Source organism: Pseudoxanthomonas sp. SL93 (assembly GCF_026625825.1).
Lineage (GTDB): Bacteria > Pseudomonadota > Gammaproteobacteria > Xanthomonadales > Xanthomonadaceae > Pseudoxanthomonas_A.
Window position 1 is genome coordinate 1,192,224 of record NZ_CP113065.1, and the last position, 54,799, is coordinate 1,247,022.

The window sequence follows — 54,799 nt, forward strand, 5'->3', positions numbered from 1 at the left end:
GACATGTTGTCGGTATTCATCACCCCGTGCACGAAGCCCACGCGCATCCAGTGCGCCACCATCACCGCCGTGCGTTCGCACACCTCGGCGAACCACGCGGCGTACAGCGCCTCGCCCTCCCCCGACAGGTGCGGGAAATCGCGCTGGATGGTGAAATCCACCAGCTGCCGAAGCAGGTCGATCTCGTCGCGTGACGCCGGCAGCTGGTAATTGCCGAAGCGCAGGAACGACGGTGCCACGCGACAGACGATGGCGCCGGGCTCGGGCTTCGGATGCCCGTCATAGAACATGTCCCGCACCACGTCCTCGCCGGTCGCGACCAGGCTGAGCGCCCGCGTCGTCGGCACGCCCAGGTGGTGCATGGCCTCGCTGCACAGGAATTCGCGGATCGAGGAACGCAGCACGGCGCGACCATCGGCGGTGCGCGAGTAAGGCGTGGGGCCCGCGCCCTTCAGCTGGATCTCCCAGCGCTCGCCCGCGGCGTTGATGGCCTCGCCCAGCGTGATCGCGCGCCCGTCGCCCAGCTGGCCGGCCCAGTTGCCGAACTGGTGGCCACCGTAGTTGGCCGCGTAGGGATGCATGCCGGGCAGCAGCGCGTTGCCTGCGAACACCTGCGCGAACGCCGGCGAGGCCAGGTCTTCCTCGGCAAGGCCAAGCAACGCCGCCACCTCCTGCGAATGCGCAAGCAGGGCGGGTGCGGCGACCGGCGTGGGCGTCACCGCCGACCACAGCGCGCCGCGCACCTCGCGCCGGCGCGGTCCCTGCTCCGGGTCGCCGGGCAGCTCGCGCACGAATGCGTTGTCGAAGCGAAGTGCCGGCAGGCGGTCGCTCACGCCGCCTGCACCTTGGCGTCCACCAGCGGCTGCAATGCCGGATCCAGCGCGACGCGTTCGTCGAACACGAAGCAGCGGCCTTCGTAACCCTGCCCGCCGACCTCCTCGAAGTAACCCAGGATGCCGCCGTCGAGTTGCAGCACGTTGTCCATGCCGTCGTCGCGCATCCACAGCGCGGCCTTTTCGCAGCGGATGCCGCCAGTGCAGAAGCTCACCACGGTGGCGTCCTTCAGCGCTTCGCGGTGGGGTTCCAGCGCCGCCGGCAGATCGGTGAACCTGGCGATCGGCAGGGTAAGCGCACCCGCGAACGTCCCGTAGGCCACCTCCTGGTCGTTGCGCGTGTCCAGCATCACCACGCGCCGGCCGTCGTCGTCATGCCCCTGCTGCAGCCACCGCGCGACCGTGGCAGGCTTCACGTCCGGGGCGCGCGCGTGCAGGGGCGTGGTGCCTTCCCGGCGGAAGCTGATGATCTCGCGCTTGAGCTTCACCTTCAGCCGTGCGAACGGTTGCGCGAGGCTTTCGCTGTACTTCACGCGCAGACCTTCGAAGCGTGCGTCTTCGCGCATGGGCGCCAGGAATGCCTCGATGGCATCGGCATCCCCGGCCAGGAACATGTTCACGCCTTCCGGCGCCACCAGCACGGTGCCGCGCAGCGCGAGCGATCCGGCGCGCTCGCGCAGGTCGGCGACCAGCGCTTCGGGTTGGTCGAGCGGGGTGAAGTGGTAGGCGGCGATGTTGGTGACCATGCGGCATTTTACCGTCCGTCGGCCGCCAGCCCCTTCATTCAACCATGTGGTTGACAATTCCGGGCACATGCGGAATGCTCAACCACATGGTTGAACATGATGCCTCCCAGCTTGATGCGGTCTTCCACGCCCTTGCCGACGGCACCCGCCGGCGCATGCTGCGCAGCCTGGGGGCCCGCCCATGCAGCGTCGGCGAGCTGGCCGCGCCGTTCCGGATTTCGCTGGCGGCGGCGTCCAAGCACATCAAGGTGCTGGAGCGCGCCGGGTTGGTGACGCGGCAGATCCAGGGTCGCACGCACCTCTGCCACCTGCGTGCGGAAGCACTGGCGGCGGGCCAGGAGTGGCTGCGCCACTACGAGCAGTTCTGGAACCAGCGCCTGGACGCCCTGGAGGCCGCGCTGGAAGCCGATGCCCCTCCCCCCACCCAACCTGCCCGCCGCAAGGGAAAAACGGCATGAGTACATCCTCGTCCCCGGATACCGTCGACGTCAGCGTCCGCCGCACATTCAACGCGCCGCCGGAACGCGTCTTCGATGCGTGGCTGACGCCGCGGTTGCTGGGCCAGTGGATGTTCGGGCCGCGGGTGCGCGACGAGAACGTCATCCGGCTTGATGTGGACCCGCGCGTCGGCGGGCGCTTCTCGATGCTCGTCGACCGCAACGGCCAGATGATCGATCACGTGGGCGAATACCTGGTGGTGGATCGTCCCCGCCACCTTGAATTCACCTGGGGCATCCGCGGCGAATCCGATGGCGACGACAGCCGCGTGATCCTGCGTTTCAGCGCCACGCCGTCCGGGTGCGAACTGCACCTGACCCACCGTCTGCCCCTGGTATGGGCCGACTACGCATCCCGTACCGAACAGGGCTGGCGCACCATGCTGGACGCGCTGCACGCCGTGTTCGACTGACCCAGGAGTCATCGCATGAACGACAGCCACGGCACCCTCATCGCACCGGATACGCTGCGCCTGCAGCGTTCGCTGCCGGGACCCATCGAACGGGTCTGGACCTACCTGACCGAATCGGAGGCACGCGGTCGCTGGCTGGCGCGCGGCGACATGGAACTCCACCCCGGCGGCAAGGTGCAGCTGACGTTCCAGCACGATCAGTTGTCGAAGGAGCACGCGCCCACGCCGGAGCGCTACCGCACCGACGACGGCTGCCACCACCAACACGGCCACGTCATCGCCTGCGAGGCCCCTCGCCTGCTCAGCTTCACCTGGCGCGAAGCCGATGGCGGCCACTCCGAAGTGCGCTTCGATCTGGCGCCCGAAGGCGAACGCGTGCTGCTGACCATCACCCACAGCCGCCTGCGCAGCCGCGACATGCTGCTCAGCGTATCGGCCGGATGGCATGCGCATGTCGGCATCCTGCTGGATCACCTGGAAGGACGCGAGCCGGCCAGCTTCTGGCCCGCGCATGAGCGCCTGCAGGCCGACTACGAACAGCGGCTGCCCCGCCACGCCGCCTGAGCGGAGAGGTCAGAGCAGCACGTAGGGCAGCGCCAGGGTCAGGCCCAGCACCAGCGCGATGGCGGCCAGCATGCCCAGCACGTACCACGGGCGCGCCCTGAACAGGCCCGCAAAGGTTTCGGCACGCCCTTCGCGCGCGGCGGCGGCGCGCTCCTCGAGGGCGCGCGCACGGCGCTGCTGCTGGTAGTCGGCCATCAGCGCCTTCGCACGCGGCAGTGCATCGGCATCGTTCAGCCAAATGCCACCAGCGGAAATACCCCACGTACTGGGCTGGGTTTCGTAGAAGTCGATCGCATGGCGCTTCAGCAATTCGCGCACATCATCGGCTTCGTCGTCCGGTACGTTGCGAAGATTGAGGAAGAGCTTGGCCATGCCGACAGTCTAACCGCTGCGGCCACACCCCATCCCAGGAGGCTCCATGCTGTTGCAGGACAAGATTGCCGTCATCCATGGTGGCGGCGGCGCCATCGGCGGCGCGGTGGCACGCACGTTCGCGGGCGAAGGCGCGCACGTCCATCTGGTCGGGCGCACCCGTGGACGGCTGCAGGCCGTGGCCGATGCGATCATCCACGCGGGCGGACGGGCCAGTCTCTGCGTGCTCGATGTCATGGATGCCGCCGCTGTCGACGCCGACCTGGCGGCCCTCGCCGAAAGCCAGGGGCGGATCGACATCGCGATGAATGCCATCGGCATCGCCCATGTGCAGGGCGTGCCGTTCACGGATCTGGCGCTTGATGATGCGATGCAGCCCGTGCAGGCCTACGTGGCGTGCAACTTCATCACCGCGCAGGCCGCTGCCCGGCACATGCGTCGCCAGGGCGGCGGCGTGCTGCTGACACTGTCCACGCCCGGCGCGCGGCTGACCGGCACCGGATTCCTCGGCAACGGCGTGGCCAGCGCGGCGGTGGAGGCATTCTCCCGTCTGCTCGCTGGCGAACTCGGCGGTGAAGGCATCCGGATGGTCTGCCTGCGCCCGGATGCGCTGCCCGACGCGGTGGCGCATTCGCATACGGGCGAGGTGTTCGGCGGCATCGCGCGCGGCATGGGCATCACCGTCGAAGCGATGCTGGCCGGGCGCGCGCAGGACGCCACCCTGCTGAAGCGCCTGCCCACGTTGCAGCAGGTCGCCGACTACGCCGCGTTCGCGGCCTCGGACCGCGCAGGGGCGATGACCGGCGTGATCGCCAACCTCAGCTGCGGCTCGCTGGTGGATTGACGCATCGCGCGCCACGCGGGGCGATGCGCTACCCTGCGCGCCCCGTATGAAGGAATTCCCGATGCGTTCGTTGATGCTCGCGCTGTCCGTCGCCCTCCTCGCCGCCTGCGCCCCTGCCGGCCCACCGCCGGGCGGCAGCGTCGCGGAGCTGCAGCGCATCGATCGCCAGGCCGGCACCGGCAACACCGCCACCGGTGGCAGCGACGTGACCGTGCACTACACGGGCTGGCTGTACGACGAGAATGCGCCGGAGAAGCGTGGCGCCAAGTTCGACAGCTCGGTGGATCGCGGCCAGCCGTTCACCTTCCTGCTGGGCGCCGGCCAGGTGATCCGCGGCTGGGATGACGGCGTGGCGGGCATGAAGGTAGGCGGCAAGCGCACGCTGCTGATCCCGTCCGAATACGGCTACGGCCGCAAGGGCGCCGGCGGCGTGATCCCGCCGAATGCGTCGCTGGTGTTCGACGTGGAGCTGCTGGACGTCAAGCCACACGAGTAAGTCGCCCTGACGCGGATGGCTGCCGCGACGGGGCCGCCATCCAGGGTGCGCCGCGGAAAGCAGCACGCGCGCGTCGCGATGGCGAACGCGCCGCGTTGCGTTCGCCCGGTCCACTGCGACCGCTACGGTTGTGGCGGCGGAACCGGCGCCAGCCGCAGGTCGTGGAAGTCGAAGCTGAAGTCGGTCAGCGGCGAGATGGCTTCCATCCTCGCCTCGCGGAGGCTGCCGTCCGGGTTCAGGGCATAGGTGATGAAGGCGTCGGCATTCAGCCAGCGCTCCCGCCAGCGCACCACGAACGTGTCGTGCTGCCACGGCTGCAGGTCGCCGACCAGTTCGGGCGTGCGACTGAAGCGCAACACCAGGCCGCCCTCCTCGTTCGTCACGCTGACGTCGCCATACCAGGGGTCGCGCAGCGTGCCTGCATATTTCTCCAGCGGCAGCGACGGGCGCGACGATGCATTCCGTGCCGCCTGCAGCTTGCGCCAGTGCGCGTCGGCGTTGTCCTTCGACAAGGCCACCTGCGCCGCATAGGCGGCCAGCCAGTCGGTCCCACTGTTCGCCAGGTAAGCGTCCAGCACTTTCAGCGTCACCGCATTGAACGCCGCGCCGACTTCCTGGTTGGTCAGCACCACGATGCCCAGCCGGTGCTCCGGCACCAGCGTGACGCGTGAGACCATGCCCGGCCATCCGCCCGTATGCCAGACCAGCTTCTCGCCCTGGAATTCGGACACCGTCCAGCCTTCGCCATAGCCGAGGAATGCCGGCTTGGCCGCTTTCAGTGCCTCGATCTTCGGTTCGGCGATGGGCATCGGCGTGACCAGCGACCACATGGCCTTCTGTCGTTCCGGCTCGAACAGACGATGCTCGTTGCCCTTCGCATCGCGATAGACGCCGCCGGCCAGCTGCGCATTCATCCAGCGCGCCATGTCGGACACGCTGGAGTAGAGCCCGCCGGCGCCTGCGACGTTCTTCCATGTCATCCGCGGTGCGGGCACGAGCGTGGTGAAGTCGGCCTTGGCGTGGCCGGTGGCGACGTTGTCGCGCGGCGTCAATGCATCGCTGTTGTAGCGGGTTTCGCGCATGCCCAGGGGCTGGAAGATGCGCGTGCGCAGGAACTCGTCGTAGCGCTGTCCACTGGCCTGTTCGATCACCAGCTGCGCCACGCCATAGAGGATGTTGTCGTAGGCGTAGCGTTCGCGGAAGCCGCCGCTCAACGGCACGTCGCGCAGGCGTTCGGCCACCTCCCGGTTGCTGTAGGTCGTGGTGGGCCAGAACAGCAGATCGCCCGCGCCCAGTCCCAGCCCGCTGCGATGGACCAGCAGGTCGCGTATCCGCATCTCGCGGGTGACATACGGGTCGCTCATGCGGAACCAGGGCAGGTGGTCGATCACCCGGTCCTCGAGCGTCAGCTTGCCTTCGTCGGCCAGCATCGACAGCGATGCGGACGTGAAGGCCTTGGTGTTCGACGCGATGGCGAACAGCGTGTGCTCATCCACGCGCGCGGGCTTGCCCCGTTCGCGCTCGCCGTATCCGCGCGCCAGCACCACTTCGCCGTCCTTCACCACCGCCACGGCAATGCCGGGCACATCGAACGACTCGCGCACCGACGCCACGTAGGCGTCCATGTCCTGCAGCGATGCAGGCAATGCGCCGGTCTGCGCCTGCGCGCCCGCACTCACCACCAGCAACCAGGCGAACCACGGCGATCGACGACGGCGCGTGGCCAGGGCAGTCAGCGTCATGCGTTTTCCATTGGCAAGGAACCAGCGCGCGACGATACCGCATGCCCTGCGCCCTGTCCGCGATGCCGGTGCGGCACGGCACACGCGGCATAATGGCCGGATGATCGACGCACCTGATTCCGCTCCCCCTGCCCGTTCACTGGCCATCATTGGCGGGGGGCCCGCCGGCCTGATGGCGGCCGAGGTCGCGCGTGCCGCCGGCGTCGAGGTGGACCTGTACGACGCCAAGGGATCGGTGGGCCGCAAGTTCCTGATCGCCGGCAAGGGGGGATTGAACCTGACCCATTCCGACCCGTTCGATGTGTTCGCCGGCCGCTATGGCGAACGCAGCCCCGAGATCGCCGGCTGGCTGCGCGACTTCGATGCCGACGCCCTTCGCGCCTGGGCCAAAGGCCTGGGCGTGGATACGTTCGTCGGCACCTCGGGCCGTGTGTTTCCCACCGACCTGAAAGCCGCACCGCTGCTGCGCGGCTGGGTGCGCCGCCTGCGCGAACAGGGCGTGCGGTTCCATGTGCAGCACCGCTGGCAAGGATGGGACGCCCACGGCGCGCTGCGCTTCGCCACGCCCGCGGGCGAGATGACGGTCAAGCACGACGCCGTTGTGCTCGCCATGGGGGGAGGCAGCTGGCCGGAACTCGGCTCGGACGGCGCCTGGGTCGCATCGCTCGAAGCGCAGGGCGTTCCGGTGGCTCCGCTGCAGCCCTCCAATTGCGGTTTCGACATCGACTGGAGCGAACACGTCGCCAACCGGTTTGCCGGCGCGCCCCTGAAGCCGGTCGTGGCGTACTGGCGTGATGCGCAGGGCCGGGAGCAGCATCGCCAGGGCGAATGCGTGGTCACCGCCACCGGTATCGAAGGCAGCCTGGTGTATGCGCTTTCCCCCGCGCTGCGCGACGCCATCACGCGTGACGGGCAAGCGACACTCCACCTGGACCTGGTGCCCGGGCGCGAGGCCGATGAGCTGCTGCGCGGCCTGCGCAAGCCGCGCGGTTCGCGCAGCCTGAGCGAGCACCTGCGTCGTGAAGCCGGATTGACGGGCGTGAAGGCCGCGCTGCTGTACGAGGTGCTGGACAAGGCCCAGCTGGCCGATGCCGAAATACTCGCACGCACCGCCAAGCGCCTGCCGCTGGTGCTGGTGCGTCCGCGACCGATGGCCGAGGCCATCAGCAGCGCCGGCGGTATCCGCCTGGAGGCGCTGGACGACACCCTGATGCTGCGCGGGATGCCGGGCGTATTCGCCGCGGGCGAAATGCTGGACTGGGAGGCCCCCACCGGCGGCTACCTGCTGACGGCCTGCTTTGCCAGTGGCCGGCGCGCGGGGTTGGGCGCGGTGGTCTGGCTCGCGGAGCATCCGGCGACACACCAGGCCTGAGGGTGGCTGGTCGCCCGCAGGGGCTGCGGCGCGCATCTCGGTAATGCGTGCCGCAGCGGCTGCGGAGCGTGCGCGCAAGATACAGATCGATGTGTTGAAGTCCGGTTAGCGTTTCGCGGCAATTTCATGACATGACCGCAACCTGCGAACGTGTACGCGACCGCATGCATGCCAGCAGGTCGCTGCCGGACTGTCGCAACGACACTTGTGCTGAATCAGGGTTCACTTCGCCGGCGGCTTGGCTTCGCGCCTGGCCTTTGCGGCCACCCACATGTTGTCGACCAGGTTGGGATACCGGCGTCCGGCGGCTTCGGCCCGCGCGCGGGCTTCCTCGATCTGCGCCGGGGTCAGCTTCAGCGGCGTGCCGCGCTTGGTCGGGTTGGCGCGCTGCCAGGGCGCGGGCTTGCGCGTGGCCATGTTCAGACGGCGGCGGTGACGACGATTTCCACCAGCCAGTGCGGATTGGCCAGGTGCGCCTGCACGGTGGCGCGCGGCGGCGCGTGGCCCTCCACCACCCACGCGTCCCACACGCGGTTCATCGCATCGAAATCGTGCAGGTCCTTCAGGAAGATCTCCGCACGCAGGATGCGGGTCTTGTCGGTGCCGGCGCGCGCCAGCAGTGCATCCACTTCGTCCAGCACCTGCTGTGTCTGCCCGCAGATGCTTTCGGCGGGATTGCCCGCCACCTGCCCGGCCAGGTAGACCACGCCGTTATGGACGGCCATCTCGGAAAGACGCTTGCCCACATCGAATCGCTGGATCATGGCACCCACCCCTTGGCCTGGAATCCGCCCAGCTTAGCGCCGTGCGTCATCCATCGCACGCGCGGGCGACGCCGCGCGCCAAAGCCAATGCCCGCCCAGCGCCATCGCGCCGACGATGGCGGCGATCAGCAGCTTCTGTACCCAGCCCTCGCCCGCTGGCGGCCAGAACGCGTGGATCCACAGCAGCGCATAGCAGGCCAGCGACCATCCCATCGCCAGCGGGAAATGACGCCGCCAGTGGGCATCGAAGCGGAAGCGCCACGCCTGCAGCACCATGCCCGTCGTCACCAGCAGGAACGCCGAAATCGCGCAGGCGTGGTGGAACCATTGATGGAAGTCCGGATCGATCGCCGGCAGCCACGAATCCCCGATGGCCACGCCGCTCAATGCCAGCGCGCCACCGCAGAGCAGCAGCGTTGGCGCCGCACTGCGCGCGCTCGCCTGCAGGCTGGCATACAGGCCGGCCGCCAGCAGCACGATGGCCCCGGCCAGCACGCAGTACAGCGTGCGCAGGCCCAGACCGTACGGCCCCAGCAGGTACTGGCTGAGCGTGGCGTCCTGCCAATCCAGGTCCCGCCGCAGGAACTGCAGGGCCAGCGCGGTGGCCAGGAACGCCATCGCGCCGGCCATCGCCAGGGCGCCGCCGGCGCGCTGCCACGGGATGGACGGGTCGGTGATGTCCGTCGCGCGGACCGGCAGGTCGCTGGATGTCATGCGGCGAAGGCCTCCTTGGGGGCTGCCGATTATCCCCGACCGACCCGGCGCCGGCCGTGTACCGGCTCAAGAAATGGCCCCGCCTGCCGATCCCGCCCACATAAATCCATTTACCTTAGTATGTCGGGACCCGGTAACAGCCGGGACCGGCCGCAACGAGTAGGGGACTCCTCGCGCCCATGCGTTCTCACGAAACCGCGTCCATCGCCGAGCGCACCCGGCACGCCCAGCGTTTGCCCAGGCGTATCCATCGCCTGCGCACGCTGGGCATGGGCCTGGCCGCGCTGCCGATCACGGTGGTGCTATGGGAGAACCAGGCGTCGCCGGCCAGTTGGGCATGGCTGGCGTTCACTGCGGTGCTGTGGCCCCAGCTCGCCTACTGGCTTGCGCTCAATCACCCGCAGCCCTACCGCGGCGAGATCCGCAACCTGCTGTTCGATTCGGTACTGGCCGGCATGTGCGTGCCGCTGATGGCCTTCAACCTGCTGCCCAGCGTGCTGCTGGTGACGCTCGCCACGGTGGACAAGATCAGCACGGGCATCGATCGCCTGTGGTACTGGTCGCTGCCGCTGATGCTGGCGGGTGCGGTGGTCGCCGGGATAGCCACGGGCTTCGAGCTGCAACCGGTCACCAGCATGCCGGTGATGCTGGCCTGCCTGCCGATGCTGATGATCCATTCCATCGCGGTCAGCCGGGCGAGTTACCACCTGGTGCGCAAGGTGAAACGGCAGAACCGCCAGTTGGACGAACTCAGCCGCCGCGACACGCTGACCGGGCTGGACTGCCGCCGCCACTGGCAGGAGCAGGCCAGCCAGATCCTGCAGCAATGCGCGCAAAGCGGCGAAGCCGCCACGCTGATGATGATCGACGTGGACCACTTCAAGACGATCAACGACCGCCACGGCCATGCCGGGGGCGACGACCTGTTGCGGGCCACGGCGCAGGTGATCCGCGACAGCATCCGCAGCATCGACTGTGCGGGCCGGCTGGGCGGCGACGAATTCGCGGTGTTGCTGCGTGGGACGGAGTTGGAATCGGCCGAGATCGTGGCCGGCCGCATCCTGCAGGGCGTGGAAGCCATTCGCGTGGACTGTGCCCCCACCCTGCGCTGCACGGTCAGCCTGGGGCTGGCCAGCGCGGATGATCCGTCGCTTGGCCTCAGGGCCTGCCTGGAAGCGGCGGACCGTGCGCTCTACCGGGCCAAGAGCGGCGGACGCAACCGGCTGGCGGTGCATGTCGCGGGGCAGCCGCTGCAGCCGATGACCAGTCCGGGTTGAGTGGACTTCCCGCGCGGGAAGACACAGGCGGGACGGATCAGGCGGTCGTGTGGTGCTCTACGCGCCCGTCACGGTGGGGCAGTTCAAGCACGTTGCTGCCCACATCGCGGGCGTTGTCCTGCGCGGGCTCGTGGATGCAGACGCGGTTGCGGCCCAAGTGCTTGGCGCGGTACAGCATGCGGTCGGCGTGCGAGAGCAGCTTGGCCAGGCTGTAGCCGGCCAGCGCGCTGGAGGTGACGCCGAAGCTGCCGGTGATGGCGAAGGTGTGGCCGGTGGACTTGGTGTCGATCTGGGCCAGGCGCACGCGGCAATCCTCGGCGACGCGGGCGGCGGCACGCAGGTCGCAGCCGTACATCAGGATGGCGAACTCTTCGCCGCCCAGGCGACCGAGCACGTCGATGCGACGGCAGAAGCCCTTGCAGGCTTCCGCGACTTCGGTGAGGGCCCAGTCGCCGGTCTCGTGGCCGAAGCGGTCGTTGATGTTCTTGAAGTGGTCCAGGTCGAACATGATCAGCGCGGCCTGCTCGCCGTTGCGGGCGCATTCGGCCAGCGCGCGCTCGGCACGCAGGGTGAAGTGATGGCGATTGCAGATGCCGGTCAGCGCATCGGTCTCGGCCATCTTCTTCAACGACAGCTGCACGCGCTTGATCTTGAACGCCCAGTAGCCGATGGACGCCACCAGCACGACCAGCAGGATGACAATCAGGCGGGTGTTCTGGGCCTGGAGCTGATCCACTTTGCGCTGCTGTTGGAGGACCTGATTCTGTTGATCCAGCAAGCTGATCTGCTGGTTCTTCTGCAGGATCTGCTGCCTCACCAATTGGTACGCCAGCTCGCGCGTCTTTACCTCGTTCAGGTATGCCTTGTCGGCTTCCGCGTACTTCCGATACTGGTTCAATGCTTTTGTCGGATCGCCGCGCAACAGGGCAATTTCGTACAGGACACGATGCGCCGCCACCAATGGTTGTGAATTGGCGATCGCGACAGTCTGGGCCACCGCCTTGACCGCATGCTGTTCTGCGGCCTCGACATTCCCCAGCTTCATCCGGTATTCGGCGAGCATCGAGTGATACTCGCCGATAAGGCGTGGGTATGCCGCCCGTTCCACATCAGGCAAATATCGTTCGAGCAGGTTGATCGCGTTGGTCACTTTTCCATCAGCGAACCACTTGCGAGCCAAGTAGCTGCGCGAGAAGCCGGCAAGCAGCGGCTCACCTTGGCTCGCACAGTCCTGGATGGCCGCGAAAATGGCTTCATCTTCCGGAAATGTCAGGAAACCGATCTGCGACTCGATGATCAGGTTTCCGGCAACGCACCGGCTTCTTCCCACAGGCTCGTCGTCCAACACTTGCTGCGCGTACTTCTGAGCGAGGCTGTACTCACCCACTTGGTTGTACAGCACGCCGGCAACCAACAAGCCACGATGCTTGACCTCGCGATCCTCGATGGACTGCGCGAGTGGAAGCATGACATTCAGCGCCTGGAGTCCCTGTTCGAACTGCCTGGTCATTGCATAGGTGTTCGCCAGTACGGCACCGGCTTGGAATTTCAGCTCTGCATCGGCCTTGCCAAGTTGAATTTCCTCCAACTGCTTGATGGCGGACTCGGCCTGTCCCTTGACGAGAAATCCATAAGCACGCAGCAGCTTGAGCCGAACCTGTTGTTCGGAGGTCGCTCTGTCTTCCTGACGTTCAAGCTTGGCTAAAAGACGATTGAAGCCGGCAGGATCGGAGGTGCGTATGTCGTCCGCCTGCTGAAGCAGGGAATCGAACGATTCCTGAGCGAAACTCAAGCCTGAAGCAGCGCAAAGGAGCATTGCCAGAAGGCCTTGTCGGACTCGCACATTCATCGTCAACTCCTGCTCAAAACTAATCCATTAGGGTGCCGACCGGCGAGCCTGAGAATTACTCCTTCTCAGGCTCCTTGTCGCCATCAAACTCGTCCTCATCCTGCAGCGGCGCGTCCTGTTGTTCTTCGCTGTCCGGAGCCACGACCATGCAGTGCATCCTGGCACGACCATCCAGCAAACCGTTCAATGCTTGGACATCGCGATCAAGCAATGCCTGCTGCTGCCGAGTGTCAATGCGCAGGGCTTCGACTGCCAAGTTATAGTCTGCTGCAAAGGCTTGCCCGACCAGCGCGGTGGCGCCCATTTGTTCCAGAAAGCGAATCGCGTTCGACACGTGAGTTTCCCCTAAACTTGTAGTGATGTGCTTAAAGCAGGGCGGTTCTTCCGATGGACGGTCCCCGTAAGGCACGGCTTGTTGGCAGGTCCCCAGTCACGGCTCTTGCGCCCGATCAGCGCAGGTGTCGCCGTGCCCCCAACGTGCCGACAATACCCGCTTTTTGCAGGCATCTCCACCCATCGCTCAAGGATCTGCGGGCAGACACCCTACGCACCCGCCCCGGTCAGGACAATGCGATGTCTTCATCCCGCAACTTGGCCAAGCGCTCAAGCACGGCATGGTTCCTTTGCAGGGCGCGTGCCGGCGGGACGACCAGCGTCGTTGCCAAGCGCAGCTCCGCCGAAAGTAAGGCAGAAAGGGGCATCCGATCCATTCGAGGCTCCGAAATGGGGAGGGTCGCCGCTTCGTAGACGATCACCTCATGGTCCAACGGATAGTCCGGGGCCAATAATTCAAGCAGGACCGCCCTGAATGCGGCTCCCGTGGAGAAGCGCGCCAACGTCCGATCGCCGGCCACCCCGATCTGCCAGAGGACAAGATAGGCGGAAGGATCTATGCGGCGCTGGTAGAACATGAACTGGCTGGCCTCGTAGTGCTGGCAGCCATAGGTCCCTGGGTCGATGCCCAGGTCGGCGTAAAGGCAGTCCTCTGCCGAGACCGCCGCCTCCATGATGGCGTCGTAGCCCTCCTTCCTGGCTTGGGCAACCGCGCGGTGCGGCACGAGGGCGAACACGCCCGGATGACCGTAGAAGGCACCGCAGACCCGGCGGCCTGCCCGGACCTCCGTCATCATGGCCTCGACCATCTCCCGATAGGTCTCGGTGCGGGGTTTGCCTTCGGCATAGAACGGCTGCAGGCTGCGCACATCCGCATTCATCTCCTGCACCCACAATTCCACCAGAGGATCGGACATCGCGGAGAACACCACATCCGCCTGCTCGATGTGGTTGCGCGCACGTGGCGCCAGATGCGCCCCAAGGGTCATGCCTACGCCCACGCACGCCAGACTGCCTTTCCCATTACGGCTACTGCTCACTGCATTCCCCCTAAGTACGGCGCTGGTCTAACTACAAACCGCCGGCGCCGGTTTCAAAAAACCACCTGCATACTCCACCCAGTCGTCTCGATCCATCCGCCAATGAATGCGGCCCGTAAGACCCGGGATCTGGCGGAACCCCAGCTTAGTCATCAGCCCGATGGAACGCTGGTTTTCCTGCTGCTGACGCCCGAACAGGGATACCAAACCAACGGTTTGGAACCCGTGGTCACGGACGGCAGACAAAGATTCGTAGGCGTAGCCCCTGCGATGCTGGGACGCCACGATCATCGAGCCAATCTCGGGCATGCCCTGGTGCATCACGATGCCGACGAGTCCGACGATATCGCACGAGCCACGTTCCTCAGCACGCCATAACCAGGCCCGCGGCGGCACACCCTGCATCATCTTCATGCTGGTCCGGAAAGCGGCGTCCGCGGCGTCGCGCGTCAAAGGAGCACCAATCTGCCGCATCAACTCCGCATCCGTGAACAAGTCTCTGTAGAAGGCGGCATCGCTTTGCTGCAACGGATGGAGATGCAGGCGCGAGGTTTCGATCACGCGCAACCGGTGCTCCCGAGTGCTGGCAGCGCTCACCTCGCCTCCACCACCGGCAGCTCCGGCGTCGTCCTGCGGATGATCTCCATCGATTCGGCGTTGCGGCGCTTCCATTCCTCGAGTTCGGCCTGGCTCCAGACGTTGGTCGGGGTCAGGTGGACGAGGTCGGCGGGATCCGGGTCCTGGGCGGCGCTCATGATGTACGGCTGAGCGCGGGCCATCCTCCTGCCCTCGGGCGACCGCACCATCACGGACCCCGTGCGCGGCCGGACGGCGGCGCGATCTTCGGCCTCGGGCGCCGTGACCACCCTGGACAAAGACCGGTGGGTCTGCCCCTCCCGCGCTAACCACTGGGTCAGCACCCAGCCCAGCACACCCACGACGAAGATCGCCGCGACCGCAGGCACCGGGCCGCGTCCCCGACGGGGATGCTGGCGCGCTCGCGCGGACGCGGGCCTGGCCCTCCGCCCCACACTGGCCGGCACGGGCGGAGGCCCGGCGATCGCGGGTCCACCCGGCGGCAACGGCGGTGGCCGGACGGACGCCGGCGCATCGGGATCGCGGGCCACCTCGGCCAGCAGCGCCGGCGGCAACGGCCCCAGCAACTGGCGGATCGTCTTGCCGTCGATCAACTGGATGGCGGGATTTTGCGCCGCGGAACGCAGCGCATGCGGCGTGAACTCCCCGCTGGTGATCAGGATGGCGCCGGTGGCGCCCCGCGTGGTGGTCAGCAGGCCCAGCAGCTGGTGCACCGGGTTGTGCGGCACCTGCTTTGCGTTCCAGTGCTTGCACTGCACGATGACCAACTCCGTGCCGCGCCGCAGCTTCAGGTCGATGCCGCCATCGAACCGACGACCGGTGCCGGCGGTGCCGACGTGCTGCACGTCATAGCCCTGGTGGCGGTAATGGTCGGCCACCAGCGTCTCGAATTGTTCCCAGCCCACCCGGCTCAGGGCATCCGTCTGGCGGTGCCTCACCTGCTTCAACATCTGCACGCATCCCCGTCGCGTGGTATCCCCATGGCGATGATCGCCGCCCGGCGGGCGTGGCGTCCAGCCCGCGTTCTCAGCGGCCCCGTGCCGCGGCCAGCTGCATCCTGGCCCACTGCACCACCTGCTCGCGGGTCATCGCGCCGGCCTGTCGCGCGACTTCGGCGCCATCGCGCAGCAGCACCAGCGTGGGAATGCTGCGGATGCCGAAGCGGTTGCCCAGCGCCGGCGACGCGTCCGTGTCCACCTTCGCCAACCGCAGCGCGGGTTCGAGCAGCGGCGCGGCCTGCTGGAAATGCGGCGCCATCTGCAGGCACGGCCCACACCACGGCGCCCAGAAATCCACCAGCAACGGCAGCGTGCTGCGCAGCGCATGACGGTCGAAGTCCGCTTCGCCCAGCGCCAGCGGCGTGCCCATGAACAAGGGGGCATGGCAGCGGCCGCACTTCGGTTGCTCGGCCAGACGCGCGACCGGAACACGGTTCATCGCCGCGCAGTGCGGGCAGGCCAGCAGATGGTCGGGAGCGTTCATGCGGGCATCGTAACGGCTGGAGCCATTGGCGCGTAAAAACCGCGGCCGCCGTGGGGCCATTCGCGCTCCGCGGGGCCTGCCGCAGTGCGATACGGGATTAGAATCGGAGCGTCGAGGTTGACGCCCGACGGGGCGTGGAGGTGCCGCGATGATCGCCTTCATGATGGCCGCCGCGCTGGCGCTGTCCGGCAACGGCGCCGCCCCCCTTCCGCCAGATCCAGCCACGGATGCGCCGCCCCGGCCCGAGCAGGTGATGGCGGTGCCCGAACCGCTGCGCCAGCAGTTGCGCGCGTACGTCGGCAACCCGCGTGCTTCGGCCAGCCTCCGCCTGGAACGGCTGGTGGATTTCATGTTCCAGCCCGATGGCCTGGGCATGACGTACCAGCATGACGCCACGTATCCGGTGGCGCAGGCCTACGAGACGCGCCAGGCCAACTGCCTGACTTTCACCCTGCTGGCCGTCGCACTGGCGCGCGAAGTGGGCCTGGATGCCTACGGCCAGCAGATCGAGGAAACCCTGGCGTGGCGGCAGGAAGCCAACACCATCTATCGCACCAACCACGTCAATGCCGGCATCCGCATCCAGCAGCGGCGCCTGACCATCGACGTGGCGTGGGACGTCGTCATCGCGCGCCAGCCGCCGGAACCCATCAACGATGCGCGCCTGCTGGCCCACTACTACAACAACCGGGCCGCCGAACTGATGGCGCAGCAACGGCTGGCCGAAGCCCTGCCCTACGCCACCACCGCCCTGTCGCTCGATCCCGGCTACGCCACCAGCTGGAGCAACGCCGGCGTGCTGTACCTGCGCATGGGCGATGCGACAAACGCCCAGCGCAGCTACCATCGCGCCCTGCAGCTGGAACCCCTGCACCCCGGCGCCCTGTTCAACCTGGTCTCCTACTACCGCCGCGTCGGTGATACGGCGCATGCGGCGCCACTTGAGCAGAAACTGCAGACGGTGGAAGCACGCGACCCGTTCCACCATTTCCTGGCCGGCGCCGAATACGAACGCAAGGGCGACCTGGCGAGCGCGGTGAAGCATTACCGGCTGGCCATCCGCCTGTACCCGGACGAACATCGCTTCCACTTCGGCCTGGCGCGTGCGTATTTCCTGCAGGGGGACACCCGCCGCGCCAGCAAGTCCCTGGCCCGCGCACGCGAACTGAGTGAAGGCGATACCCGCCAGCTCTACCAGGCCAAGCTGGACATCCTGCGGCGGCAGAGCCATTGAGCCGAAGCAGGACGCAATCCGGCACCTGCGATGTTCATTGCGGCGTTTCAGTCCGACCGGCCGGAACCACGGACGCGGCGCCCGGCAATGGATTGCCGAGGTGCTGCCGCAGGAACGCCGCAACGCCACTCCAGAGCTTTTCCTGGTTTTCAGGCACGTCTATCCCGTGCCCCTCCTTCTCGAAGGACAGCTCGACCGGCGCGTGGCCCGCCAGCGTCAGCATCCGCGCCATGCGCCGCGTATGCTCGAAATCGACGCGCGGATCCTCCAGGCCGTGCGCCAGCATGACCGGCACCCTGATGGATTCGAACTGGTACAGCGGCGAGGTCTGCTGCATCTCCGCAAGGTCCTGCTTGGGATTTCCCATCATTTTCTCCATCAACGCCCGGGTCTTCTCGCTGCGTGCCGAGTCGCTGGCCGTGAAGAACAGGATGCGGTCGCTGACACCTGCAATGGACACCGCGCAACGGAACCGCTCCGGCCACCGCACGGTAGCCACCAGCGCCGAGTAACCACCGTAGCTGGCCCCCAACACACACATCCGCTGCGCATCCAAGGGGTACTTCGCCAGCGCCTCACGCAGTGCGGCATCGATGTCGTCCTCGATCAACTTGCCGTAATTCCGGTAGCCGGCTTCGCGGAACGCCTTGCCGTAGCCTTCCGAGCCGCGGAAATTCACCTGCAGCACCGCATACCCCAACGAGGCGATGAACTGCACTTCGCGATCGAAATGCAGGCGGTCGGCCACGCCGATCGGGCCGCCATGAGGGAACACCACCAGCGGGCGTTTTCCGTCGCCGGGGGGCAGCGTGAGGAATGCCTCCATCGAGAGGCCATCCGAGCCCTTGAAGCGCATCACCTGGGCACGCGCGAAACGCGTGCCCGACAGCCACGGCATGGATTCGTCCACCAGGCTGACCCTGCCGGCGGTACTGTCCAGATGGTAGATCTGGGGTGGCTGGTCGGCGGCATCCACGCGCAGCACGGACTGGCGCCCGTCGCGGCTGCGATCCATCACGCTGACCATCCGTCCCGGGAATGCCTTCCTCAGCAGGCCGTCCATATGGACGTCCTGGCTCTGGAAGTACTCGTTCACGAGCTGTCCGCCCTGGTAGTACTGCACGCCTATCGGCACACGTTGCGCGTTGAATATCCCGGCGACCACGTCCACGCCCGCACGGCTGAACACCGTGCGCACGATGGTCTTCCGGGTGACGTCGTATTCCACCAGGTCGCGCTGGTCGCGGTCCTTGTCGGTCAGGCCGTAGATCAGATTGGCGTCGTACGAAATCCCCACGGGCTGGAAATCCGTGTTGTCCGAGAGCTTCATGACCTCGGTGTACGTGCCGTCGCGCCCGTGCAACAGGACGTACTCGTCTTCCTTCCTGACCATCGCCAATCGCAGGTTGCCCTCGCCATCGGTATACCAGCCGACGTCGCCGGTCACGCCGGTGTTCATGCGCCCGCGCACGGTGATCCGGAAATCGTCCACCGCCTTCTGGCTGGAGATGTCCAGCTTGTGGACCATGAACTCGCCGTCCCGGCTGACACTGCCGAACAGGATGTGGTCGCGCTCGCGCGGCAGCGAATCGACCACCACGCCGTCGCGTGGCAGCTTGATGCGCGCGTAGCTGCGCTTGCCTGCCACATCGGTCTCGATCCGTATCACGGTGATCATCTTCAGGCTGCGCGGCTTGTCCAGCGCGATCAAGAGGGTTTCATCGCCGGACCATTCCAGTGACTCGAACCGCAGCGCGCTCTTCGCCATCACGGTCAGCGAGCCGGATTTCAGGTCCACCAGCTCAACGGCCCAGTCATCGTCTGCATTGCGCACGTGCAGAGCGAGCAGCGACCCTGCAGGGTTCAGGCTGGCCTGCAGTATCCGGTCCGGCCTGAAGAGCGTTTTCACCGGCACCGGCAGCGGACCCGGGTCGGCCGGCGACTTCCCCGCAGCGTCGCCTGGCGGCCGCGGGTGTTGCGCGCTTGCCTGCTTGTAGAACGCAGGAAAAGGATCGGGGTAGCGACCGGCAAAGACAAACGGGTGCGTCGCGTAGAGCGACGGATGTTCCTTCTGCAGCCAGTCCAGCGCCGCCAGTCCGCGGTTTGACGTGGCTATGTCCGCCCGCCACAGGGACACGGGGCGGAACACCAGTTCGCCGGGATAGGTGATCCTGCCGGGCTCGACGGTGAAGTGGAAATCCTCGTCATCGCCCAGGGCGTAACGCAGGCCATAGAAAAGCTGCAGCTCGCGCCATTCGTACTTTCCCGCAGGCGCGACATACAGGCGGAAACTCCGCCCCGCCTTGATGTCGCGCATGACGCCCGCGCCAAAGGACTTGCCGTCCCGGTTCACGCGTACGCCGTAGAGATCCACGTTGGTATCCACCGCTACCAGCACAAGTCCCTGGTTGGCCGCCAGCGCAGGAACCTCGCCGGGCTCGACCGGCTCCATGCTGGCACGTGCGTGCCCCGCCATCAGCATGCCCACCAGCATCCAGATGCCGGCCCAGCGTCGGACGCCCGCCCCTGTTCCCATGCTCCACTTCCTTGGTCGATCCCGTGCGATGGCCCCCCGCCATCCCCCCGACGCGATGATACGCATGGCCGCGCATGCAGGGACAGCCGGAGACGACCGCCTTCGAGTGGGCCACCCACCGGGGCTTACCGCTGCAGCACCCACTCGCCCAGCTGCTGGTATTCCGGCTCGCCCTCGATGCCCTGCAACAGGTGCACGGCCTGCGGGTGAAGGACGACGGGCGCCACGTCCACCGGCGCGGTGCGCGGCGGTACGTAGGCCAGGGTCAGGTGGGGTACGAAACTGCGCCCCACGTGTTGCTTGAAGCCCGCCCGCAGCAGCCGCTGCTGCAGGCCGCGCCAGAACGCCACCACCGACGCGGTCGGGTGCAGCGAGGCCAGCGTCAGCGCGGGGTTCTTGGGATTGCCCAGGCAGAGCAGGTGGTCCAGCGTGATCGCCACGGGCTCGGCCTGCCAGTCCTGCATGGCATCGCAGGCGGCACGCACCAGGTCCAGCCTGGGCTCGTCGCTTTCGCCCAGGAAATGCAGCGTCAGGTGGTAGCGCGATGCCTTTACCCGGCGTGCCTGCGGATACGCCCCGTACAGGCTGTCGGCGAGGCGCGAGATCGCGCGTCGCTCTTCGTCGGAAGGCATCAGCGCGAAGAAGAGGCTATGCCGCCGCCCCGGTCGGGGGCCGCCGAACAGATCGCCCTGTTGGGATGGCGCGGAAGATGCGGACATGCTGCGGGTCAAGGGGTTGCAACGCCCGCATCATCCGCGCGATGGCATGCCGCATGCAAGCATGGGGCGGGCCTTTGCCCACCCCATGCTGCGTGTCTGTCGCCAAGGCGGGCCGCACCGACCCCGTCTCAGCACGACCGCATCACCAGATCCGCACGCGGTCCTGCGGCGCGATGTACAGCGGGTCGCCCTGCTTCACGCCGAATGCGTCGTACCACGCGTCGATGTTGCGCAGCGGGGCGAAGGCGCGGATGTGGCCCGGCGAATGCGTGCCGTTGACCAGTTGCTGGCGCAGTGCGTCGTCGCGCCACAAGGTGCGCCATACCTGGCCCCAGCCCATGAAGAAGCGCTGGTCGCCGGTGAAGCCGTCGATCACCGGTGCTGGCTTGCCACCCAGCGAGCGGTGGTAGGCCTCCAGCGCGATGGTCAGGCCGCCCAGGTCGCCGATGTTCTCGCCCATCGCCACGCGCCCGTTGATGTGCATGCCGGGCAGCTGCGGGAACACGTACGCCTCGTACTGCGTGCCCAGCCTGGCGGCCTGCACTTCGAACTTGGCCGCGTCGTCGGCGGTCCACCAGTCGCGCAGCAGGCCCTTGCCGTCGGACTTGCGGCCCTGGTCGTCGAAACCGTGGATGATTTCGTGGCCGATCACGCCACCGATGCCGCCGTAGTTCACCGCGGGGTCGGCGTCCGGGTCGAAGAACGGCGGCTGCAGGATGGCCGCGGGGAACACGATCTCGTTCTTCACCGAGTTGTAGTACGCGTTCACCGTCTGCGGGGTCATGCCCCATTCGCCCTTGTCCACCGCCTTGCCGATGCGGTTGCGGCGGTAGTCCCACTCGAACTGCTGCGAACGCAGGGCATTGCCGAACAGGTCACCGTTCTTCACCACCAGCGCGCTGTAGTCGCGGTACGTGTCGGGGTGGCCGATCTTCAGCCCGAAGCCGGCCAGCTTGGCATGCGCTTCCGCCTTGGTCGCCGGGCTCATCCACGCCAGCGTGTCCAGGCGCGCGCCCATGGCCGCCTTCACGTTGGCCACCAGTGCATCCATCTTGGCCTTGGCGTCCGGCGGGAAGTACAGCTTCACGTAGTCGCGGCCGATCGCCTCGCCCATCGCACTTTCGGAGAACGCGACGCCGCGCTTCCAGCGCTCGCGTTGCTGCGGCTGGCCGGAGAGGAACTTGTCGCGGAACTCGTACTGCGCGACGGAGAAATCCTTCGACAGCAGCGGGGCCGCGTTGTCGGTCGCATGGAAGGCCTGCCAGGCCTGAAGCGTGGCTACATCCGTATCGGCGAAGATCGCGGCGATCTTCGGAATGGCGCTGTCCTGGCGGATCACCGCGCGACCGGCGACCTCCACGCCCGCGGCGTTGAAGAAGTCCGCCCACGGGAAGCCCGGGGACTTCGTCGCGAATTCGGCCATCGCCAACGGGTTGTAGGTCTTGTCGCGATTGCGGCTTTCAGCGCGCGTCCAGTGCGCTTCGGCGATGCGGGTTTCCAGTGCCAGGATCGCCTTCGCGTTCTCCTGCGGCCTGTCCCAGCCGGCCAGCTGCAGCATCTGTGCGATATAGGCTTCGTAGCGCTCGCGCTGCGGCTTGAAGTTGTCGCGCAGGTACATCTCGCGGTCGCCCAGGCCCAGGCCGCCTTGGCTCAGGTAGAGCGTGTAGCGGTCCGGGTCTTTCTGGTCGTCGGTGACGCTGAGGTTGAAGAAGCTGTCGTTGAAGCTGCCACGCTGGCCCATCAGCCGTGCCAGCGCCTGCTTGTCCTTCGCCGCGCGGATGTCGGCCAGTACCGGCTGCAGGGGCTTCGCGCCCAGTGCCTCGACGGTCTTCTCGTCCATGAAGCCTTGATACAGCGCGGCGATCTTGGCCGCGTCGCCCCCCGTGGACGGATCGCCCAGCGCGTAGCCTTCCACCAGCACGCGCAGGCGCGCTTCGGACAGGTCGCGCAGGATGGCGAAGCCGCCATAGCTGGAACGGTCGGCCGGGATCTGCGTGGTGTCGGCCCAGGTGCCGCTGACGTAGCGGAAGAAATCCGTGCCCGGCGCAGCCTTGCGGTCCATGCCCGCGGTGTCGATGCCCCACTCGCCGAAACGCCGGGCGGCGATGGTGGAACCGGCAGCCGGCGTGCCCGTGCTGCCCGCTTCGGCGAACAGCGTCCGCAGGGTGCAGCCATCGTCCAGGCAGCCATCATTTTCGTGCGCAGCCAGCGGGCCGGCCAGGGACAGCGCCAGCAGGGTCGCGGTGGTCAGCAGGGTCTTCTTCAAAGGCGTTCTCCGGAAACAGGACAGATGCGCATCGCGCGTAGGCGTGTACGCGAGCTTACCCTCCCCCCCTTGCCGGCGACCGTGCCAGAGGTTGGGCGCAGATACGGCAAAGTCCGGGAGTGCCGCCACTGGCGTTGCATGGCCGGTGAAGGTGGTGCTTCGGCAGGAAAAAGAAACCCGGCGCGCGGCCGGGCTTCGTTCCAGTCAGAGGCGCGGCACCGGGTCAGCGCGGTGCATCGCCCTGTCGGGTACAACGCCGGCCGCAACGACGATCGGCGTCGCTGGCCATCGTGCCGTCATCCGGTACGAAACCGCCGCCCGACTGCCCGCCGTACGACAGGCGCAGACCGATGCTGCTGCCCTGCGTGCTGTTGCTGGCCTGCTCGTGACCGAACAGCAGCGACAGCAGCCAGCCCGGGCGCAGCTTGACGTCCAGGCCGGCCGACAGCGACAGCGCGTTGTCGTTGTAGCTCTGCATGCCCAGCCGGTAATCGGTGGGATGCGGCCACACCACGTAGTTCATCACCGCCTCGCCCTTGTCTTCCAGCGCCTGGCGGTACTCCAGATTCCAGAAGGGCCGGTAACGCCCGGTCGCGCCGCCGAACTGGTAACTGCCCTCCACGCCCAGGGCGACGGTGCTGTTCTCCACCACCTGGCGGCGATAGGCCAGGTCGTAGATGTCCAGGCCGTACTCGCGGTACGCATCCAGCGTGGTGCGGCTGGCGTCGTAGCGGCCGTAGCCGGTCAGCGCCATGCGCTCGCCACGGTGTTCGTAGCCGAACGCCAGCGAACCGAACCACTGCTCGCCATCGCGTGCCGCCGTGCCGAGCGCGGCGACATCGTCACTCCAGCGCCGGATGTCGAACTCCAGTGTGCCCGTGGCCAGCATGCCATCGACGAACAGGTGCTCGCCCGCACGCCACAGGCCGTAGACCGCCAGCGAACGCTGGTCGGCCTTCAGTTCGGACGCATTGCCATCCAGGTCACTGTCGTTGCGCGCCAGGCTGCCGGCAACGCCGACGAGCACGGCGTCGCCGATCGCGCGATCGACACCCAGCGTGATGCCATCGGTCTGGAAGTCGTACCCGCCTGCCCGGCCACTCTTGCCGAATGTCGCGGTGCCCGATGCCCACGCACCCCAGCCCTGCGGGAGGGCCGGCAACGTGCCGCCTGCCGCCTGCCCGACCGGCACCGAGAGTCCCTGGCGATCCTCGCCGCCGGCATACGCCAGCGTGACGGTGTTGCTGGCACCGTTGGCACCGCTGCGCACCTGGCGCAGGCGGTCGCGGATGTTCGACTGCTGCGCGTTGGCGAAGCGCACGCTGGCGTCCACCTGCGCCTGCAGCAGGCCGATCACGCCCGGGTCACGGGTCGGATCCGGGCGCACCGCGACGACCAGACGCATGTCCACCGTCGCCGCCGCGTAGTTGCCCGCCGCCGCCTGCGTGGCGGTGATCACCGTTTCGCCTTCGGCATGCAAAGTCACCGTGCGGCCACTGATGCTGGCCACTTCCGGATCGCTGCTGGTGAACGTGAAGGCACCGCTGCTCGGGCTCTGCGGATTGGCCAGCTCGAAGGCGGGTTCGCCATAGACCTTGCGCAGTTCCTCCGGCCACGCCAGCGTCGGCACGGCAGCCGCGATGTCCACGTCCAGGCTTGCCTGCGGCGCCGCCTGATGGTTCGCATCGCCCGCCTGGTCCGCCGTCAGGCGGCAACGCCCCGCCGCCAGCATGGTGACGGTGGCAGCGCTCACCTGGCAGACCTGGGGCGTAGTGCTGGCGAAGACCACCGGATTGCCCGATGCACCGCCGGTCGCGGCAAGCACGAACGTACCGTTCGGCGTGAATACCGGCGCTGCCGGATTGGCGACAAAGCCGCTGATCGCCTGCGTGGCCTGGGCCACGACCAGTTCGTAGGCCTGCGTGCCGGCAAAGCCGTTCGCATCGCGCACTTCCACGGTGAACGTGAAGCGGCCCGCTTCCTCCGGCGTACCCGACAGCGCGCCTGCAGCACCCAGCGTCACGCCGCGCGGCAGGGCTCCTGCCACGATCGCGTACGTGTACGGCGCGGTGCCACCGGTGACCGAGAACGTCTGTGCGAACGGCACCGAGTGCGTGGCATCCGGCAACGCGGACAGGCTGAAGGCAATCTGCGGGGCGGCAACCTGCAGCGTGTACTGCCTCTGCGCGGTGAACGGTCCGATGCCCGTGCTGCTGTCGGTCACCTGCACCGTCACCGTGAAGCTGCCCGCCACCGTCGGTGTACCGGTGATGCGACCGTCGGCACCCAGGTTCAGGCCATCCGGCAATGCGCCACCCATCAGTTGGAAGCTGTACGGCGAGGCACCGCCGCTGGCGACCAGGGCATGCGTGTACGCACTGCCGCCTGTGCCGTTGGCGGGATTGGCCGCATCCAGCGCCACGGTCGGCGGCGTCACGGTGATGGTCACCGTCGCGGCCGTCGTGGTCTGGTACGCATCGCTGGCCGTGTAGGTGAAGCTGTCCGGGCCTGCGTAACCGGTGTTGGGCTGGTAGCTGATCGTGGTGCCGTTGACTGTCGCGGTACCGTGCACAGGCGCGGTGTCCACCGCCACCGACGTGGCGGTGCCCGTGATCGCCAGCGTGACCGGCGTGGCGGGTGCGCCGTAGGCCAATGTCGTGCTGACGGGGCCAGCCGCCAACGCCGGTGCCGGCGTCACCGCGTTCGACGCAGCCGAAGGCGCTCCAGTTCCCACGCTGTTCGTCGCCGTCACCGTGAACGTGTAGCTGGTGCCCGGCGTCAGGCCGGCGAACCGGATCGGCGTGGTCGTGCCCGAGGCCGTCGCACCGCCCGGACTTGCTGTGACCGTGTAGCCGGTGATCGCCACGCCGCCGTTGCTGGCCGGCGCGGTGAACGCGATGTCCACCTCGCCCGGCGCGGCCATCGTGGCCGCACCGATGGTCGGCGCACCCGGCAGCACCGCATTGACCGTGAAGGAGCGCGTGACCTGCGGGGCGGCCAGGTAACTGCCATTGCCCGCCTGGTCGGCATTGATCGTGCAGGTGCCCGCGCTGACGAACGTCAGCGCACCCACAGGGGTGATCGTGCACACGCCCGTGGTGGACGAGGTGAACGTCGGCGTCAGGCCGGCGTCCGAGGTCGCGGTAAGCGTCGGCGTGGTACCGAAGTTCTGCGCGCCGGGACTGTTGAACGTGATCGTCTGCGTCGCCGCCGGCGTGATGCTGTTGGATGCCGCCGACGCAGGGCCGGTACCCGCCGCGTTGTCCGCGGTCACGGTGAAGGTATAGGCCTGTCCGTTGGTCAGGCCGGTGACGACGATGGGCGACGACGCACCATTGATCGGCGCCACATCGGCCGGGCTGACGGTGACCGTGTAGCTGGTGATCGCCGATCCGCCGATGTTCACCGGAGCACTGAACGCGACACTCGCCTGCGTATCGCCTGCGAGCGCCGTGCCGATCGTCGGTGCACCCGGCACGACGGGAATGACGGTGAACGAGCGGCTGACCTGCGGCGCCGGCAGGTAGCTGCTGTCCCCCGCCTGGTCGGCATTGATGGTACAGGTACCGGCCGCGATGAACGTCAGTACGCCACCCGAACTGATCGTGCAGACGCTCGTGGTGGACGACGTGAACGTCACGGCCAGGCCCGACGTCGAAGACACGCCGCCCCCCAGGATCGACAGGTTCGGCGATGTCCCGAAGTTCTGCGTGCCCGGGTTGGCGAAGGTGATGGTCTGCGGCGAGGCCGGCGTGACGCTGTTCGATGCGGCCGAGGCGGCACCGGTGCCCACGGAATTGGTCGCGGTCACCGTGAACGTGTACGCCACGCCATTGGTCAGCCCGGTGACCGTGATCGGCGAACTGGAGCCGGTGCCGGTCGCGCCGCCCGGATTGGCGGTGACCGTGTAGCCGCCGGCGATGATCGCAGCACCGCCGGTCGAAGCCGGCGCGGTGAACGTCACCGTGGCCTGGGTGTCGCCCGCCGTCGCGGTACCGATGGTCGGCGCGCCCGGTGCCACGGCGTTGACCGTGAACGTCCGGGTCACCGTGGTCGCGGCGTTCCACGCGGCATCGCCCGCCTGATCGGCATCGATGGTGCAGCTGCCGGCGGTGACGAAGGTCAGCGTGCCGCCGGACGTGATGGTGCAGACGCCGGTGGTGGACGAACTGAACGTCGGCGTGAGGCCGGAGGTCGCGCTGGCGGTCAACGTCGGCGCGGTGCCGAAGTTCTGCGCACCGGGGTTGGTGAAGGTGATGGTCTGGCTGCCCTTGGGCGTCGCGGCATTCGATGCGCCCGACGCCACGCTGGTTCCGATGGCATTGGTGGCGGTCACGGTGAAGGTGTACGCCGTGCCATTGGTCAGACCCGTCACCGTGGCCGTGCAGGCAGCCGGTCCGGCACAGGTGCCGAATGCGCCGCCGGGGCTGGCGGTGGCCGTGTACGTGGTGATCGCAGAACCGCCATTGCTGGCCGGTGCGGTGAAGGTCACGCTGGCCTGTCCATCGCCCGCCGTCGCGGTGCCGATGGTCGGCGCGTCCGGCGCGGTGGGGATGGCGACGGTGTGGGTCGCTCCTCCGGTGAACGCCGCCGGCCCGCTGTTGCCGGCGGCATCGGCGATGTTGGTGGCGCCGTTGAGGTTCACCTTCAACGTGCCCATGCCGGTGATGCCACTCACGGTGACGTCGATCGAGGTGCCCGCGCTGGCGGACACGCTGCTGATCGTGCCGCTCGCCGATCCGGTCGTCCCAAGGGCGAAGTCGTCCGTGGACACGTTGCTGGCCAGCTCGTTGAACGCCACCGTGAACGTCACGCTGGTGCTGGTGGAGGGAGGCGAGCCACTCACGGTGATGCCCGTGACCACCGGCGGCGTGCCATCCACCACCAGCGCCTTGTTCGCGCCCAGCGAACCGGCGGTGCCGGGCGACGGCAGCGTCAGTGTGGCGTTGTTGGTCGCAGCATCGCGGATCGTGCCGCCATTGAGCGCCAGAGAACTGGTGGCGACGTAGTCGAGATCACTGCTGACGTCGCCAGTCTGGACGGTGTAGTTGAACGTCAACGTGCTGCTGCCGCTGCCGCTGGCGTAGTTGGCGGCACGGTCGACGCCGCCGGTTTCCAGCGTCAGCTGCGGCGTGCCAGTGACAGTCACCGCTTCGGTGAAGTCGATCTGCAGGCTGATCGCCGCACCCAACGCGTACGTGCCATCCGGCGTCGATGAGGTCACCGACGTGACCGCAGGCAGCACGCCATCGATCACCAGGTTACGGTTCGCGCCGAGCGAGCCGGCCGTACCCGGCGATGGCAGCGTCAAGGTCGCGTTGTTGCTGGCCGCATCGCGGATCAATCCACCATTCAGCGCCAGCGCCGTGGGCGAGGTGTAGTCCAGGTCCGCCGTGGTGTCGCCGGCCTGCACGGTGTAGCTGAAGGTCAGCGTGCTGGTGCCGCTGCCACTGGTGTAGTTGACCGTGCGGTCGGTCGAACCGGTCTCGATCGTCAGCTGTGGGGTACCGATGACGATGACGTTCTCGCTGAAAGCCACCTGCAGGCTGATGATGTCGCCCACCTTGTAGGTGCCATTGGCCGTACTGGAAGTGACCGAGCTGACGGTGGGAGGCGTCGTATCGGGCGGTACACCGGGATCGATGACGATGTTGTTCATCGAGTGCCAGCTGCCTGAACCTCCCATCATGCCGCCCGCGGAGGTGAACATCCTGACGTCGTCCACGTACGCAAATGCTGCCCCCAACGCGACCGTCTGCGGCATGGCGCCGGGATCGAAACCCTGGAAGGTCATTGAGGCGACCTGGAGACCGTCCCGGTAGCCGATGACGGTATTGGTCATGGGCGACGTCTCGCCCCAGCTGTAATACCGGAACGACGTCAGCTTGAATTCGCTGCCGTCCGCCGAACGCACCGCCATGCCCTTCGTGGGTGTGAGTGCCCCGTCGTCAAAAGTAAGGCCCGAATAACCCGGGTCGCTGCTAAACATCCAGCCGCTGTCACGCCAGTGGATCGCGCCGACACTGGTTCCCGCCGTATCACTGATGTTGTAGATCTGGATGGACAGCCCGCCGATATCGCTCGACCCGCCATCCCCGTCGGAGGCAATGCCATCTCCGAGGCCCACATCGTTCGAGAACGTGAGCGTCGCCGCACGGGCCGGTACCGCGGAGAACAGCAGGCACGCCATCAGTCCGTAGCCAGACAGTCGCGCGAATGCACGCACGCGGCGCATTGCGCCGGAAAGGTAAGGCAACATACGGTTTTCCCCCGAACAGCGTGATCGCTTGATTGCGACAGATGGCGACACGCCTGTCGGCGCGCACCCGCATCATCCACGCATGCCAGCCTTCCGCTAGGAAAGCCTCCCCGGCATGACGGATCGAGCGCAGTCCTACCGCTTCACGGAACGCTGCACTTCCGCCGCATCTTAGCCGGCCGGCCGCGCTGGCTCCAGTGCCGGTATGCGCCGCCACCGCAACTACGTCATGCAAGCGCTGTGCCGCAGCAACATTCCGTAAGTGGACGACTCTGGCCCTGCGGCAGGACACGCAGACACTGCCAGCGCCCGCAACCGTGGGATCCGGAAGCGGTCTTCATCGACCTTGTCGGCCTGTGGAACGGCTGCGACATGCCTCTCCGCAACGGACCTTGCAGTGTCGGTTCATCGCACCCGCGGAACGCCTTGGCGGATCGTGGTCGACCGGCTCCCGCGTTTGCCCTACCGTCGCGCCTCCCTTCCCAGCCGCCCCGAGCCGACCGATGAAACGCCTGTCTGGCCACCTGTTGTTTGCCCTTGCCTTCTCCGCCATGCCCGTCCACGCGGGCGACATCGAAGACGTCACCGTGCCCCTGCAGGCCTATCTGGATGGGCACGCCACCGGGCAGGAACAGCACTTCCGCCGCGCCTTTGCCCCCGACGCGATGCTGGTGGGGTTGCGTGATGGCCGCTACACACAGCGCTCTGCCAACGATTACATCGCGCAGGCGGCCAGCGGACGCGCGCCGGCCGACGAAGCCGCGCGTCGCCGCTGGATCAAGTCCATCACCGTCACCGGCAACGTGGCCACCGCCGTCATCGAGCTGGATTACCCCTCCATGAAGGCACAGGACCACATGAGCCTGCTGAAGTTCGAGGACGGCTGGCGGATCGTGGTGAAGGCCTACGACGCCAGCACGCCCGCCCGCCCCTGAGTCGGGCGCTACGCTCCTGGCGGGGATGGACGAAGACAGGGCACGCAACGTCGCCGCGCATGTGCGACCCCACGCAATGGCCGGCTACGCCGCTTCCAGCCCCAGCGCGGCGCGCTGTTGCGGATCCAACACCTGCACGGGACGGATGGGCTGGCCGTCGGCGGTGAAGAACAGCGTGGGCTCCTCGCGGCGCAGTCTGGCGCCCAGGATGTTCGCGAAGATGCGAAGGCCGCCGGTCACGAAAGCCAGCGGCGTCGAGGGGACCTGCCCGGTTGCCGAGTCCGTGTTGATGGCGACGCGATCGCGTCGGCCGAACGAAGCATCCAGCGCTTCAGGCGCAGCGTCGATGCTGGACGTGACCATGCCGACATAGAAGACCGACGCGTCCCGCGGCGTGTTGCCCAACGGCGCCCGGCAGCACGAGGCATACCACCGCAACAGTCCCTTCCGGCTCAACGACAGGCACGCCAGGTGTTCCTGCCCCGCCGTGATGCGTACCCCGGATGGCGCCATCGCCACGATGTCGGTGCCGCCGTGCGCATCCAGCACCTCCGGTCGCCCGAGGAAGCGGGCGTACGCCTGGCAGTCGCTGCAATAACAGGTCGCACGCAGGTATGCCCGCGCCGGCAGCACCGTTCCCTTCACCTGCGCACAGGCGCATCGCAGCTGCAATGTCATCGGCGTACCTCGAACGCTCATGGGTGGTGTCCCATGAGTAAACGAAGCCGCATAAGCATCGCGTCAATGCACGGCTTCACATCGCTGAGCCACCGTGCGTCAAGGGATCCGGACGCGCGCCGCGCCAACGGCCAAGGCGCGACCCAGCCCGCCCATGGCGGCGAGATCGTCCAACGCCTGGTCGTCGAGGGCGCACATCAGGCGCTCGGAGAGATCCCATTCACGCGCTACCCGCCTGGCGATGCGCGGGGCCTCGCGCTGCAGCAGTGCGGCGACCGATGCCGCCTCCGGCGGTGCAGTCGGCTGCTGCCGCGCGGAGGTCTCGCGCAGTGCCTGCACCACCACGATGGCGCCCAATCCGTGCAGCAACGCCAGCAGTTGGGCGGCGAATGCATCCTCGCGCTCGATGGTGCGGGCAAACTGCGCAGCCGCCTGTGCGGCATGCTGCGTGTGATCCCACAGCAACTCGGGCAGGCGACCGAAGATACCGCCTTCCACCCGCATCACCGGCTGCATCAGTGCCACCGCCACCAGCTGGCGCAAGCCATCCGTCCCCACCTGCGCCACCGCGCGGTCCAGGCTCTCGACCGGTGTGGGCTGGCTGCGGTACAGCGCGCTGTTGGCCAGTGCCAGCAGGTTGGCGGCCAGTGCGGGGTCACGCGCGATGATCATTGTGATGTCGCGCCCGGAGGCGTCGTCATCGTTCAACGTACTGAGCAGCTGCGGCAACATCTGCGGCCGGCGCGGCAATCGCCCGGGCTCGCTGTCGAAACGCGCCAGCGCCTGCTCCGTGGCGGCGATCATGACGGCGCTTTCGGCGGACGACAGCGGCGCAGGCTGGCCGGCAAGCGCGGCATCGACGAGCGGCTGTGCCCAGTTCCGGGAGAGGACACCGGGTGCATCCACCGCCGGACCTGCCTCGGCAGCGGTCGACGCCCTGGGCGTGTGCGCCGATGCGGCAGTAGGAGGACGTTCCCGGCGCCACCAGTATGTGAAAGCCCGAAGCAGTGCCACGCGCGCACCTTGCCGTAGTTGTTGAAGCGTTAGCGGCACGACGGGGCTCAACTTTAGCCAGGTACGCGTGGACCCGACTCCCTCCGATCGCCGCGCCGATGCGTGGCCCTCACGACGCTCGATGCCTCGGCCGATCACGAGGCGGTCTAAGTAAAACTACTTAGCCGGATCGACATTTCGTCGAGCCGCATGGGGCTGTCCGGCTGCATCCCCAGGACAGGTGGAATCGTCGGTTGCTTTTCACTTTGCAACCGAGGATAACTGCGCGGTCACTCCTTCTTGCGATCGAATCGAAGGGAGTACCCATGTCGGCCAAGCCTCCGCAACGCGAAGCCCTGTCGGCGAGCGTACTGGACGCCCTGATCCGAGCCGGGCTCATCGCCCTGCTGGTCGCGTTCTGCTTCCGCATCTTCCATCCCTTCCTCAACCTGTTGCTGTGGTCGGTGATCCTGGCCGTCATGCTGTACCCGCTGCATCGCAGGCTGGCGCGCCGGCTGGGACAGAAAGGCGACGGCCGCGCAGGCACGCTCATCGTGCTGCTGGGCATCGCCGTGCTGGCGGTCCCGGTCTATCTGCTGGGCATGTCGCTGACCGATTCCGCACACCGCGCCATGGAACTGGTGAAAGCCGATGGCCTGCATGTTCCACCGCCGCCGGATGCGGTGGCGACTTGGCCGCTGGTGGGCGAGCGCCTGCATGCGTTCTGGCTGCAGGCCGCCACCGACCTGACCGGGCTGGCACGCAACTTCGCGCCACAGGTCAAGGAAGTAAGCCTGACCCTGCTGTCGAAGATGGCGAAAGTGGGCATCGGCCTGCTGATGTTCCTCGCCGCGCTGGTGATCGCCGGCATCGTGATGGCCTACGGCGCCGCCGGCCACAACAGCGCCATCCGCATCTGTGCGCGCATCTTCAGTTCGGAGAAAGCCCTGCACATCACCGAGCTGTGCACCGCCACCATCCGCGCGGTGGCGCAGGGCGTGGTGGGCATCGCGTTCGCGCAGATGCTGCTGATCGGCATCGGCTTCGTGGCCATGGACATTCCGGGTGCCGGCCTGCTCGCCCTGGTCGTGCTGGTGTTCGGCATCCTGCAGCTGCCGGCGACGCTGGTCACGCTGCCGGTGATCATCTACGTCTTCGCCACCCGCGACATCAGCGCGGGCACGGTGGTCTTCGCCGTCTACGTCTTCGTCGCGGGCCTGATCGACAACGTGCTGAAGCCGCTGCTGCTCGGGCGCGGCGTCGACGTGCCGATGCCGGTGATCCTGGTGGGCGCACTGGGCGGCATGATCACGGACGGCATCATCGGCCTGTTCGTGGGGCCGGTGGTGCTGGCGGTGGCCTACGAGCTCTTCTGGCAATGGGTGGACGATCGGCCCGCACACCTGCCCGCCGAGCCCCCTGTCCCATGACCGGCCACGCCTGAAGGATCGCCATGCTGCTCAACCTGCTCGCCGGGCTGCCCGTGATCCTGCTGTGCCTGGTGCTGCAGGCGGTGTTCGTGGCCCGGTGCCTGCGCTATTACGCGCGCTACAGGATGGTCCATGCCGCGGAACGCTCGCAGTGGCGCGACATCCTGCTGCTGTCGTCAGTGATGCTGCTCACGCTGCTGGGCAACTTCGTGCAGATGGCGATCTGGGCGGGGCTGTTCATGCTGATCGGGGAGTTCGACGACTTCGCCAGTGCGCTGTATCACTCCGCGGTCAACTTCGCCACGCTCGGCTATGGCGACGTGGTCATGTCGGTGCGCTGGCGCATGCTGGGTCCGTTGGAGGCAGCCAACGGCATCTTGATGTTCGGCGTGTCCACGGCGGTGATGACCGCGGCGGTGTTCGATGTGGTGAAGATGAACGCTGCACTGAAATCGACCGACGCGGCACCCCGGCTGTCGGGCGAGCCCCACTTGCCGTGAGCCCGTCACGCAGCGAACGAGCGCCGCTGAGACCACCACGGGGACAGGACGATGCGCCATGACAGTGGAAGCCTTCGATGTGGTGGTGATCGGCGCCGGCCCCGCGGGCGTCAACGGTGCGATGGCCGCGGCGATGATGGGCGCGCGTACCGTGCTGGTCGAGCGTGAAGCGGACGTGGGCGGCGCCGGCATCAATACCGGCACCGTTCCCAGCAAGACGCTGCGCGAAACCGCGCTCGCGCTTTCCGGGCTGCGGGCGAGACGCTTGTACGGCGTGGACCTTTCCCTCCGCCGGGAAGCCTCGGTGGCGGATTTCACGCGCCATCGCGACAACGTCATGCGCGGCGAGCGCAACCGGGTCGAAGCGCGACTGGCGGGGCTCGGCGTCCAGCGCCGGCGGGGCACCGCCACCTTCATGGACCCGCACATGCTGGCCGTGCGGGATGGCGATGGCGCGACGCATCTGTTGCGGGGCGGGAAATTCCTGATCGCCACCGGGTCGTCGCCGTTCCATCCCCCTGCCTTCCCGTTCGCACACCCGCATGTCCACGACTCCAGCGAGATACTCCATATCGAGGCCATGCCACGCGTAATGGCGGTGGTCGGTGCCGGCGTGATCGGCTGCGAATACGCCTCGACCTTTGCGGCACTCGACACGCAGGTACACCTGGTCGATGGCCGCAGCGCGCTGCTTCCATTCCTGGACGGGGAGCTGTCCCGCCAGTTGGCCTCGGCGATGGGCGCGTTCGGCGTCCACATGCACCTGGGCGAACAGGTCGAACACTGCCAGCCCCACGGCAGCGGCCAGGTGATGTTGCGGCTCGCATCGGGTGCCGTGCTGGCCTGCGATGACGTGCTGGTGTGCGCGGGACGCAGCAGCAACACGCAGGAGCTCGACCTGGCAGCGGCGGGCGTTGCCACCGCAGCGAGGGGACTGATCGAGGTGGACGAGGATTTCCGCACCTCGGTACCGCACATCTATGCAGCAGGTGACGTCATCGGCGCCCCTGCCCTCGCCGCCACCGGCATGGAACAGGCGCGGGCCGCGATCACCCGGGCGCTCGGCTCGGACCTGAAACGTGACCTGGCGACCCTGTTGCCCGTGGGCATCTACACGATCCCGGAGGTCGGCGCCGTCGGCGCAACCGAAGAACAGCTTCAGGCAACCGGCGTGGACTACGTCGCCGGGCGCTGGCGGGCCGCCGATACGCCACGCGGCTGCATCCTCGGCGACGAGCACGGCCTGCTGAAGCTGCTGTTCCGGCGCAGCGACATGCAGCTGCTCGGCGTACACGTGATGGGGGAACAGGCCACCGAGACCGTGCACGTGGGCATGACCGCCATGCTGGCCGGTGCCGGTGCGGAGCTGTTCAACCGCGCCTGCTTCAATTTCCCCACGCTGGGCGACATGTACAAATACGCCACGTACGACGCGCTGCTGCAGACACGCATGGCGCGCGAGCGGGCATGAGATCCCGGCCCGCATCCACGCTGATCCATCCACGTCAAGAAGCGGGTTTGGCGCGCCCTGCTCCCGGAGGCCCACCATGATCGCCACCGATCCCCCCGTCCTCCATCCCCCTGCACGGGAGATGGAGCGATTCGCCGAATGGGACAACGCGTTGGCAACGGTGAGCCGTCGCATCCGCGTACTGTCCACCATCAACTGGCCGGCAGGACTCGAGTCCCGGTTTCTTGAAGGCTGGCGCGCTGGCGCGCCTCGCCTGCCCGAACCCGTCACGACGGCACCGTCGCTCGCCGGCGAGATCGCGACGCTGCGTGAGCTGATGCGTCGCATCGACCGCGGCCACCCGGTCGGGCACTGGCTGTACAAGACCGCGTGGAGTTACCGGGTGGCGGCCTGCATGCTGGAAAACATCGGCACGCCCGAATTCACGCGCTGCTCCAGTTTCCTCTACGGCCGGCCGGACCAGCGCTACCGCAGCCAGGACATCACCAACGCACAGAGTGCCGAGGAGATGCTGGCCATCACCGACGACCTGATCGACGCCCGGCGGCTGCCACCCGTGCCGGCCGACATCCCCGCGGAGACCTTCGCGCAGCGCCTGCGCGAGCGCATCGATCCCGTCTTCACCCACCACAAGGTCGCCGTGGTGCTGGACGCCTCGCTGCCATCGAAGGCCACCGCGTGCAGCACGCGCATCAAGCTGCGCGCCAGCGCCATGTTTTCCGAACGCGACCTGGAACAACTCGCCCAGCATGAAGCCTTCATCCATACCCTGACCGCGCTCAACGGCAAGAGCCAGCCGCACCTGCGCACCCTGGGCCTGGGCTCCCCACGCACGACGCGCACGCAGGAGGGGCTGGCGACGTTCTCGGAAATCATCACCGGCGCCATCGACATCGCGCGGCTCCGTCGCGTTGCCCTGCGCGTGGTCATGCTGAAGCGGGCGCTGGAGGGTGCGGACTTCATCGAGGTGTTCCGCGGATTCCTGGACGCCGGCCAGAGCGAGACCGAGAGCTGCGCCAGCGCCGCGCGCCTGTTCCGTGGCGGCGACCCGCGTGGGGGCGTCTGCTTCACCAAGGACGGCGCCTACCTGGAGGGCCTGATGCTGGTGCATGTCTTCATCCGCAAGCTGATGCAGGAGGGGCGCAGCGAGCTGCTGTCGATGCTCTTTGCCGGCCGCGTGACCACGGCCGACGTCATCACCCTGGCGCCATTCCGGCAGACGGGCCTCATCGCCCCCGCGGTCTACCTGCCGCCCTGGGCTCGGGATCCGCAGCGCGTGCTGGCCACCCTGGCCTTCTCGGCGGCCACCCAGCGGCTGCGGCTGGACCGTCTGGACAGCCAGCGCTTCGTGGACTATGAAGACGAGGCCATCGAGGCTTCAGGCTTTACCCCGTGACGCCGACGGCGATGCGGACTGCAGCATGACGACCCCACACCCATCCATCACCAGCGAGGGAACAAGGCAATGAGCAGCGAAGCACTGATGCCGGTCACGGCAACCACGCCCTCCAACAAGCAGCGCCTGTTCATGCGCTACTTCACCGCGATCCTGATCGACCTGGTGGTGCTGAACCTGTTCGTCGAGTATTCGGACAAGGTCACCATCGATTCGTTCACCATCTCGCTGCTGGCCGCCATCCTGTTGCAGGTATTGCTGAAACTGACGCTGGCCGTCGAGCACCGCGTCGCGGATTTCTTCAAGAAGCGCCCGGGCGGGTTCATGACCTTCCTGCGCTTCTTCTTCGCGTGGCTGGTGCTGTTCGGGTCCAAGTTCGTCATCCTCGAGGCGTTGACGCTGGCCTTCGGCGACAAGGTGCGCTTCGACGGCAGGTTCCACGGCATCATCACGCTCATCGTCGTGATCCTTGCGATGCTGGTGGCCGAAGAGCTTGTCGTCCGGCTGTACCGCAAGCTCGGCGATGGTCCCCGCCAGGCGTGATCGCCGCATCCTGCGCAAACCCACCTCTCCGGAGGGCACCATGCAGACGCCACGTGCCTCCCCGCTGCGGTCGCTGTTCAACCGCGGCGGGCTGAAGGAAGTCTTCGAGCACGCCCGCAACGCCGTCGTCGCGACGATCTTCGTCGCCGCGGGGCTGGAAGCCTCGACGCGCGAGGGAAACCTGGGCCTGTTCGGCCTGGTGGATCCACGCCTGGCCGGCTATGTCGTGGCCGGCGTGGGCCTTCTGCTGATACTGGCCAACTTCGCCGACGGCCTGCGGCGGCTGGCGAAGTTCCGGCAGCACATCCTGCTGCAGATCGCGCTCAGCATCGCGTACTTCTTCGTGACGCTGCGGGTCATCCAGCTCGTCATCCTGTTCAGGACGCACCCCTGCTGACCCGCCGCGCGGGACTCAGCGGGTGGTGAACACGCCCGGCCGCCAACCGCCGTCGGCATAGCCGACCCGGGCGCCGCCATAGCCACTGCTGGAGCCGTAGCCCACGCCCAGCCCACCGCTGCCCAGCCGGGACCGGCGCCGGCGCATGCGCTCCTGCAGTTCCTCGCGACGGCCCGCCAGCCAGTCGGCACGGCCCACGTTTTCCGGGGCCAGGCCGTGGCGCCTGGCCTCGCGTTCGCGGAATTCGCAGAAGTCGTTGTAGGCATCCACCTCATGGCACAGGTCGCGCGCGCACAGCTCGATCATGATGGCGTCATCAAGGAAGCCCAGCACGGGAATGTGGTCCGGGATGGCATCGGCCGCCGTGGCGAAATACGCCAGCGCGACACGCAGGTGCACGATGTCCTCGTCCTGCAGCGCCCAGCCCTCGTCACGCGCCATGGCGATGAAGGAATCCAGCAGCAGCAGGCGATCCTTGACGAACTGCGGCGAGTCGCTCTGCTGCGCCTTCAGCAACAGGTCCGACGCCGCCTGCGTGATCTCCTGCAGGCTCATGTGCTGGCTGATGTTCAAGGCCGCTTCCCTCGCCTTCTTGAAGTGCGCGAGGTCCTGGTCGGTCAATTCCAGATTGATGGTCAGTGACATGTCGTGCTCCTGGCCGTTACGGCCGCCGTCGGTAGTGGATCCGCTGCCAGCGTGGATGCGAGCGCAACCACGTCACTGCCAGCGTGGCATCGAGGGCTGCCGGATCGTTCCGGCGACCAACATGCGTTTCATTGCGGCCCGGTTGCGCGAAGAGACCGGCAGACCCGCCATAGCATGCCGCAACCGCGCCGCCCCGATGCCTAAGTATTTCTACTGGGCGGCCTGCGCCGGTCGCCCTGCGGAACGCGCCTCATCGCGGCCGCTGCATGCCACGCATCACTGCAACCAGGGCAGCGACATGAACCCCTTCACGATGAAGGCATTCGCCAGGTCGACGAAGAACGAGCCGGCCAGCGCGATCAGCAGGAACGCCTTCGGCGATGGCCCGTACCGCAGCGCAACACTGTCCATGGTCGCCATGGCCACCGGCATCGAACTGAGCCCGAAACCGAGGAAGCCGCCGACGGTCACCGCGGCGTCGTAGTCACGCCCCAGCCAGCGGTAGAGCAGCAGCACGCCGACCAGCACCGTCACCACCACCTGGATGACGACATTGATCATCAGTGGGCCGATCGCCGCGCCCAGCGTCCACAGTTGGAGACTCATCAGGTAGGTCACCAGGAACGCCTGCAGGGCGATTTCGCCGCCGCGCTCGATGGGAGTGAAATCGATCCTGGCGCCCACAAGATCGGCGACGTTGGTGATCACCGCGCCGGCCAGCATGGCGGTCAGGAATCCGGGTAGCACCAGCCCATGGGCCCGCGCCCACTGGTTGGCGGCATCGCCGGCCAGCACGGCAACCACGATCAGCAACAGCACCCCGAGGATGGTGGCGATGGGCGGTGCCGGCGGTGGAGGCGCCACGTCAGGCGCGACCCAGCTGGCCGGTGTCGCACCCCCAGGACCTCGCAGCTGGTGGCGGCGGATGAGCCAACCGGTGACCGGGCCTGACACCAGCGCGCCCACCACGACCGCCAGGGTGGCGGCGCCCACCGCCACTTCCGGTGCATGCGCCAGGCCCATGGCCTGTGCTTCCTTCGCCCAGGCAGCGGCGGTACCGGGGCCGCCGACGAAGGACACGCTGCCGACCAGCACGCCGTAAAAGGGATGCGCACCTGAAGCGGTGGCCACCAGGATGCCGGTGACGTTCTGCACGACCAGCAGGATCACCGTGACCACGCACAGGATCACCAGCGGCCGCCCACCGGCCTTCAGCGCGGAGAGCTTGGCGGACAAGCCCACGGTGGTGAAGAACACCAGCAGGAAGAACGTGGTCAGCTGACCGGCGAACTGCACCGAAAGGCCAGCGAACCGGTACAGCAGTGCCGACAGGATCGCCACCAGCACCCCACCGACCACGGGGACCGGCACGTTGAGACGTGCAAGCAGCGGCACCCCCCGGCTGATGGCGCCGGCCACCACCAGCGCGAACAGACCCACGGCCAGGGTCTCAAGATCGGACAACGCCATCGTGGTCATATCCCCTCCAACGGCCCGGCGGGCCTTGGCGGCCCCACCGGCTTCTACGGAAACGACGATCGCAGCACGTACCGAGGGCGGCCCCGATCCCCCGGCACCGCATTCCGCAGCATTGCGCTTGCGTCGCAAGGACGCAAGCGGGAGCAGACGCGCGGTGCCAGATGTCCCGACTTCGGAATGGCGGCCGCCCACGGAGCGTGCCCCACGGACCACGCGCGTGGGAGTGCCCGGGATCATGACGTGTCGAGGCTGCACGGCGCATCCGCACCGTCGGGGCGCGCCGGACGGGAGGCCACAAGCGCGTGCTCACAACAAACCTGCTCGCAGCAAAAAAAGCCGATGCGATCCTTCGGCGGGTCGGGTCAGCCCCTTATCCAGGACGACGCATCAGCTCACTGGCCAACCGGCAGTGCCTCGCCGGCCGTGGCCAACTCGCGCAGGCGGTGCGTCCGCGAGTGGACCCAGCGGCAGGCCCAGCTTGCGCCCCGATACAGATTGGGCACTGCCACTTCGGAATGCGCACCGCGCGGGTCCTGAAGATGGATGGTGATCATCCAGCCGCTGCGCCGCGGGGCGATCTCGAGGACCTCGCAATCCGCGACCCACAGCCGCAGTCCGAACCCCGTCTCTTCCCAACGGAAGCCCTCCGGAAGTCTCCCCAAATCCTGCCCCGCCATATCTGTCCCCTTGCCACCCTCGGCATTCCTGCTGCAAAGACGCACGTGCTGGGTAGCCGCACGCCTGAGATCATGGGGCAGCACGCGCATAGGCGGCGCTGCCCCATGTACTGCGGCCTAGTGCTTGCTGGACTTCAGCATGTCATCACGGCTCTTCTCGGCGCGTGCGGCGCCGATCGCGGTTTCCACCTGCTTGACCTCTTCCGGCGGCGGCAGCACGGCGGGCATGCCGAGCGACTGGATCCACAGTTCCCGGCACCAGCCCATCGTGTGGTACAGGTGGTGATCCTCGTCCTGCTCGACTGCCTCGTAGGCGGGCTGCAGGACTTTCGCGAGCGGACCGCCGGCCTCGACCACCTTGCCGATCAGCTCCCAGTTCTGGTGGTCCTTGGTTTCGGCCAGCACGACGCATTCCGCGGCGACCAGTTGTGCCGCCTCGGGCGTGGCGGTCTTCATCGCCATCTCGATGGCCATGACCAGCGATTGGCCCTGATGCGCCACGACCTTGCGGCCCGGGCTCTGCTCTTCGGTATCCATCTCGAGCTGTTCGAACACCCGCGTCAGCACCTGCTCGTGTGTCGTGGTTTCGTCCAGGTATTCCTTCCATTCCTTCTTCAGGTCGTCGTTCTGCGCCGCCTTGATGGCCGCCGTGTAGACCTGGATACCGCCGCGCTCGGTCTCAAGCGCCTGCAGCAGCAGCTCGTGAACCTGATCCTTGTTGAGATTGCTTGAACGTGCCATGACAGCTCCGCACCTATCTGGGGTTGGGGCTCCCGTTGTACCTCCGCATTCGAGACGAACGCGTGACGATGACGTGGTACCGCACGTATTCAGCATCACGCACCGGCCCACGGTTACGTGTTGATTCCGCAACGTGAAAAGCGCGCGAAGCCACTGCCGTTGCCGTGCGGAGAACGTGTGGAGCATCTGTCATCCACATGAAGTCGATGATGCACGTCATCGTCACGCACGCCATGCAAGCGTGCGCCACAGCCATCTTCCGGCGCCTCGCACTCCTGCCTTCCGCCATGCGGACGGTCGACGAAGTTGGCGAAGAAGCGATGGCGATCCCGTGCATGCATGCGCATCGCATTCCCCCGTTCCACAGGAGCTTTGAAATGACTCGAGAAACCCATGGTCGCGATTCCAACCCCGATCCCATCACCGGCGCGCCCGGCTCCCATCCTGTCGGCGTCGGTGTAGGCGGCGTGGCCGGTGCGGTCGCGGCGGGTGCCGTCGCAGGCACCATGTTCGGTCCCATCGGCACGCTGGTGGGTGCGGCGGCAGGCGCGATCGCAGGCGCGGCCGCAGGCAAGGGCGTCGCCGAGCGCCTCGACCCCACGGCTGAAGTCGAATACTGGCGCGAGAACGCGGCCTCACGCCCCTACTACGAAGCCGATCGCGATTTCGACCGCGACTATGCAGGCGCCTACCGCACCGGCGTGGAGGCGCGCGAACAGAATCCCGACCTCTCCTGGGACCAGACCGAACAGCGCCTGCAGAAGGACTGGGATGACCGTCGTGGCGATTCCGGCCTGGACTGGGAAAACGCGCGGCCGGCCGTGCGCGACTCGTGGGAGCGGGCGGACCGCACCTACAGCACGTACAGCGGTACCGACGAGTTCTTCGGCGCGCGCTTCAAGGACTCGGCCTACGCGAAGGATGGCGAAACGTTCGACGACTACCGCCCCGCCTATCGCTATGGCACCTACGCGCGTCAGCAGTACGCCGACCGCGACTGGGATGATGAACTTTCAGGCGACCTGGAAGCCGGCTGGGAGCGCTTCAAGGGCACATCCAGGCTGGGCTGGGAGCGCGCGAAGCACGCGGTCGCCGATGCGTTCACACTGGACCGCCAGCGTCCGCACTGATCGCCGATTCGCGTGAATCTCCTGTAAGGGATGCAGCCTGACAACCCCGGTGAGCCGGGGTTGTCTCGTCGGGGCCGAGTTCCCTGGTCAGTAGCGCGGTGGCACCGAGGTGCACCGCGCACTCTGATCGTTGACCGCTGATTCTGTCGCACTTCAATCGCTCGGCGCGGCCCGGGCCATGGTGCGTCAACGCAACTGGCTGTCCTTGCTGCCGCGGCGGTTGTACAGGCCGGCGCCCTGCTCGTCCCGGTCGGCGGCTTCCTGGCAGCTCACGCAGAGCCGTACGCCGGGCACCGCCTTCTGTCGGGCCAGCGGGATCGGTTTCCCGCATTCTTCGCAATGGGTCAGGCTGGGACCCGTGTGCAACTGGCGACGCGCGCGCTCGATGCCGTCCTTCACGGTCGCGTCGATCTGTTCCTGTACCGCCCCGTCACCCGCCCAACCGGTTGCCATGGCCGCGCTCCTCTCCTGCTACGCCTGCAGCGTACACCCGCGCGGGTTAACGCAACGCCACGCACGTCCCGGCAGTCGTCTACTCCGGCACGATGGCTGCCGGAGCACACGCTGGGCGGCGCCTCTCGCGCAATGCTGCAGCGCGCGCGCCATCCCCATGAACGACCACGCCCACGACAGGGGAATCACGCATTCGCCAGCGCGAAGTCGATCGCGCCGCGAACCGCCGCCACCTGCGCATCGTTGCACTGCTGCGGCGTCGCTTTCGGGCTGTCCGGGTACACCTCGGTGATGGTGGTGTAGCGCGCGTCGGTGACGCCGGTGCAAAGGCCCAGCGCCTTCACCGGGTACTGGATGACGCCTTCGGCCACTACCGGCGAACCGATGATCTCGCCATTGTCGTCGGCAGGCGCGATATGGGTGACCTGCGCCACCGCGGCGATCACCGCCTGCTGGAACTCCGGCTGCGGGTTCACGCTGTCGTCCACCAGGTAGAACCCGTCGGGGATTTCGCCCGGCTCGAACGGCTTGCCGTCACGCGCCGCCAGCGCGGGCCGGAACTCGGTCTCGTCGCTGTCGGTCGTCTCGTGCAGGTCGATGTGCATCAGCACGCGTTCGCGGACCGGCGCGACCAGCGTGATCAGCGCCGCGGATTCCTGTGCGGGGCTGTCCACGCGGAACGACCGGTTGGGGTCCAGCGCCTCGGCATTCCAGCGGTGGATGCGCTCGTAGCCCCATGGACTGATGCACGGCACCACCAGCAGGTTCGCGCGGCTTGCGTAATCGGCCGCATGCCGGTCGAGGAACTGCAGGGCACCATGCACGCCACTGGTCTCGTAGCCGTGCACGCCGCCGGTGACCAGCAGGACGGGCAGCGCGTCGTTCCAGTCCCGGCTGCGCACCGCATGCAGCGGGTAGGTTTCGCCGGGACCGTAATCCAGCTGGCCGTACTGCACCACGTCGAAGCGGTCGCGCAACCCGTCGATCACCGCCACCACGTCGGCCGCATGGCTGCGCTGCACGCGCTGGCGCGCGCGCCATTCCGCTTTCTCGGCCGCGCCCCAGGGCTGGCCGGGGATGCCGATGGGGTAGAAAGAGGGATTCGTCATGACCTGCACCGCCTTGCCGTGTCGCCGGGAAATGCCGCGCACTTTAACATCGGGCATGCGCGGCCGTTCATTCGCGCCGATCCCCGATGCGGGCCTGGGAGCAACCGGAAACCGCCACGGCCGGATAGATCCGCTGATCCCGTTTGCCTCTGGATGACGATCGGAGGCTCCCATGACGGGCGCAGGGAAAACAAGCACGCGATGAAGCAGCAGGTGCGCTACGTGGTGACCCGCGACGACGTACGGCTGGCCTGGGCCGAGATCGGGCGTGGGCCGCCGCTGGTCAAGGCGGCCACGTGGCTGACCCACCTGCAGTACGACCTCGAAAGCCCGGTGTGGGCACACTGGATCCGCTTCTTCGGCGAGAACTTCCGCTACATCCGCCACGACGAACGCGGCTGCGGCATGTCCGACTGGGAGGCAGGCCGCCTTGGCGCCGCGGAATGGGTGGACGACCTGGAAAGCGTGGTGGACGCCGCCGGCATCGACCGTCCGTTCGCGCTGCTCGGCATCAGCCAGGGGGCGGCCACGGCGATCCGCTACGCGGTCCGGCATCCCGAGCGTGTGTCGCACCTGATCCTTTACGGCGGCTATGCCATCGGCGGCCACAAGAGCGACAACCCGGAGCGGCGAGCGCTGTTCAAAGCGGTGATGGACGTGATCGGGCTGGGATGGGGCAGCGACAATCCCGCGTTCCGCCAGTTGTTCAGTTCGCGCTTCGCGCCGCAGGGCACGCAGACGCAGATTGACTGGTTCAACGAGCTGTGCCGCCGCACCACCTCGCCGCAGAACGCCTGCGAACTGCTGGCCGCGCGCGGCGACATCGACGTGCGCGACGAACTGGCGCAGGTGCGCGTGCCCACGCTGGTGCTGCACGGCACGCACGACCAGATCGCGCCGCTGTCGCAGGGCAAGCTGCTGGCCAGCCACATCCCGGGCGCGACCTTCGTGCAACTGGACTCCTGCAACCACGTGCTGCTCGAACACGAGCCGGCGTGGCGGCAGTTCCAGCAGGCCGTGCTGGAGTTCACCGGCCACGCACTCGCCGGCGGCACGGCCGGCCCGCTGGCGGCGACATTGACCGCGCGCGAACGCACCACCCTGGCACTGCTGTGCGAAGGCCACAGCAACTCGCAGATCGGCTGGCACCTGGGCATCGCCGAGAAGACCGTGCGCAACCACATCTCCAACCTGTACCGGAAGCTGGGCGTGCGCAGCCGTGCGGAAGCCATCGTCAAGGCCTACGGACATCCGCCCGGCCAGGCAGGCTGATCCGCGCGGGAAACCGGGACATTTGTCCCGCATGCCGCCGCCTGGCGTGCAGGAACCGGGACAAGGTTCCCATGGTCGCGTGCACGGACGATGCGCAGACTGCCTGCACGCCACTCGCCGCCCTTTCCTACCCCAATCGGCTCCATGCACCGCGCAGGTTCCCCCGCCGCGCGTCGCGGGCAAACGACAGGAAAACGGACACCCCGAGGGCGGCTTGCCCCTTCCAGGAGATCCACGATGTCCCGTCTGCTTGCCCTGTTGTATGGCACCGCGTGTTACGCGGTGTTTCTGGCCACCTTCCTGTACGCCATCGCGTTCGTCACCGGCGCCGGCGTTCCCAAGCACATCGACAATGGCGTGCCGGCCACGTTGCCCGTGGCACTGGGCATCGACCTGCTGCTGATGACTCTGTTCGCGTTGCAGCACAGCGTGATGGCGCGTCCGGCGTTCAAGCGCTGGTGGACGCGCTTCGTGCCGGCGCACATCGAACGCAGCACCTACGTGCTGGCGTCCAGCCTGGCGCTGGCCCTGCTGTTATGGCAGTGGCGGCCGCTGCCGCTGACGGTGTGGGAAGTACAGGGCGACGTGGCGCGCGTGGCGGTCCATGCGCTGTCAGCGACGGGATGGCTGCTGGTGCTGTCCAGCACGTTCCTGATCAGCCACTTCGACCTGTTCGGCCTGCGACAGGTCTGGCACCACGCCCGCGGTCGTGGCCCGGCGCCGGAGACGCCTTTCGTGGTACGTGCGCTCTACCGCATCGTGCGCCACCCGCTGATGCTCGGTTTCCTGATCGCATTCTGGGCCGCGCCGACGATGAGCCTGGGCCACCTGCTGTTCGCCGCGGTGACCACGGCCTACATCGTGGTGGCGGTGAAGTGCCTGGAGGAACGCGACCTCATCGCGCAGCACGGCGACACTTACCGCGCCTACCAGCGCCAGGTGCCGATGCTGCTGCCGGGGCGCATCCGTCCCGCCGCCGTGGCGGAAAGCAGCGTCAATGCCCCGACCGCCTTCGACGCCAAGCGCTCGACGCGCTGAGCGCTTCTTCTTCGCACCCGGCCAGCGCGGGTTGCCAAGCGGAAATCAGGCCTCAGACTATGGCGGGCACCTCGTGCCCGCCTGCCGACTGACGCCCACGGATGTTCCCCGCCATGCCCCACTACACCGGTCCCCTGCTTGTCCGTGATGCCGCCGAGGCGCTGCTGGCGGCGCGCGATCGCGGGGACGAGGCGTGGCAGGGCTCGCTGGACCTGGGCGTGTCGCAGGGCGAGGCGCGGCTCCACGCCGACGACTGGATGTGGAAGGGCGAACGCTATCCGTATCCGGACAAGCTGAAGGACCGCACGCTGTACTACTGGGACGAGGATGCGTTCTCGCCGATCTCCCGCTACGCCGGCTCGCTGATCAAGCTGGTGCCCAGCGAATGGGGCGTGCCCACCTTCGAGATCGACGGCATCAAGATGCTGCCGACCTCGCGCGAATCACCGCTCGACGATGCCCGCCGCAAGGTGGCGCTGGTGGAACCGCGCGGGAAGGTGGTGCTGGATACCTGTGGCGGACTGGGTTACTTCGCCGCCTGCTGCCTGCAGGCGGGTGCGGCCCGCATCCTGTCGTTCGAGAAGAACGCCGACGTACTCTGGCTGCGCACGCTCAATCCGTGGTCGCCGGACCCCGACGCACCCGACAGCGGCGGTCGCCTGCAGCTGGCCCACGCCGACGTCTCGCAGGCGATCACCACGCTGCCTGACACCTCCGTGGACGCGATGCTGCACGATCCGCCGCGCTTCGGCATCGCCGGCGAACTCTATTCGCAGGCGTTCTACGACCAGCTGGCGCGCGTGCTGCGCAAGGGCGGGCGGCTGTTCCACTACACCGGCAGCCCGAACAAGCTGACCAGCGGCCGGGACGTGCCGCGCGAAGTGGCCCGGCGACTGGAGAAGGCCGGCTTCAAGGCCCAGTTGGCGCTGGATGGCGTGCTGGCCTCGCGGCGCTGAAGGCAGCCACTTCTTCACGCGGCCTGAGCGCAGCGGGGTGCAAAAACGGCGCACTGTCGTTTCCCGCACGCAAGGAGTCCCGCCATGATCCGCACGCACGCACTCCGCCTGACCACCCTCGCCCTGCTGCTCGCCGGCCCCGCGCTGGCGCAGGAATCCAAGGCGCCACCGATGACGCCCGAGATGCAGGCCATGATGGAGGCCTACCAGAAGGCCGGCACGCCCGGCGCCGAGCACGGCAGGCTGGCGGCCATGGGCGGTACCTACGACCTGACCGTCAAGGCCTGGCACGCGCCGGATACGCCGCCCACCACCGATACCGGCACGGCCACCCGCAAGATGATCCTCGGCGGCCGCGTACTGGTGGAAGACGTGAGCTCGCAGATGATGGGCGCGCCGTACACCGGCCAGGGACTGCACGGTTTCGACAATGTCACCGGCAAGTACTGGGCCACGTGGAACGACAGCATGAGCACCGGCCTGATGGTCAGCGAGGGCACCTGCGACGCCAACCTGACCTGCGCCTACACCGGGACCTACCACGACCCGGTCACGAAGAAGCCGCAGACAGCGCGCATGACCAGCCGCTGGACCGACAAGGCCACCGAGGTGTTCGAGATGTACGGCCCCGGCCCCGACGGCAAGGAAACCAAGATGATGGAAATCACCTACCGGAAGCGCACCCGCTGAGGCTGGCGGACACGGCGTGGCGGTGCTCCAGTCGGCCGTGGCATGGAGTAAGCGGCGGAGCTGCTTCCTCGCCGTCATGCCGGACATGTCGGCCCGCTCCGTGGACCGACGCCCCCAGGGCCCCGGCGCGGTGGACCCGGCGCTCCCGTCGCGCGCGGACGGCCGCTCCGGCCGGGACATCGCGTCCGGAAGCGCCGCCCGGCCGCGCTCCCGGCGCCGGGACGGACGCGCAACCGGCCGATTCCGTACACTGGCCGTACTCCACACCGTAGATGCCCATGGCCAAGCCCAACTATTCGTTCGAAAAGCGCCAGCGCGAGCTGGCCAAGAAGAAGAAGAAAGACGAGAAGGACGCGCAGAAGCGCGCCGAGCGGGAAGCGGCCAAGGCCGCCGAGGCACCGCCGGCCCCCGCCGAGCCGGAATGAACGACCCGGCCCCCGCGCCCTCCCAGGTCTGGGTGGACGCCGATGCCTGCCCGGGGCCGGTGAAGGACATCCTGTTCCGGGCGGCGGAACGGGCGCAGGTGCAGGTGACTCTGGTCGCCAACCAGTGGCTGCGCACGCCGCCCTCGCGCTTCATTCGGGCCCTGCAGGTCCAGGGCGGCTACGACGTCGCCGACGATGCCATCGCCGCACGTGCCCGCCCCGGCGACCTGGTGGTGACGCAGGACATCCCGCTGGCCGCCCGCGTGCTGGCCAACGGCGCACAGGCCGTCGATCCGCGCGGCGAGCGCTACACCCCCGACACCATCAACGAACGCCTGTCGATGCGGAACTTCATGGACGAGCTGCGTGGCGCCGGCGTGCAGACCGGTGGCCCGGCGCAGTTCAGCGCCCGCGACCGCCAGGCCTTCGCCAACCAGCTGGACCGCTGGCTGGCGTCACGGCGCTGAGCATGTCCGATCTCGAATTCCGCCCGCTGTTCCACCTGCTGCTGCATTTCATCGTGCCGCTGGCGGTGGCGCGGCTGTTCTGGCCGACGCACTGGAAGCGCGCCGCGCTGTGGATGCTGGCGGCGTGGGTGATCGACCTGGACCACCTGCTCGCTGATCCCGTCTACGCACCGGGCCGCTGCAGCATCGGCTTCCACCCCTTGCACACGTGGCCCGCGATCATGGTGTACGGCGCGCTGGCGATGCCGAAGAAGACGCGCTGGTTCGGCATCGGCCTGCTCATCCACGTGGCGCTGGACGGCATCGATTGCCTGCTGATGGCGCACTAGCGCCACCGCCCGTCGCTATCCGTGTTTACCTGCACGCGGATCTGTCCGCCACGCCGGTGCCGATGCGTTGAGCCAGTGAACAGGACGCACATCGCCGACTTCCCGAAAGGAGCACAGCATGGCCATCGGCAGGAACAACCTCGCGCTGCCCGACTTCCACAAGGCGGTCCTCAAACACAAGGACGCGGCACGTGCGTTGTGTTTCGGCGACTCGTGGTTCCAGTATCCGCCGCACCCCACCGATCTGAACAAGCAGCTGGCCCGGATGTTCAGGAACACCCTGTTCCTGCGCGAAGGCGTCGCGGGCCGCGACAGCGCCATGTGGAAGCGCGCCCTGCCGCGCATCCAGCGTGCGATCGGCACGTACCGCTTCGACGCCATCCTGCTGTCCACCGGCGGCAACGACATCGTCGGCAGCGAGCTTTCCGAATTCATCAAGACCGCCAACCAGCCGCAGTCGCCGGGCGACTTCCCGTGGGGCGAGATCCCGGGCGTGGTGTTCGACCACATCCGGCTGGAAACCTTCGGCCTGGCGCTGCGCTACGCCATCGACGACATCAAGCAGGTCGTGCAGTTCCGCGACCTGTACCAGCCCACCTGCCTGGTCTACGTACACAGCTACGACTACATCTACCCGTCGGGCGTGGGCTACCGGCTGGGCCCGCTGAAGATGGAGCCTTGGGTCAAGCCCTACCTGGACGCCGCCGGCCTGACCGACAAGGCCGGGCAGCGCGTGCTGACCCGCTGGCTGATCGACCAGTTCACCCGTGAGCTGCGGGCCTTCGTGTCGCAGCGCGCCAACCTGGTGCTGGTGGATTCACGCGGCACGCTGACGTCCGAAAGCCAGTGGGAGAACGAGATCCACCCCACCGCCGCGGGCTTCGAGAAGATCGCCCGGACCTGCTGGAAGCCGCGGCTGACCGGCGTGCTGCGGTAACCCGCGGCGCGGCGGATATCTTTCCGCCAGCCCGGAACAGCGCCATCACGGGCGGAATGCGATGTTGGGTGTCGATTTCCCCGGCGCCCGTTCGTCGTGGAAGAAAGGCGGACCTGACGATCCGCACGGAACCCCGGCATGAGAACGCTCATCGCAGCCGCCATGGTCAGTCTCGACGGCATCATCCAGGCCCCCGGCGGACCGGACGAAGACCGCAGTGGCGGCTTCGCGCATGGCGGCTGGGTTTGGCCGTACGCCGACGATGACGAGGCGATGGACGGCCTGTTCGCCGATCCGTTCGCGCTGGTGCTGGGCCGGCGCACCTACGACATCTTCGCCGGCTATTGGCCACACGTGCCCAGCGATGCGCCGCACGGCCACATCGCCGACGCCTTCAATGCGGCCACCAAGCACGTCGCCACGCATCATGCGGATACGCTGGACTGGGCGCACAGCCACGCGCTGGGCGCCGACGTGGTCGCGGCATTGCGCCGACTCAAGCGCGACGACGGTCCGGACCTGGTCACGCAGGGCAGCAGCGACCTGCTGCACCAATTGCTGGCTACCGATCTGGTCGACGAACTGCGGCTGCTGGTCTACCCGGTGCTGCTGGGCCGCGGCAAGCGGCTGTTCGACGATGGCACGCAGGCGTCGGCCTTCCGGCTGATGGCTTCGCGTACGACGCAGGCCGGCGTGCTCGTCGCCCGCTACGTGCGCGATGGCGACGTGCGCACCGGGTCGTTCGCCGCCGGTTGAGGCGCGCCGGGTCCCCCACGTTCACCCCGCTCTTTCCACGAGGCCGGAATCCTCGGCCCACCGCCCCCCCTCTGCTCCCAGGAGACCAGCATGACCCCGAAGAACACCATCTGCCTCTGGTACAACCACGACGCCGAAGAAGCCGCGAACTTCTACGCCAGCACCTTCCCCGACAGCGAAGTGAAAGCCGTGCACCGCGCGCCGGGCGACTATCCCTCGGGCAAGGAAGGCGACGTGCTGACGGTCGAGTTCACCGTGTACGGCATCCCGTGCATCGGGCTGAACGGCGGCGACACCTTCAAGCACAGCGAGGCGTTCTCGTTCCAGATCGCCACCGACGACCAGGAAGAAACCGACCGCCTGTGGAATGCCATCGTCGGCAACGGTGGCCAGGAGAGCGCCTGCGGCTGGTGCAAGGACAAGTGGGGCCTCAACTGGCAGATCACGCCGCGCGTCCTCACCGAGGCCTTCACCAGCGCGGACAAGGCGGTCGCCAAGCGCGCGTTCGCCGCGATGATGGAAATGCGCAAGATCGACATCGCCAAGATCGAGGCCGCGATCCGCGGCTGAGGCACGCTTCGCTCAAAGACCCAGATGGCCATGCAGGGCGCGTCGTACGCGCTCTGCGTAGTCGCGCGAACCGTAGCAGCCGGCGTCGAACACGCCGCCGGCACCGGCGGCCGCGGCCAGCCCGGAGAACATCGGCCGGGGCACGATGACCACCTGCCACGGCGCATCGTCGTGGTCGCTGTCCTCGCTCCGGCGCACCTCGACGGCCGCCACGTTCGTGCGCGTGAGGCGCGTCGTCGTCAACCGGCCCCAGGCGCGGCGCTGGACCAGCACGGTGTGCGGCGGATACGTCCACTCGTCGCCCCACCCCGACAGTCCGGCGCGGATGAACTGCACGCCGACATAGCCCGCACCGCCGACGATGATGGCGAAGACCGGCGAGGCGATGTTCAGCGGCCACAGGCCGCGGCCCAGCTCCCACAGCGGCATGACCACGGCGAACGCGCCGGCGAGCACGCAGCCCACGCGTATCGGCCACGGGAACCCCCGCCGCACCAGCGGCAGGTCGTCGTCGGCGAAAGAGGCGATGTGGTCGGTGGACACGTGGCGATGGTAGCCATAAACCCCGACCGCCGTCTGGCGCCCCGCGCCCATGACCTCTGCGCCATGAAGCCTGCGTGTCGCTCTGTATACTCGATCACGGTTGGCGGGTACCCCTATCCGCCCACGAATCACGGAGCGATGTCATGGGTCTTGTACAGGCGGTGGTGGGTGCGGTCGGTGGCGTGCTGGGCGACCAGTGGAAGGATTTCTACACGGTGCCGCAGGGCCTGCCGGCGACAGCGGCGCTGTTCGCCGCGGTGCCGCAGGGCACCAACGCCGGGCGCGGTTCCAACACTAGCGGCTCGACCAACATCATCACCAACGGCTCGAAGATCGTCGTGCCTGAAGGCTACGGCCTGCTGCTGATGCAGGATGGCGCGATCACCGCCTTCGTCGCCGAGCCGGGCGGCTACGAATGGCGTTCGGACGACATCAACTCGAAATCGATCTTCGCCGGCGACGGCATCGTGTCGACCTTCATCACCCAGAGCTGGGAACGCTTCAAGTTCGGCGGCCAGCCGGGCTCGCAGCAGGCGGCGTTCTTCGTCTCGCTGAAGGAACTGCCGGACAACCGCTTCGGCACCCAGTCCGAGATCTACTGGGACGACGGCTTCCTCAACACGCAGGTCGGCGCCATCACGCGCGGCTCGTACACGCTGAAGATCGTCGACCCCATCCTGTTCGTGAAGAACTTCGTGCCGGCGGCGTACCTGCAGCCGGGCAAGGTGTTCGACTTCACCGACCTGGACAACGCGGCGGCCAGCCAGCTGTTCAACGAAGTGGTCGGCTCGCTGGCACCGGCCTTCAGCCTGTACACGAACGATCCCTCCAAGGGCAACCGCATCACCAAGCTGCAGCAGGATTCGCTGGGCTTCGCGCAGAGCCTGTCGGCGGCCGTCGAGCAGGGCTACCAGTGGAGTTCCAGCCGCGGCCTGGCCATCGTCAAGACCGCCATCGTCTCCATCGAGTACGACGCCAACACGCGCGAACTGCTGAAGACGGTGCAGCGCGCCGATGCGCTGTCAGGCGCGCGCGGCAATTCCAACCTGCAGGCCAGCGTGGCGCAGGGCATCCAGTCCTCCGGCGAGACCGGCGGTGCGGCAGGCCTGGTCGGCGTGGGCATGGCCTCCGGCATGGTCGGCGGTGTCGGCGCGCTGCAACAGCCGGTGGCCCCGGCGGCACCGGCCGCGGAAGATCCGGTCGCCAAGCTGCAGAAAGCCAAGCAGATGCTCGATCTGGGCCTGATCACCCAGGCCGACTACGACGCGCTGAAAGCAAAGGCATTGGGCCTGTAACCGGAACCGCGCGCGCCCCATGTCCATCCCCCACCGTCCGGCGCCCCCGCCGTTGCCGCCGACACCGCCTGCCGGCCCTGGATCGCCGCAGGACGTGCCGCCGTTGCCCGGGAGTTTCCCGGTCGACCCCGCCACCCTGCCCGACGCCATCCGCGAGGAACTGGAGGCGCCCGATCCGGTCGCCATCGACACCGCCTCGGCCGAGCTGAAGGACGGGCAGAACCACTGCCCGAAATGCGGCGCCACCGACATCCGCCACAAGCTGGGCAGTGACGTGCTGGTCTGCCTGTACTGCCGCCACGAGTGGGTCGGCGTGCGGGTCGAGGAAGCCTTCGGCTTCGGCGAAGGCCACGCGGACCTGCGCGGCACCGTCATCGCCTCGGGTGCGCGCGACATCGCCGCCGACGCGGCCAGCGTGATGACGTTCAAGTGCACCGGCTGTGGCGCGGAAGTCACGGTGAACACCGAGAACGCGATGACGGCGCGCTGCCACTGGTGCCGCCACGTGTTCGGCGTGAACGAACAGATCGCCAACGGCGCGGTACCCGATGCGGTGCTGCCCTTCCATATCAAGAAGGACGATGCCATCGCGCGCATCCGCCAGTTCGTGGGCAAGCGGCGGCTGTTCGCGCTGAAGGCGTTCAAGGAGCAGTTCACCCCGGAAAACGTCGTCGGCGTGTACCTGCCCTACATGATCGTGGACGGCAACGCGAGCGCGCAGGTCGCCGGCAAGGGCGAGATCCTGACGCGCACCTACACGCGCGGCACCGACAAGAACAAGAAGACCTACTACGACGCCGACGTGTACCAGGTGGAGCGGCAGGTCGACTTCACCGTGGACGACCTGCCCTTGGAGTCTTCCTCTGAGCGCGGCAACCTGGACAGCCAGGTCAACACGCAGAACATCATCAACACCATCCTGCCGTTCGACACCAAGAACGCGGTGAAGTGGAACGCCTCGTACCTGGCGGGCTTCACCTCGGAGAAGCGCGACACCGACGTGGAGCAGCTGCACCCGCGTCTGGAAGACCAGCTGCTGTCCATCGCCCGCGCGCAGGTCGAGGAATCGGTGCGCCGCTACGACCGCGGCGTGCGCTGGGAACAGGAACGCCTGGACGTGCACGGCACGCGCTGGGTGTCGATGTACCTGCCGGTGTGGCTGTATTCGTACCACCAGCCGGGCAGCAACGGCGGCATGCTGCACTACATCGCCGTCAACGGCCGCACCGGCGAAACGATGGGCAGCGTGCCGGTGCAGCAGTGGAAGCTGCTGCTGGCCGCGCTGACCGTGGGCACTTTCCTGGAGGGCATCGCCCTCTGGATCATCTGGGCAGGGTCATGAGCGACGACAGTGGCATGTGGCTGCTGGCGCTGGGGCCCACCGGGGCCGCCGCGCTGTACTGGGCCATCTACCGGTATTACCGCAACACCGACAAGTCGCACGCGTTCGAGCGCGAGACGGACATCCAGGCCAAGCCAGTGACTGGCTCGGACCGCCAGGTCGACACCGTGACCGGCACCCAGCGCACGCGCATCAACGGCGACAACGTGCAGGCGTACCGCCAGCGCGTGGCGCGGGTGCGCGATGACGATGGCACAACGTAGGGCGGGCTCCAGCCCGCCATCGCACGACAAGGCGGCGGGCCGAGGCCTGCCTGCGCATCACCGCCCGAACAGCTTCCGTGCATTGCCGCTGCGGATCTTGGCTTTCTCTTCGTCGGTCAGGTCCAGCCGGTCCAGGGCCTTGACGGTTTCGCCGAGCCCGATCTGCGGGTAGTCCGAGCCCAGCAGCACGTGGTCGAGGCCGACGTTGCGCAGGGTCCAGAGGAATTCCTCTTCCACCGGCGAATCCGCCACGACCAGCACGGTGGCGGAGATGTCGAAGTAGAGGTTGTCGAAGCCGAAACCGTCGGCGGTGCGGGCCAGCGCGAGGATGTTCCAGAAGCGGAAATTCAGGCCGCCGATGTGGGCCAGGATGAACTTCGTCTTCGGCAC

Annotated in this window: 56 protein-coding genes (2 of these 56 only partly in view); 29 read left to right on the forward strand and 27 right to left on the reverse strand. The window is 67.6% G+C overall.

Features of this window, described 5'->3' with window-relative positions; all coding sequences use genetic code 11:
• Both OVA13_RS05510 and OVA13_RS05515 read right to left on the reverse strand, forming a co-directional pair.
• Positions 1–821: the 5' portion of a protein adenylyltransferase SelO gene (locus tag OVA13_RS05510; protein ID WP_267793456.1), read on the reverse strand. Its footprint begins 739 nt before the window's first position; 821 of the gene's 1,560 nt are visible here — the first part of the coding sequence; the start codon lies at positions 819–821; its stop codon lies beyond the left edge, outside the window.
• 8 nt (positions 822–829) lie between these two features.
• Positions 830–1,579 (reverse strand): sulfurtransferase, encoded by a 750-nt coding sequence (locus OVA13_RS05515; RefSeq protein WP_267792790.1) that lies wholly within the window; start codon positions 1,577–1,579, stop codon positions 830–832.
• Between the two features lie 86 nt (positions 1,580–1,665).
• Here OVA13_RS05515 and OVA13_RS05520 point away from each other — a divergent pair, with 86 nt between their 5' ends.
• The 3 genes from OVA13_RS05520 to OVA13_RS05530 are packed head-to-tail and all read left to right on the forward strand — an operon-like array spanning position 1,666 to position 3,053.
• On the forward strand, positions 1,666–2,037 hold the full coding sequence (locus OVA13_RS05520) for an ArsR/SmtB family transcription factor (RefSeq protein WP_267792791.1): 372 nt from the start codon (positions 1,666–1,668) through the stop codon (positions 2,035–2,037).
• Positions 2,034–2,489, forward strand: a complete 456-nt coding sequence (locus OVA13_RS05525) for an SRPBCC family protein (protein ID WP_267792792.1) — start codon at positions 2,034–2,036, stop codon at positions 2,487–2,489. The genes OVA13_RS05520 and OVA13_RS05525 overlap by 4 nt, the downstream gene beginning before the upstream one ends.
• A gap of 15 nt (positions 2,490–2,504) precedes the next feature.
• Positions 2,505–3,053: an SRPBCC family protein gene (locus OVA13_RS05530; RefSeq protein WP_267792793.1), complete on the forward strand. Its 549-nt coding sequence runs from the start codon at positions 2,505–2,507 to the stop codon at positions 3,051–3,053.
• Between the two features lie 9 nt (positions 3,054–3,062).
• Here the strand turns inward: OVA13_RS05530 and OVA13_RS05535 are convergent, their stop codons facing one another.
• Entirely contained in the window at positions 3,063–3,425 is a 363-nt protein-coding gene (locus tag OVA13_RS05535) for a DUF6164 family protein (protein ID WP_267792794.1), read from the reverse strand.
• A 46-nt stretch (positions 3,426–3,471) separates the two neighbouring features.
• Between OVA13_RS05535 and OVA13_RS05540 the strand changes: the two genes are divergently transcribed.
• Together OVA13_RS05540 and OVA13_RS05545 are read left to right on the forward strand one after the other, a co-directional pair.
• Positions 3,472–4,269 carry an SDR family NAD(P)-dependent oxidoreductase gene (locus tag OVA13_RS05540; protein WP_267792795.1) on the forward strand — a complete coding sequence of 266 codons (798 nt, stop codon included), beginning with the start codon at positions 3,472–3,474 and terminating at the stop codon, positions 4,267–4,269.
• A 61-nt stretch (positions 4,270–4,330) separates the two neighbouring features.
• The gene (locus tag OVA13_RS05545; RefSeq protein ID WP_267792796.1) at positions 4,331–4,765 is read left to right on the forward strand and encodes an FKBP-type peptidyl-prolyl cis-trans isomerase; all 435 of its coding nucleotides are present in this window, start codon (positions 4,331–4,333) and stop codon (positions 4,763–4,765) included.
• Positions 4,766–4,887: 122 nt separating this feature from the next.
• Here OVA13_RS05545 and OVA13_RS05550 read toward each other — a convergent pair whose 3' ends face one another.
• Positions 4,888–6,507 (reverse strand): serine hydrolase, encoded by a 1,620-nt coding sequence (locus OVA13_RS05550; RefSeq protein ID WP_267792797.1) that lies wholly within the window; start codon positions 6,505–6,507, stop codon positions 4,888–4,890.
• A gap of 100 nt (positions 6,508–6,607) precedes the next feature.
• Here OVA13_RS05550 and OVA13_RS05555 point away from each other — a divergent pair, with 100 nt between their 5' ends.
• Positions 6,608–7,879, forward strand: a complete 1,272-nt coding sequence (locus OVA13_RS05555) for a TIGR03862 family flavoprotein (protein WP_267792798.1) — start codon at positions 6,608–6,610, stop codon at positions 7,877–7,879.
• A 222-nt stretch (positions 7,880–8,101) separates the two neighbouring features.
• Here the strand turns inward: OVA13_RS05555 and OVA13_RS05560 are convergent, their stop codons facing one another.
• From OVA13_RS05560 to OVA13_RS05570, 3 genes are read right to left on the reverse strand one after another with little or no spacing between them, the layout of a single operon-like run.
• Positions 8,102–8,296, reverse strand: a complete 195-nt coding sequence (locus OVA13_RS05560) for a hypothetical protein (RefSeq protein ID WP_267792799.1) — start codon at positions 8,294–8,296, stop codon at positions 8,102–8,104.
• Positions 8,297–8,298: 2 nt separating this feature from the next.
• Entirely contained in the window at positions 8,299–8,643 is a 345-nt protein-coding gene (locus OVA13_RS05565) for a RidA family protein (RefSeq protein ID WP_267792800.1), read from the reverse strand.
• 33 nt (positions 8,644–8,676) lie between these two features.
• The gene (locus tag OVA13_RS05570; RefSeq protein ID WP_267792801.1) at positions 8,677–9,357 is read right to left on the reverse strand and encodes a DUF998 domain-containing protein; all 681 of its coding nucleotides are present in this window, start codon (positions 9,355–9,357) and stop codon (positions 8,677–8,679) included.
• A 179-nt stretch (positions 9,358–9,536) separates the two neighbouring features.
• On the opposite strand from OVA13_RS05570, the gene OVA13_RS05575 reads away from it, so the two are divergent.
• On the forward strand, positions 9,537–10,634 hold the full coding sequence (locus OVA13_RS05575) for a diguanylate cyclase (protein WP_267792802.1): 1,098 nt from the start codon (positions 9,537–9,539) through the stop codon (positions 10,632–10,634).
• Positions 10,635–10,671: 37 nt separating this feature from the next.
• On the opposite strand, the gene OVA13_RS05580 is transcribed toward OVA13_RS05575, so the two are convergent.
• The 6 genes from OVA13_RS05580 to trxC all read right to left on the reverse strand — a co-directional run bounded on the left by OVA13_RS05580 (position 10,672) and on the right by trxC (position 15,935).
• Positions 10,672–12,483, reverse strand: coding sequence for a sensor domain-containing diguanylate cyclase (locus tag OVA13_RS05580; protein ID WP_267792803.1), 1,812 nt, complete (start codon positions 12,481–12,483; stop codon positions 10,672–10,674).
• 55 nt (positions 12,484–12,538) lie between these two features.
• Positions 12,539–12,817, reverse strand: a complete 279-nt coding sequence (locus OVA13_RS05585) for a hypothetical protein (protein WP_267792804.1) — start codon at positions 12,815–12,817, stop codon at positions 12,539–12,541.
• A gap of 226 nt (positions 12,818–13,043) precedes the next feature.
• The gene (locus OVA13_RS05590; RefSeq protein WP_267793457.1) at positions 13,044–13,817 is read right to left on the reverse strand and encodes an SAM-dependent methyltransferase; all 774 of its coding nucleotides are present in this window, start codon (positions 13,815–13,817) and stop codon (positions 13,044–13,046) included.
• A gap of 66 nt (positions 13,818–13,883) precedes the next feature.
• Positions 13,884–14,453 (reverse strand): GNAT family N-acetyltransferase, encoded by a 570-nt coding sequence (locus OVA13_RS05595; RefSeq protein ID WP_267792805.1) that lies wholly within the window; start codon positions 14,451–14,453, stop codon positions 13,884–13,886.
• Complete coding sequence (locus OVA13_RS05600) at positions 14,450–15,403, reverse strand: restriction endonuclease (protein ID WP_267792806.1); 954 nt, start codon at positions 15,401–15,403, stop codon at positions 14,450–14,452. The genes OVA13_RS05595 and OVA13_RS05600 overlap by 4 nt, the downstream gene beginning before the upstream one ends.
• Before the next feature lie 76 nt (positions 15,404–15,479).
• Positions 15,480–15,935: a thioredoxin TrxC gene (gene trxC / locus OVA13_RS05605; protein ID WP_267792807.1), complete on the reverse strand. Its 456-nt coding sequence runs from the start codon at positions 15,933–15,935 to the stop codon at positions 15,480–15,482.
• Between the two features lie 148 nt (positions 15,936–16,083).
• Here trxC and OVA13_RS05610 point away from each other — a divergent pair, with 148 nt between their 5' ends.
• Positions 16,084–17,169 carry a tetratricopeptide repeat protein gene (locus OVA13_RS05610; protein ID WP_267792808.1) on the forward strand — a complete coding sequence of 362 codons (1,086 nt, stop codon included), beginning with the start codon at positions 16,084–16,086 and terminating at the stop codon, positions 17,167–17,169.
• Positions 17,170–17,203: 34 nt separating this feature from the next.
• On the opposite strand, the gene OVA13_RS05615 is transcribed toward OVA13_RS05610, so the two are convergent.
• From OVA13_RS05615 to OVA13_RS05630, 4 genes are all read right to left on the reverse strand, one after another.
• On the reverse strand, positions 17,204–19,705 hold the full coding sequence (locus tag OVA13_RS05615; RefSeq protein WP_267792809.1) for an alpha/beta hydrolase family protein: 2,502 nt from the start codon (positions 19,703–19,705) through the stop codon (positions 17,204–17,206).
• 125 nt (positions 19,706–19,830) lie between these two features.
• Positions 19,831–20,424, reverse strand: a complete 594-nt coding sequence (gene thpR, locus OVA13_RS05620) for an RNA 2',3'-cyclic phosphodiesterase (RefSeq protein ID WP_267792810.1) — start codon at positions 20,422–20,424, stop codon at positions 19,831–19,833.
• 142 nt (positions 20,425–20,566) lie between these two features.
• On the reverse strand, positions 20,567–22,690 hold the full coding sequence (locus OVA13_RS05625; protein WP_267792811.1) for a M13 family metallopeptidase: 2,124 nt from the start codon (positions 22,688–22,690) through the stop codon (positions 20,567–20,569).
• Positions 22,691–22,913: 223 nt separating this feature from the next.
• Positions 22,914–28,949, reverse strand: a complete 6,036-nt coding sequence (locus OVA13_RS05630; RefSeq protein ID WP_267792812.1) for a fibronectin type III domain-containing protein — start codon at positions 28,947–28,949, stop codon at positions 22,914–22,916.
• A 503-nt stretch (positions 28,950–29,452) separates the two neighbouring features.
• On the opposite strand from OVA13_RS05630, the gene OVA13_RS05635 reads away from it, so the two are divergent.
• Positions 29,453–29,884 carry a nuclear transport factor 2 family protein gene (locus tag OVA13_RS05635; protein ID WP_267792813.1) on the forward strand — a complete coding sequence of 144 codons (432 nt, stop codon included), beginning with the start codon at positions 29,453–29,455 and terminating at the stop codon, positions 29,882–29,884.
• 84 nt (positions 29,885–29,968) lie between these two features.
• Here the strand turns inward: OVA13_RS05635 and OVA13_RS05640 are convergent, their stop codons facing one another.
• Both OVA13_RS05640 and OVA13_RS05645 read right to left on the reverse strand, forming a co-directional pair.
• Positions 29,969–30,583: a DUF6151 family protein gene (locus OVA13_RS05640; RefSeq protein WP_267792814.1), complete on the reverse strand. Its 615-nt coding sequence runs from the start codon at positions 30,581–30,583 to the stop codon at positions 29,969–29,971.
• A 78-nt stretch (positions 30,584–30,661) separates the two neighbouring features.
• A complete protein-coding gene (locus OVA13_RS05645) occupies positions 30,662–31,366 on the reverse strand; it encodes an HDOD domain-containing protein (protein ID WP_267792815.1) in 705 nt (234 codons plus the stop codon).
• Positions 31,367–31,881: 515 nt separating this feature from the next.
• Here OVA13_RS05645 and OVA13_RS05650 point away from each other — a divergent pair.
• The 6 genes from OVA13_RS05650 (at position 31,882) to OVA13_RS05675 (ending at position 37,292) form a co-directional block, all read left to right on the forward strand.
• On the forward strand, positions 31,882–32,985 hold the full coding sequence (locus OVA13_RS05650) for an AI-2E family transporter (protein ID WP_267792816.1): 1,104 nt from the start codon (positions 31,882–31,884) through the stop codon (positions 32,983–32,985).
• Positions 32,986–33,008: 23 nt separating this feature from the next.
• Positions 33,009–33,485, forward strand: a complete 477-nt coding sequence (locus tag OVA13_RS05655) for a potassium channel family protein (protein ID WP_267792817.1) — start codon at positions 33,009–33,011, stop codon at positions 33,483–33,485.
• A 58-nt stretch (positions 33,486–33,543) separates the two neighbouring features.
• On the forward strand, positions 33,544–34,956 hold the full coding sequence (sthA, locus tag OVA13_RS05660; RefSeq protein ID WP_267792818.1) for a Si-specific NAD(P)(+) transhydrogenase: 1,413 nt from the start codon (positions 33,544–33,546) through the stop codon (positions 34,954–34,956).
• 76 nt (positions 34,957–35,032) lie between these two features.
• Positions 35,033–36,352: a peptidase MATCAP family protein gene (locus OVA13_RS05665; protein WP_267792819.1), complete on the forward strand. Its 1,320-nt coding sequence runs from the start codon at positions 35,033–35,035 to the stop codon at positions 36,350–36,352.
• Between the two features lie 69 nt (positions 36,353–36,421).
• A complete protein-coding gene (locus OVA13_RS05670; RefSeq protein ID WP_267792820.1) occupies positions 36,422–36,895 on the forward strand; it encodes a hypothetical protein in 474 nt (157 codons plus the stop codon).
• A gap of 40 nt (positions 36,896–36,935) precedes the next feature.
• Positions 36,936–37,292 carry a hypothetical protein gene (locus tag OVA13_RS05675; protein ID WP_267792821.1) on the forward strand — a complete coding sequence of 119 codons (357 nt, stop codon included), beginning with the start codon at positions 36,936–36,938 and terminating at the stop codon, positions 37,290–37,292.
• Between the two features lie 15 nt (positions 37,293–37,307).
• Here the strand turns inward: OVA13_RS05675 and OVA13_RS05680 are convergent, their stop codons facing one another.
• From OVA13_RS05680 to OVA13_RS05695, 4 genes are all read right to left on the reverse strand, one after another.
• Entirely contained in the window at positions 37,308–37,937 is a 630-nt protein-coding gene (locus OVA13_RS05680) for a YkvA family protein (protein ID WP_267792822.1), read from the reverse strand.
• Positions 37,938–38,213: 276 nt separating this feature from the next.
• On the reverse strand, positions 38,214–39,416 hold the full coding sequence (locus OVA13_RS05685; protein ID WP_267792823.1) for a sodium/glutamate symporter: 1,203 nt from the start codon (positions 39,414–39,416) through the stop codon (positions 38,214–38,216).
• 392 nt (positions 39,417–39,808) lie between these two features.
• Positions 39,809–40,183 (reverse strand): hypothetical protein, encoded by a 375-nt coding sequence (locus OVA13_RS05690; RefSeq protein ID WP_267792824.1) that lies wholly within the window; start codon positions 40,181–40,183, stop codon positions 39,809–39,811.
• Positions 40,184–40,210: 27 nt separating this feature from the next.
• Positions 40,211–40,834 carry a hypothetical protein gene (locus tag OVA13_RS05695; RefSeq protein WP_267792825.1) on the reverse strand — a complete coding sequence of 208 codons (624 nt, stop codon included), beginning with the start codon at positions 40,832–40,834 and terminating at the stop codon, positions 40,211–40,213.
• A 377-nt stretch (positions 40,835–41,211) separates the two neighbouring features.
• Here OVA13_RS05695 and OVA13_RS05700 point away from each other — a divergent pair, with 377 nt between their 5' ends.
• Positions 41,212–41,964, forward strand: coding sequence for a hypothetical protein (locus tag OVA13_RS05700; RefSeq protein ID WP_267792826.1), 753 nt, complete (start codon positions 41,212–41,214; stop codon positions 41,962–41,964).
• A gap of 186 nt (positions 41,965–42,150) precedes the next feature.
• On the opposite strand, the gene OVA13_RS05705 is transcribed toward OVA13_RS05700, so the two are convergent.
• Entirely contained in the window at positions 42,151–42,417 is a 267-nt protein-coding gene (locus tag OVA13_RS05705) for a DksA/TraR family C4-type zinc finger protein (RefSeq protein ID WP_267792827.1), read from the reverse strand.
• Positions 42,418–42,602: 185 nt separating this feature from the next.
• Positions 42,603–43,526 (reverse strand): M14 family metallopeptidase, encoded by a 924-nt coding sequence (locus tag OVA13_RS05710; RefSeq protein ID WP_267792828.1) that lies wholly within the window; start codon positions 43,524–43,526, stop codon positions 42,603–42,605.
• 201 nt (positions 43,527–43,727) lie between these two features.
• On the opposite strand from OVA13_RS05710, the gene OVA13_RS05715 reads away from it, so the two are divergent.
• The 10 genes from OVA13_RS05715 to OVA13_RS05760 all read left to right on the forward strand — a co-directional run bounded on the left by OVA13_RS05715 (position 43,728) and on the right by OVA13_RS05760 (position 50,966).
• On the forward strand, positions 43,728–44,798 hold the full coding sequence (locus tag OVA13_RS05715) for an alpha/beta fold hydrolase (protein WP_267792829.1): 1,071 nt from the start codon (positions 43,728–43,730) through the stop codon (positions 44,796–44,798).
• A 237-nt stretch (positions 44,799–45,035) separates the two neighbouring features.
• Complete coding sequence (gene mddA / locus OVA13_RS05720; RefSeq protein WP_267792830.1) at positions 45,036–45,836, forward strand: methanethiol S-methyltransferase; 801 nt, start codon at positions 45,036–45,038, stop codon at positions 45,834–45,836.
• Between the two features lie 113 nt (positions 45,837–45,949).
• On the forward strand, positions 45,950–46,792 hold the full coding sequence (locus OVA13_RS05725; protein ID WP_267792831.1) for a class I SAM-dependent methyltransferase: 843 nt from the start codon (positions 45,950–45,952) through the stop codon (positions 46,790–46,792).
• An 84-nt stretch (positions 46,793–46,876) separates the two neighbouring features.
• Positions 46,877–47,482 (forward strand): DUF1579 family protein, encoded by a 606-nt coding sequence (locus OVA13_RS05730; RefSeq protein WP_267792832.1) that lies wholly within the window; start codon positions 46,877–46,879, stop codon positions 47,480–47,482.
• A 278-nt stretch (positions 47,483–47,760) separates the two neighbouring features.
• A complete protein-coding gene (locus OVA13_RS05735; protein ID WP_267792833.1) occupies positions 47,761–47,907 on the forward strand; it encodes a hypothetical protein in 147 nt (48 codons plus the stop codon).
• On the forward strand, positions 47,904–48,374 hold the full coding sequence (locus tag OVA13_RS05740) for a YaiI/YqxD family protein (protein WP_267792834.1): 471 nt from the start codon (positions 47,904–47,906) through the stop codon (positions 48,372–48,374). Before OVA13_RS05735 ends, OVA13_RS05740 begins: the two co-directional genes overlap by 4 nt.
• A 2-nt stretch (positions 48,375–48,376) precedes the next feature.
• Positions 48,377–48,703 carry a DUF6122 family protein gene (locus OVA13_RS05745; RefSeq protein ID WP_267792835.1) on the forward strand — a complete coding sequence of 109 codons (327 nt, stop codon included), beginning with the start codon at positions 48,377–48,379 and terminating at the stop codon, positions 48,701–48,703.
• 118 nt (positions 48,704–48,821) lie between these two features.
• Complete coding sequence (locus OVA13_RS05750) at positions 48,822–49,640, forward strand: SGNH/GDSL hydrolase family protein (RefSeq protein WP_267792836.1); 819 nt, start codon at positions 48,822–48,824, stop codon at positions 49,638–49,640.
• Between the two features lie 138 nt (positions 49,641–49,778).
• Positions 49,779–50,396 (forward strand): dihydrofolate reductase family protein, encoded by a 618-nt coding sequence (locus OVA13_RS05755; RefSeq protein WP_267792837.1) that lies wholly within the window; start codon positions 49,779–49,781, stop codon positions 50,394–50,396.
• Between the two features lie 90 nt (positions 50,397–50,486).
• A complete protein-coding gene (locus OVA13_RS05760) occupies positions 50,487–50,966 on the forward strand; it encodes a VOC family protein (protein ID WP_267792838.1) in 480 nt (159 codons plus the stop codon).
• A 12-nt stretch (positions 50,967–50,978) separates the two neighbouring features.
• Here OVA13_RS05760 and OVA13_RS05765 read toward each other — a convergent pair whose 3' ends face one another.
• Positions 50,979–51,560: a hypothetical protein gene (locus tag OVA13_RS05765; RefSeq protein WP_267792839.1), complete on the reverse strand. Its 582-nt coding sequence runs from the start codon at positions 51,558–51,560 to the stop codon at positions 50,979–50,981.
• A gap of 92 nt (positions 51,561–51,652) precedes the next feature.
• On the opposite strand from OVA13_RS05765, the gene OVA13_RS05770 reads away from it, so the two are divergent.
• Genes OVA13_RS05770 through OVA13_RS05780 form a run of 3 tightly spaced genes read left to right on the forward strand, consistent with a single transcriptional unit; the run spans position 51,653 to position 54,409 of the window.
• A complete protein-coding gene (locus OVA13_RS05770; RefSeq protein ID WP_267792840.1) occupies positions 51,653–52,804 on the forward strand; it encodes an SPFH domain-containing protein in 1,152 nt (383 codons plus the stop codon).
• Between the two features lie 19 nt (positions 52,805–52,823).
• Positions 52,824–54,146 (forward strand): TFIIB-type zinc ribbon-containing protein, encoded by a 1,323-nt coding sequence (locus tag OVA13_RS05775; RefSeq protein WP_267792841.1) that lies wholly within the window; start codon positions 52,824–52,826, stop codon positions 54,144–54,146.
• Positions 54,143–54,409, forward strand: a complete 267-nt coding sequence (locus tag OVA13_RS05780; RefSeq protein ID WP_267792842.1) for a hypothetical protein — start codon at positions 54,143–54,145, stop codon at positions 54,407–54,409. Before OVA13_RS05775 ends, OVA13_RS05780 begins: the two co-directional genes overlap by 4 nt.
• A 57-nt stretch (positions 54,410–54,466) precedes the next feature.
• Here the strand turns inward: OVA13_RS05780 and OVA13_RS05785 are convergent, their stop codons facing one another.
• Positions 54,467–54,799: the 3' portion of an amidohydrolase family protein gene (locus OVA13_RS05785; protein WP_267792843.1), read on the reverse strand. Its footprint extends 507 nt past the window's final position; the window shows 333 of its 840 coding nt (coding positions 508–840); its start codon lies off the right edge, out of view; the stop codon is at positions 54,467–54,469.

What these genes read in the sequence shown, in the direction of transcription:
- mddA (WP_267792830.1), top strand. Translation starts at nt 45,036, where the DNA reads ATGTCCCGTCTGCTTGCCCTGTTGTATGGCACCGCGTGTTACGCGGTG.
- OVA13_RS05770 (WP_267792840.1), top strand. Translation starts at nt 51,653, where the DNA reads ATGGGTCTTGTACAGGCGGTGGTGGGTGCGGTCGGTGGCGTGCTGGGC.
- OVA13_RS05670 (WP_267792820.1), top strand. Translation starts at nt 36,422, where the DNA reads ATGAGCAGCGAAGCACTGATGCCGGTCACGGCAACCACGCCCTCCAAC.
- OVA13_RS05775 (WP_267792841.1), top strand. Translation starts at nt 52,824, where the DNA reads ATGTCCATCCCCCACCGTCCGGCGCCCCCGCCGTTGCCGCCGACACCG.
- OVA13_RS05665 (WP_267792819.1), top strand. Translation starts at nt 35,033, where the DNA reads ATGATCGCCACCGATCCCCCCGTCCTCCATCCCCCTGCACGGGAGATG.
- OVA13_RS05570 (WP_267792801.1), bottom strand. Translation starts at nt 9,357, where the DNA reads ATGACATCCAGCGACCTGCCGGTCCGCGCGACGGACATCACCGACCCG.
- sthA (WP_267792818.1), top strand. Translation starts at nt 33,544, where the DNA reads ATGACAGTGGAAGCCTTCGATGTGGTGGTGATCGGCGCCGGCCCCGCG.
- trxC (WP_267792807.1), bottom strand. Translation starts at nt 15,935, where the DNA reads ATGAACGCTCCCGACCATCTGCTGGCCTGCCCGCACTGCGCGGCGATG.
- OVA13_RS05695 (WP_267792825.1), bottom strand. Translation starts at nt 40,834, where the DNA reads ATGGCACGTTCAAGCAATCTCAACAAGGATCAGGTTCACGAGCTGCTG.
- OVA13_RS05780 (WP_267792842.1), top strand. Translation starts at nt 54,143, where the DNA reads ATGAGCGACGACAGTGGCATGTGGCTGCTGGCGCTGGGGCCCACCGGG.
- OVA13_RS05650 (WP_267792816.1), top strand. Translation starts at nt 31,882, where the DNA reads ATGTCGGCCAAGCCTCCGCAACGCGAAGCCCTGTCGGCGAGCGTACTG.
- OVA13_RS05680 (WP_267792822.1), bottom strand. Translation starts at nt 37,937, where the DNA reads ATGTCACTGACCATCAATCTGGAATTGACCGACCAGGACCTCGCGCAC.
- OVA13_RS05715 (WP_267792829.1), top strand. Translation starts at nt 43,728, where the DNA reads ATGAAGCAGCAGGTGCGCTACGTGGTGACCCGCGACGACGTACGGCTG.
- OVA13_RS05675 (WP_267792821.1), top strand. Translation starts at nt 36,936, where the DNA reads ATGCAGACGCCACGTGCCTCCCCGCTGCGGTCGCTGTTCAACCGCGGC.
- OVA13_RS05750 (WP_267792836.1), top strand. Translation starts at nt 48,822, where the DNA reads ATGGCCATCGGCAGGAACAACCTCGCGCTGCCCGACTTCCACAAGGCG.
- OVA13_RS05575 (WP_267792802.1), top strand. Translation starts at nt 9,537, where the DNA reads ATGCGTTCTCACGAAACCGCGTCCATCGCCGAGCGCACCCGGCACGCC.
- OVA13_RS05555 (WP_267792798.1), top strand. Translation starts at nt 6,608, where the DNA reads ATGATCGACGCACCTGATTCCGCTCCCCCTGCCCGTTCACTGGCCATC.
- OVA13_RS05655 (WP_267792817.1), top strand. Translation starts at nt 33,009, where the DNA reads ATGCTGCTCAACCTGCTCGCCGGGCTGCCCGTGATCCTGCTGTGCCTG.
- OVA13_RS05640 (WP_267792814.1), bottom strand. Translation starts at nt 30,583, where the DNA reads ATGAGCGTTCGAGGTACGCCGATGACATTGCAGCTGCGATGCGCCTGT.
- OVA13_RS05520 (WP_267792791.1), top strand. Translation starts at nt 1,666, where the DNA reads ATGGTTGAACATGATGCCTCCCAGCTTGATGCGGTCTTCCACGCCCTT.
- OVA13_RS05550 (WP_267792797.1), bottom strand. Translation starts at nt 6,507, where the DNA reads ATGACGCTGACTGCCCTGGCCACGCGCCGTCGTCGATCGCCGTGGTTC.
- OVA13_RS05615 (WP_267792809.1), bottom strand. Translation starts at nt 19,705, where the DNA reads ATGGGAACAGGGGCGGGCGTCCGACGCTGGGCCGGCATCTGGATGCTG.
- OVA13_RS05685 (WP_267792823.1), bottom strand. Translation starts at nt 39,416, where the DNA reads ATGACCACGATGGCGTTGTCCGATCTTGAGACCCTGGCCGTGGGTCTG.
- OVA13_RS05525 (WP_267792792.1), top strand. Translation starts at nt 2,034, where the DNA reads ATGAGTACATCCTCGTCCCCGGATACCGTCGACGTCAGCGTCCGCCGC.
- OVA13_RS05530 (WP_267792793.1), top strand. Translation starts at nt 2,505, where the DNA reads ATGAACGACAGCCACGGCACCCTCATCGCACCGGATACGCTGCGCCTG.
- OVA13_RS05565 (WP_267792800.1), bottom strand. Translation starts at nt 8,643, where the DNA reads ATGATCCAGCGATTCGATGTGGGCAAGCGTCTTTCCGAGATGGCCGTC.
- OVA13_RS05745 (WP_267792835.1), top strand. Translation starts at nt 48,377, where the DNA reads ATGTCCGATCTCGAATTCCGCCCGCTGTTCCACCTGCTGCTGCATTTC.
- OVA13_RS05765 (WP_267792839.1), bottom strand. Translation starts at nt 51,560, where the DNA reads ATGGGCGCGGGGCGCCAGACGGCGGTCGGGGTTTATGGCTACCATCGC.
- OVA13_RS05645 (WP_267792815.1), bottom strand. Translation starts at nt 31,366, where the DNA reads ATGATCGCCGCCACGGAGCAGGCGCTGGCGCGTTTCGACAGCGAGCCC.
- OVA13_RS05730 (WP_267792832.1), top strand. Translation starts at nt 46,877, where the DNA reads ATGATCCGCACGCACGCACTCCGCCTGACCACCCTCGCCCTGCTGCTC.
- OVA13_RS05735 (WP_267792833.1), top strand. Translation starts at nt 47,761, where the DNA reads ATGGCCAAGCCCAACTATTCGTTCGAAAAGCGCCAGCGCGAGCTGGCC.
- OVA13_RS05755 (WP_267792837.1), top strand. Translation starts at nt 49,779, where the DNA reads ATGAGAACGCTCATCGCAGCCGCCATGGTCAGTCTCGACGGCATCATC.
- OVA13_RS05540 (WP_267792795.1), top strand. Translation starts at nt 3,472, where the DNA reads ATGCTGTTGCAGGACAAGATTGCCGTCATCCATGGTGGCGGCGGCGCC.
- OVA13_RS05580 (WP_267792803.1), bottom strand. Translation starts at nt 12,483, where the DNA reads ATGAATGTGCGAGTCCGACAAGGCCTTCTGGCAATGCTCCTTTGCGCT.
- OVA13_RS05690 (WP_267792824.1), bottom strand. Translation starts at nt 40,183, where the DNA reads ATGCGCGTGCTGCCCCATGATCTCAGGCGTGCGGCTACCCAGCACGTG.
- OVA13_RS05760 (WP_267792838.1), top strand. Translation starts at nt 50,487, where the DNA reads ATGACCCCGAAGAACACCATCTGCCTCTGGTACAACCACGACGCCGAA.
- OVA13_RS05545 (WP_267792796.1), top strand. Translation starts at nt 4,331, where the DNA reads ATGCGTTCGTTGATGCTCGCGCTGTCCGTCGCCCTCCTCGCCGCCTGC.
- OVA13_RS05725 (WP_267792831.1), top strand. Translation starts at nt 45,950, where the DNA reads ATGCCCCACTACACCGGTCCCCTGCTTGTCCGTGATGCCGCCGAGGCG.
- OVA13_RS05700 (WP_267792826.1), top strand. Translation starts at nt 41,212, where the DNA reads ATGACTCGAGAAACCCATGGTCGCGATTCCAACCCCGATCCCATCACC.
- OVA13_RS05710 (WP_267792828.1), bottom strand. Translation starts at nt 43,526, where the DNA reads ATGACGAATCCCTCTTTCTACCCCATCGGCATCCCCGGCCAGCCCTGG.
- OVA13_RS05740 (WP_267792834.1), top strand. Translation starts at nt 47,904, where the DNA reads ATGAACGACCCGGCCCCCGCGCCCTCCCAGGTCTGGGTGGACGCCGAT.
- OVA13_RS05610 (WP_267792808.1), top strand. Translation starts at nt 16,084, where the DNA reads ATGATCGCCTTCATGATGGCCGCCGCGCTGGCGCTGTCCGGCAACGGC.
- OVA13_RS05635 (WP_267792813.1), top strand. Translation starts at nt 29,453, where the DNA reads ATGAAACGCCTGTCTGGCCACCTGTTGTTTGCCCTTGCCTTCTCCGCC.
- OVA13_RS05630 (WP_267792812.1), bottom strand. Translation starts at nt 28,949, where the DNA reads ATGTTGCCTTACCTTTCCGGCGCAATGCGCCGCGTGCGTGCATTCGCG.
- OVA13_RS05535 (WP_267792794.1), bottom strand. Translation starts at nt 3,425, where the DNA reads ATGGCCAAGCTCTTCCTCAATCTTCGCAACGTACCGGACGACGAAGCC.
- thpR (WP_267792810.1), bottom strand. Translation starts at nt 20,424, where the DNA reads ATGTCCGCATCTTCCGCGCCATCCCAACAGGGCGATCTGTTCGGCGGC.
- OVA13_RS05515 (WP_267792790.1), bottom strand. Translation starts at nt 1,579, where the DNA reads ATGGTCACCAACATCGCCGCCTACCACTTCACCCCGCTCGACCAACCC.
- OVA13_RS05560 (WP_267792799.1), bottom strand. Translation starts at nt 8,296, where the DNA reads ATGGCCACGCGCAAGCCCGCGCCCTGGCAGCGCGCCAACCCGACCAAG.
- OVA13_RS05600 (WP_267792806.1), bottom strand. Translation starts at nt 15,403, where the DNA reads ATGTTGAAGCAGGTGAGGCACCGCCAGACGGATGCCCTGAGCCGGGTG.
- OVA13_RS05705 (WP_267792827.1), bottom strand. Translation starts at nt 42,417, where the DNA reads ATGGCAACCGGTTGGGCGGGTGACGGGGCGGTACAGGAACAGATCGAC.